Raw genomic sequence first — 57,671 nt, forward strand, 5'->3', positions numbered from 1 at the left:
TTACCCCCGCAATATGAGAAATCATAATTACCTTTGGCCTTTCAGCGGGTTTAATCGGGGCATCCATTAATTCATTGATTTTCTGTTCATAAGCTTCATTTTCAGACTCATTCACAATAGTTCTTTCTTGAACCATTGGCTCATTAAGTAGCTCATTAACCTCTTTAAGTTCTTTTTTTAGCTTCGCTAATGTGATTTGATTTTCTATATTCAGCTTTTCAGATTCAAACTTCAGGTTGTTTTGCATTAAATCGATGATGTTTTTCTGTTCGATAGAAAGTTCAGCAGTTTCAGGCGCCACTGCATCTACGCTTTCATTCTGCTCTTCTGCAAAAGCATTTTGACTGCCTATCATAACGATAAATAATGGAAGAATTATTTTGTGCATGTAAAAACTCCTGTTACTTTAATATTGTTGCTATCTAATTTTTCGATAGACTTAAAAGTATAAAAATTGATATACGGTTGTCTTTCAAGTATTTTTTTAATTTTCAATGGGTTTTCAGGAAGTATTAACTCGAATTTTGAAAATAGCAGATGGTGACTATCTACATAATCTGAGTATTTCTGTTCTAAACTAGCTACTGATGATGATGGAAGCTCAATAAATGTTATTTTCTCATGAGAATTATTTTTAGATGAATTAAATGCATAAATATAATTGATATAATCATTACATAAAGGAGTCTTACCGTACACATGATTAATGATATTTTCTATAACTAGACCATTCGTGTAGCTTATGTTTAAATTAGAGAATCCAATGCTATCAGGACTGATTGTTCCATCATATTTTTCATTAAAAAATATTTTTTCTTGAGCACTAAAGATAGCGCCTTGTTTTAATTTATAGAGAAAATCGCAACTTTCCGTATTACAATTAAATGAATCCTCAGAAAAACCACTAAGTGTAAACGCGTAACGGCTCACCATAATTTGCTCAAGTATGGTTATTAAGTCATTAATTTGGTATCCCTGTGATTGACTAATATAGTAATCAGATATTTTTTTCTTTTCACTAATAGCTAATTGTTGCCTTTGGTACTCTCGGTTTTCTTCATCAACCTTTTTTTGATATATATAGTAAGTACCGATGGAAATAATGATAAAAACAACAATCACTACTAGAGAAATCAACATGCTTTTAGATTTCAATAACCCATGTTCACGCCATCCAGAAAGAATATCTTTCATATTAATATCCTTAATATAGAAATAAAATAAAAACGACCATAGTAAATAAAAAAATAGACATTGATATTAATATGTATAATTTAAATGAATTTATACGATATTTTTCTTCCTGACCTTTGTACTCTTCATAAATGGCATTAAATATTTCATTATTGAACACAGTAACATTCAATGAAGCATATTCAGAGCTGTCTTTTTGATTTAATATGTATGTCAGCATGCTTTCAGTAATAATGGTATCCGAAGGTGAAATAATACAATCATCTTTTATACAAATTAAATAATAGTTTGTTACGTCATTTTCAATTACGGGTGCATAAAAAAAGCCATCACCATATAATTCCTTTATATACAAAGCTAAAATTTCGTAAACTCTAACATGCCGAGGGAATAAAACTTCCTTCATACCGTTTTGTGTTTGATAACGTATTTTTTTATATTTTTTCTTTGTTGACTCTAACCAGAAGCGATGCCGATGTTCATTAATCTGAGAAGAGTCAACCCATATACCATTAATCGCTAGTTTCTTTTTAGCAATTCATTTAATGTCATAATTTACTCATTAACTGAAAAATAATTATCTATACCAACAATCATGATCACAGTAGAATTAGTATCTTCCCCATTTAATATCCCTGAGAAAATACCAGCTTGTTGCATATCGGAATCACTATCTTCATCATATTTGCCAACAATCAGTAAATCACCAGGTTTAATAGTTGAAGTATTAAACATTTCTGTTGTTGTAAAATTCGGTAATTGAACGCCATCAAATTTATCAATACTGATTAAATTCTTACGCGTAAAGCCACTAGCCACTTCGATTTTTCCATCAGATAGTGCTCTAGGCGTAATGATAAAACTACTCCCCGTTACGATCTGGTCCGTTGTTAATTGGCTTTCTGTGATATCCATACTGGCATTTTTGGTACTGGTTACACCTGAAACATAATGATGTGTTTTTGTTAGGTTCAATGGTATTGGCATGTTATTACGAGTAATAAAAGAGCCACTTTGTAATATTTTGCTTCCCGTTAACTTATATACGGCATCTAATTGACTGGCTAAACGGAATTTTGCATCCTCCCCGCCATGGAAGTTAGAATTTGCGTTTAATTTTCCAGTAAGTTTTGTCAATAAATGCTGATTAAAACCAATTTGAGTCCCTCCATTATTATAAGAAAACCCTAATTCAGCTTCGAGATTTTTTGATTTTCCTTTATCAATAATATAAATTTTATAGCTCACAACAAACTGACGGTTATTTGCTTGTTTGTATTGCTCTAGCACTTTACTTACGTGCTCATATTCCGACTGGCGGCCAACAAACGTCAATATTGAAGAATCTTGGAAGATATTATAAATGCCTGATGAAATATATTTATCCATCATATCTTTTACATCGTCCCAAAATGAGGATTTAAACGATGTTGTCGATTTACCTTTTAATCCGCTAGAAGAAGCAGCCTCATTATTTGAGATATCTAAACTAGCCTCATAATTATTATCTTTACCATAGTAATCAAGGCTAATAGCATAATTTGTATACAAATTAACTTCGAGTAAATTATTTTTCTTTAGCTGTATATTTACATCATATAAATTGGACAGATAACTAATAAACTCTTTTAAATCACCATTAAAGTTAATCGTATAAACCGTACTCTTAAGTATTTCCTCGCCAGATACTTGACTTTCAATTTCACCAGGCGTGTTTGCATCAATTTTATACGTAATTTCCATTTGCTCGCCAAGCATTTCCATTACCGTATAGATATTAACTGGCGAATAAGAAGTTAATGAAATTTCTCTGTCCAAGACTTTTTTTTGTTGGCGATCGTAATCAACCTCTTTTCCCAAATAAGGTGAATCTAATGACATAAATGCACTTTGCTTACTATCATTGATATCTTGCAATCCTGTCACACGGTCGAACAACTCTTTTTCATCATATTTTTCTTCAAAAAAGCTGTTGCATCCTTGAATAAAAAAAGGAATTAGTAAAAAAATCATTTTATTTAGTTTCATTACTGTTTCTACTTATTAGTTATCTATAACAAGAACATTATTTTTTTCATAAAATTTAAGGTAAAACCCTGCTTTTTGGTAAGACAATTGCTTACCTAGTTTTTCCATAACTTCAATTTTATTCTTACCATCAATTTTTATTTCATTAAAAACGACAATATCTTTTGGGCTGTTCCAAATAAAATCAATTCCATTAAACCGAGCCCAATCCTCAACACTTTGGCTGAGAAGCTCATTCTTTTTCAATACTAACTCACTAAGAGCATCAATTTTATTTTCTGTACCTACTAATTTTTTTTCACTGTTTATTTCTGTATTAAACTGTCCGTTAATTTGGGGCTGGTTAGCTATTGCTTTTATTTCTTTCATAGGCTTTAAATTAATCCACTCTTGCACTTCTATATCTGTATTTGCAAAGCTGCTTAACGTAAAACCACATAACACAATCAAATAATTATATTTCATATTGCTTGTACCTTTTAATCAAATACTGTTTAGTAATCACCTTTAGTTGAGCTACACCATTCAACCGACATGATGGATAACGATTTTGGGTTAACATATGTTTTTGATTCCGCCAGTGCTGGATTATTTACCCCTAAAGAGGCGCTAATCACCCAAACACGTTTACCATCAATAAAACCAAGGCGGGGTTGTAAAACAACGCCTGCAGCTAACCCCACATTCGTGATTTTATTTTTTCGCGTGCTATATTCCTTACTAAGATCAATATCTAACTTTTTATCATTTTGGTATACAACAGGCATCATCGATGAAACGGCGACAGTAAGCCTTGGCCACAATTTAACATTTTGCACTACTGGGCATACTATACGTGGGATAATGATTTTACCGTCTTCTTTTTGGTCATCTCCAACATAGTCTTCTTCCTTAATCATTTTTTCATCATTTCCCGTAAAATTATGATAGTTAACCTCTGGCACAGTACGATATTCCTTTATTAATTTATTACCCTCATAATGACTATCCTCGATAATAACGTTCGCTACTAACGTACCTGCAATTTCATTTCCTCTAATATCCGTTTCTGTTAAAATAAAGTTACTTTCAGGAAGATATTGTGCTTCTGTAATTGGAAATTTTTGGTCTTGTCCTTTTAATGCTAAGCATGTCGCTTTTGTTTTATTTTCCCTGTCCCAGCAAAGAGTCGGTGATTTTTCTTCGTTATCTGTTTTACCACTCGTCAATACTAACGTATTTTCATCTTTAGCTTTTAAACATGGGCCATATTGATTGGTTTTGGTGTTCCAACATAACTTGTCGGCATTCACCGAGCCGTCAGCCCTTAAAAACTTCCCTGCCTTAACATTAAAACTAAGTCTTAATCCATAATCAAAGCTCGAGCTTTTGACTAATTCAGCATGGGATGCCAAATTACCAAACTGAAGATTCTCATTATCTACCTTAATGAGTTCCCAACCAGTACTAGCTATAGAGCGATTTCTTTTAACAAAACTTGCCTGTGTTAAATATAAAAATTTATTTTTAAACGCCTCACTAAAATTGCCATAGAAGGACTCAATATATAAACCCTGCTTATCCTCAATTGGGTGATATAAAATAATAAAATCTACGCGTTCAATTGTTTTTTTTACTTCATCGCCAACAAGATCAACTCTTTCAATAGAAAACTCAGGATGTTCAACAAGTAATGCATCCAATGTGCATTTTAAAAATTCTTTTTTTAATGAAATTCCTAACAAGCTTCCTTTACATGTTTCATCAATAAACAAATTTCTATCGCTGTTCTCCCCCGTCCCCCAATTAAAATGTTTACCATCCGTCGTGATTGCATCTTCAATTTTATAATTACTCGTTCGCTTACTGTAAGCTATGTTTTTTTGTTCTTTTTGAAATAAAGGATTACGAATAAAATTGTTATCTTTTTTTTCCAGTTCATCATTATTAATAAAATCAATAAACCGATAAATTTCATCAACAATAGCATCTGAAATATGTTGCCTGTGGTTATTTTCAATTTGATTAATCATAAAGCGACTCAACGGAATCATAATCACACCAATAATTCCAAGAACGACAATAACTTCAAATAATGAATAACCAGCTATTCTATTATTTTTCATATTTATTCTCTTGAACCTCCCTAATTATAGGGAGGTTCTTTAGCAAGTTATTACTGCTTATTATTAACGGCTACCTAAAATAACCGAGTTTCCAGGGCTGTCGGTACATACACCAGCAACTTTATCTGGTGTAATATTGAGATTACCCTTCGCATTTAATGTACGTAATATACTCGCTGATGGCTCAACAGACATATCAACAGCTTCTGCTACACTATATGCACCCGCTGCCGCTACACCTACAGCAACATAATCCCACTGATTACCCACTTGGGAAATAATATTACGACACTGATCTTGATTTAACCCATTAATCTCAATCACAAAACCTTTAAGACCCGTATCAACTTGTGTTGTCGCTGTTTTTGCACCACCAATATTCAGGAAGTCATTCGAAATGCTATTACGCGCTTCATCGATAGATAACTTACCTAATTGAACAAGGCGTGCAATCGGCTCTTTAGATTTTGCAGTATCTTTAATACTATCGACATTATAACCACTCGCTGCACCTGTTGAAATTGGGTATCCCGCAGCCCGCTGATATGCATCTTTCATAGCAACTCTCACTGTATTGGTATTGCTGACGACATCAGAAATAGCACGGCTGTCAAATGCACGCTGTGCTAATACCACAACACCCGCTGCAATTGTCCCAATAATACCTAATACAATGATAATCTCTAATAGAGTCATCCCTCTTTGTTTTTTAGCTTCGTGATGTTTACGTGATTTTTTTAGTAATTCCATTTTTAAGCTCTGTGTCTGCTGATAGACTTTAAACATAGGTATTCCTCAAGAATTTAATCAAATTTAATTTGATAATTTATAAAATAATATTACAGGCAAAAACTATATTAATTAAACCAATAACTACGCTTACTAATTAAGTTCCTTATAACTTCCCTTCATTACAATAATTATTAGTTTAAATTATTTATCAGTCAATATAGTTTTATTCAAAAAAATATTTAGTCGGTAAATCAATTGTGAAAAACATTAACTTAATCTTAATATTACATACACCGACCATATGCCTATCATATATTTTAAATAATAGAGTTGTATGCATATAAAGTATTATTAGGATTATTCCTAATGTTATTTAAGCCAAAAGAAACATTCTCTTACATTATTTATTTAAATACGATCATTATAAATATATACAAATAAGTAATATTAATATATTTTACTCTGTATTCGGCTAAATACACTTATTTTAGGTAATTAATATATTGCAAGTTCACTAAATTAGTTTAACACAATGACATGTATTTTAGCCGAACTACTACTTTTACTAGATGATATAGCTATAGCCTCAATAACCTGTGTGGCAGATAGCATTGATATGAGATTAATAATATGACATATTCTAAATTAATTTTTTCAAGTACATCTTTTACCTCTAATCATGAATCCACGCTGAATCAAAAAACAGAAAAACCGATGAAACCTGACTTAAAAAAAGCTAAGTTAATACAAGTCCCAATGATATATATAGATGCTTTTGAAAACATAAAAAATGAAGGTTATACCTCACTATCCTTCTCCTCTTATCTTATTGAAGCATTGAAGGAGAAAATTATTTGCGATGTTTCACGGCTTGATTCGTGACCTATATTAGTATTTAGTATCTAATAAAAGAATCGCGTACTTCATATTTAATGAAATACGCGATTCTTTTATACTAACAATTAAAAAATATATTACTCATTCATTTAATTTAGCGATAACCCCGTCGATGATTACTCGAAGACCAACTGTATGTTGTATCGCTTGGAACTAGTTTATCTTTTTTCTGTTGCGCTCGAATTTTTCTAGTTTCTTTATCAACTTCTTTAGAAATTTCCGCAATAATTTCTTTTTTGACTTTCGTTTGCTCAGAATTGGTTAATTCACGTTCTAATTTCTTACGTTCTTGTGCAAGTCGTGTTCGCACTCGGTTTTTTTGTGTCTCTGTCATTTCCTGGATAGTTAACATTTTCATCGTACAGCCCCTTACTCATGTTCAAATTCCGATTTACAATATAACACTATTCGCAACACCATAATATGAAAAACAACAATCGTTATACCTTAATAGGCCTTTTTTGATTCAGTGATAGCTGTAAAAATACGGAATTAGGCGTATAGTATTCGGTATTGCTACTTGGATAAGCGTATTTTTACTATTATGGAATTAATCCCTTCACTGCAAAATATTCACCAGATACTTGTTTCTGATACCCCCATTATTGACGTCCGTGCTCCCATTGAGTTTCAACAAGGTGCAATGCCTGCCGCGGTAAATCTCCCACTAATGAATGATGAAGAACGCGCTGCTGTTGGTACTTGCTACAAACAGTATGGGTCACATAAAGCGGTTGAGCTTGGTCATCAATTAGTGAGTGGTGAAACCAAAGCCAACCGTATCACTGCATGGCAAACGGCTTGCCAACAATATCCAAGTGGTTTTATTTGTTGTGCTCGCGGTGGTATGCGTTCACATATTGTACAAGCATGGCTTAAAGAGAATGGCATAGACTACCCTCTAATTAATGGCGGTTATAAAAAACTTCGTCAAACCACTATTGATGCCATTAATGAGTTATCCCTACGCCCGACTATTTTAATCGGTGGATGCACAGGAAATGGTAAAACAACTCTGGTTCATAACCAACCAGATGGGATTGATTTAGAAGGTATTGCCCATCACCGCGGCTCGTCTTTCGGTCGCACTTTGCAAGCACAATTTTCCCAAGCGACTTTTGAAAATCATCTTGCTGTCGATATGCTCAAAAAGTCTTCAAATCATACGCGTTGGGTACTTGAAGATGAAGGGCGAGCAATTGGTGCAAATAGCCTGCCTATATCATTACGTTCTCAAATGGAAACAGCGGCTATCGCTGTTATTGATGACCCTTTTGAATTACGTCTTGAACGCCTTAAAAATGAATATTTTGACCGGATGACACATGATTTCCTTGGTGCATACGGTGAAGAGAAAGGCTGGCAATTTTACAGTGAGTATTTACATCATGGCCTGTTTGCAATTCGAAAGCGATTGGGCTCTCAACGGGCTGCTGAATTAACGGCGTTATTAGATACTGCATTAATTCACCAGCAAGTGACGGGCGAAACCCAATCACATTTTTCTTGGCTTTGCCCATTACTACATGAATATTATGACCCAATGTATCGTTATCAATTAAGCCAGAAACAAGAGAGAATTGTTTTTCAAGGTACATATCAAGAAGTTGAACAGTGGCTAAACCTCCGTTAATAGACGTTAAAAGCCCACGCTGTGGGCCTTTTCTCATTTAAAAGTTTAAGCATTTTCTATTTGCAGGCCTGCTGCTTTCCATTCAGGGAAACCTTCCTCAAGCCGCCTAATTTTAAATCCTTGGGCTGTAAGTAATTCAATGGCGTCAAGTGATAACAAACAATACGGGCCACGGCAATACGCCACAATTTCCATTTCTTTAGGGAGTTGGGACAACTGCTCTGCAAGCTTCTCCACACTAATATTTAGTGCACCAGGTAGATGACCTTGGTTAAATTCGCGTTCAGGACGAACATCTAATAAAGTGACACTGCCATCCGTTAATTGAGCCAGCAAATCCTCACGAGAAATTGGTGTTAGTTTGTCTCTTGCTTCAAAATAATCTGCCATGATTTGCTTAATTTCAGCATTGTTTTGCTTACCAACAATGCCTAAAGCATTAAGGAGTTCTATCACCGAATCTTGGTTCACAATTGAGTAATAAACATGTTTTCCTTTACGTTCCGTTTCAACTAACCTCGCACGACGTAATGTTTGTAAATGACGGGAAGCGTTGGCAAATTCAATACCACAAAGTGTAGCAAGTTCCTCAACACTTCTTTTTCCTTGTGCTAAATACTCTAAAAGTTCTAATCGGCTTGGATGGCTGATACTTTGCGCTATTTCTGCCAAATTGGCATAAATACGCTGTTTAGGGTCGATATTGGCCATATTTTCCTCCGAAAATCCCACTTCTTTTCGCCTGTCATGCTCATCTGCATTGAATTGTACCTTATCTTATCGCTTTCCCCTACACCGCAAATTTCCGTTTAACATATTGACATAGGCAACTTTACGATCAATCATTATCGATATTAATTGAATGTTTCGATTGTTACTATAATCTAAATACAGGTAAAATACCATGAAAGCCTTAATAATATTAAACCGTGAACCCTACGATGGAACCGATGTCACATGGAATGCTTTGCGTTTAGCAAAACAGTTATTATCAGATGGATGTGAAATCCGCATTTTTTTAATGAATGACTCAGTGGATCTTGCCCGTGATATCTGCAAACCACCGACAGACTACGACCAAGATCTTAGCCAAAATTTAAAAGACTTAATCACCCAAGGTGCTTCTGTCAAAGTGTGTGGTACTTGCCAAGCTCGCTGCGGTATTTATAAAAATGAGCCTTATTTTGTAGGGGTGCAGAAAGCAACCATGCAAGATCTCTCTACTTGGGTCATGACTAGTGATAAGTTATTAACATTCTAATTACTTAATTGGGTTAACTATGCCATCTCTCTATTTTGATTTTAATGCAAGCACACCGATTCACCCTGAAGTTCAAGCCTCAATGCAGCCGCTATTGAATTCACTGTATGGCAACCCTTCAAGCCAGCATTGGGCTAGCGATAATGCAAAATCGCGTTTGGAACATGCCCGTGCACAAGTTGCATCGTTAATAGGTGCACATACCGATGAAATTATTTTTACCAGTGGCGGAACTGAATCAAATAATCTCGCACTCAAAGGGCATTTTTTTAATCAGTTATCACGCCATCCTAATCCACATATAATTACGCAAATCACTGAACATCCATCAATTTTAAGCCCTCTCGCATTCCTTGAGAAATTAGGTGCAACAGTCACTTATCTTCCTGTTGATCAATTTGGTCGTGTGTCGCCGCTAGATGTGAGTAATGCAATCACGCCTAACACGACATTCATTAGTATTATGCACGCCAACAATGAAACAGGTACTATCCAACCCATTGAAGAAATTGGTTATATTGCTAAACAAAACAACATTTGCTTTCACACTGATGCGGCACAATCCATTGGAAAAGTCACAATCGATGTTAATCAGCTGAATGTAGATTTGTTAAGTATTGCTGGACATAAAGTCTATGCCCCGAAAGGGATTGGTGCTTTATATGTACGCCGCGGCACGATGTTAGAACCCATTAACCACGGTGCTGGGCATGAAAATGGCCTTCGTGCTGGTACAGAAAGCTTGTTACTTGCCACGGCGCTTGGCCTTGCATGCGAAATTGCACAAACACAAAATAAAAACGCTGACATAAGACAATTACGCGACAATTTTTGGCAGCAACTTGTTGACCTTTATGGTGACCAGGTTTTACTAAACGGCCATGAAAACCACCGTTTGCCAAACACATTAAATGTGGGTTTCAAACACCAACAAGGCGCTGATCTTCTAGGTAAATTATCGGGTGTTGCTGCGTCGACAGGGTCTGCCTGCCACGAAGGTCAAGCCACCCTTTCACCTGTGCTCTCGGCGATGAACGTTGACTCTAGTTATGGTCTTGGTGCTATCCGCTTTAGTCTTGGCCTTGGCGTAACCCAACAAGACATAAACTTGGTAATTCAAAAGCTCAAACATATTCTGCCCTCTAATTAATTTCTAAGGCCATATTTTATGCACCCCAAAAAAATGTACCAACAAGTGTGGCTGCTAGCGAGTGCCCAAGCATTATTTCAAATTGTCTCTGTCATGGTGATGACCATCGGAGCCCTTGCGGGAGCCCAGATGGCTTCATCTCCAACATTAGCTACATTACCCATTGCAGGTATGTTTTTGGGAACGGCCACGATGATGTTTCCCGCGTCTCTTTGGATGGCCAAAATTGGGCGACGAAATGGTTTTTTGGTCGGTGCACTCTTAGGGATAATAGGTGGGCTAATTGCAGCATATGGAATAGTCATCCAATCATTATATGTTCTTAGCTTTGGAACGATTTTAATTGGTGGTTACCAAGCTTTTGCGCAATTTTATCGATTTGCAGCCAGTGAAGTAGCCGATAATTTGTATCGCCCAAAAGCAATTTCGTTAGTGATGACTGGTGGCGTAGTCGCTGCGCTTTTAGGGCCTTTACTCGCCCGTTCTGGCGCCAGCTTTTTTGATGCACAATATTTAGGTACCTTTCTATTATTAGCGGTAATTTCCCTCGGTGCTATCGCCGTTTTATGCAAATTAGATATCCCAATGGCTGAGCCAAAAACGGTGGCTCACGCCCCTATATCAACTCGCTCATGGAAAACCCTCGTTTTACAACCTACCTATTTGGTCGCAGTATTTATTGGGATGACCAGCTACGGCGTAATGGTACTTGCGATGACAGCAATGCCGATTGCAATGATGAGCCATCAGCATTCATTAGGTGCAACCACGACCGTAATGCAACTTCATGTATTAAGTATGTTTTTACCCTCTTTTATTACTGGTAGCCTTATCACGCGATTCGGTGTGCTTAAGATCATGTTTGCGGGTATTGCCATGTTTATTGGGCATATTCTATTTGCACTCTCAGGTGTTTCTTTTGCATCATTCGCTAGTGCATTGATTTTATTGGGAACTGGTTGGAATTTTATGTATATCAGTGGCACAGCTCTTTTGACTTCAACTTACACGCCAGAAGAAAAGGCTAAAGCGCAAGCAACTAATGACATGAGTATCTTTATGGTTAGCCTTGCCTGTTCGTTAGCTGCTGGCGGGCTATTAAATTACCTAGGTTGGCAAACCTTAAATATCATGTTGTTACCATGGTTAGCGTGTGCTGTTCTTGCCATTGTGTGGTTGATTTACATTCAACGTAAAACCGCACGCATTAATTAAATTCCTCTTGGCTTGTCAGCCTTCTACAGTTAGGTGTTAGAAGAGCGCTAATTTTAGCTTCCACTCTCTCTATAACAGGGAGTGTGAAACCCTTTCAAATTATCTCTCCAGCAAATCAGATTTGGCTTTAAGTTCATTCGACTGATAAGCCAACTCATCATTAAATTCTCAAATAGCTTAATGAATATCAAAACTTACGCAGTTGCGCCTTGCGTAATTTAACCTGATTCCTCATTATATGTTTTTTTATATAACGATAACGAGGTACTCATGCGCCGCCTATTACTCTCTTCTTTATTTATCTGCTTTACATTACCCCAAGCGATGGCTGCTCAGTTACACATGTACGCAGGAGCGGGATTGCGCCCACCGATTGAAAAAGTGGTCGAAAAATTCGAAAAAGAAACAGGCAATACTGTCACTGTTGAATATGGCGGTTCGGGGCAAATTTTGACGCGCTTTGAGTTAACTCAGCAAGGGGATTTGTTTTTCCCGGGATCTGAAGATTATGTTGAAAAACTGCAAGCCAAATCTTTAGCAACAGATGCATACCCTATCGTACGCCATATCCCAGTTGTTGCCGTACGAAAAGACAAAGCTCAAGGAATAGCCAGTATTGAAGATCTCGCCAAAAGTAATTTGCGGCTAGGTATGGGCGATCCGAAAGCTATCGCTTTAGGCCGCAGTGGTGAACTGTTACTTGATGCCAGCGGTTATGGCGACCAATTACGCGATAAAGTCATTGTTCGCGCCGCAACGATTAAGCACCTGTCCATGTATTTGCTAAATGGCGAAGTGGATGCCGCAATTATTGGCCGAGCTGATGCGATGAAGAACCGAGATAAACTGCTTGTGTTGCCATCCCCAGAAGGTAGCCCTGAAGAAATCGCCACTATTGCAGTACTAAGCACTAGCGCTGCGCCAAAAGAGGCTAAATTACTTGCTGAGTATTTTGCTGCGCCTGAAGGTATCAAAGCCTTTACAGATTATGGTTTTTTACCTGTTACCGCGAAAAAATAATTATCAATATGTACCCTATCATGAAGTGGGCACTTGTGCCCCTATTGCTCTTATTACTCTTGATTGTCGGATCATTGACGGCGCTGTTGTTTCAGCTCACTCCATCCCTACTTTCACAATTAATTGCTGAGCCTGAGTTTCATTTCGCGATTTTAATGTCCCTTGCTACATCCTTGACGTCATTATTTTTCGCATTCTTAATTGCCATTCCTGCGGCTTGGGTGATGACACGCAGCGAATTTTTCGGTAAACGTGCGGTAGATGCACTGTTTGACTTGCCCCTCGTCACTCCACCGTTAGTCATTGGGATAGGCTTATTGCTACTTTTGGGTAGCCAAGGGCCTTTTTCTGTGATTTTCCCAGAACTAAGCCGTTGGTTATTTTCCCCACTTGGCGTAATCATTGCGCAAACTTATGTGGCAAGCGCGGTGCTATATCGTTCTGCACAAGGGGCATTTGCCACTATTGACCCTGCTTTTGTCAGAACAGGGTTAAATTTGGGGTTATCTCCTGCAAAAACATTAATCTTGGTTGAGATCCCTCTTTGTTGGCAAGGGCTAATGAGTGGCGGCATATTGGCCTACTCACGGGCTTTGGGGGAATTCGGAGCCACCTTAATGTTGGCTGGCGCAACTCGCTTTAAAACAGAAACTTTGCCCATGGCAATTTATTTGAATATTGCCAGCGGTGATTTTTCACTCGCGCTCGGGTGTGCTCTAATTTTAATGGCATTAGCGGTTGTGCTGTTGCTAGCACTTCACTGTTTAAAAAGGCGGAAAACCCATGCTAAATCTTGAGAATATTCATGCAGGGATTTTAAAAGACGTGACACTGTCACTTAGAGAGGGATGCTGTACCGCGATTTGTGGCCCTTCTGGTAGCGGGAAAACCACGCTGCTCAATTGCATTGCAGGTTACCAACATTATCAAGGCGATATTTATTACCAAGGTAACATATTGAATAAATTGCCCATATGGCAGCGCCCCTGCCGTTATCTCAATCAGCGTTTGTATTTATTTCCGTGGTTGAACGTAATGAACAATCTCCGTTTAGCCCAGTACGCGGCTAAAATCCCCAGAGATAAGCAACACATTATCGCTTTGTTAGATAAGATGAATATTGCTCACTTGGCCAAGCGTTACCCCCATGAAATATCAGGAGGTGAACAACAACGGGTTGCACTTGCTCGCGCGATGATTTCATCGCCATCTTTGCTCTTATTAGATGAACCGTTTTCCAGCTTAGATTGGCAAACAAGAGAGCAACTTTGGTCGCAAGTGAATCAATTAAAACGCGATGGTGTCACTATTTTATTAGTCACTCATGAACCGAAAGAAGCGGCAGCGTTGGCGGAATACCACGTTGCCATAGAAAACGGCAATATACTCCAGAGTTAGCAAAAAGAGGCTTAAGCCTCTTTTTGTCTTTCTCGATTAGATAAAAACCACACCAACTAAATACAGCATCCCCATCACAAAACACACGGATGAGCTGACATACCAAAATAAATCACTATTTCCTGCAAAACACGCTTTTATCAATGGAAATAAAGCGGCTCGAAGTAAAATTAGCGCTTTGCCTTATTTAATTGCACTTGCAATGATTGCAAATGCAATTATCAGGCAAAGTCAAATGAAGCCTAATCCCCTCTACTTTTTAATGATTAGTTCTGTAACACCTTGATAGATAAGTCTTGTTGCTAATGTACCTAAAATCAACCCGACCACTTTCCCAACCACTTTATGAATACGGGAATAGCGCCGTCTAACAGATGAAAGAGAAAATGTTTGGCAGAGAATAATTCGCCATATCAATGAAGCCAACACGATCCCCAGCCAGATCACCAATTTTGCCCATAGCGGCGTTGAGGGGGAAATAGTGGTTGAGAAAATGCTCATGAAGAACAACACCGTTTGCGGGTTAGAAAGATCAGAAATTAAGCCACGGCGAAAATACACACCTTTAGGGAAGTATTCAGTCATATTCTCAGTGGATAAATTTAGTTGGGTTTTATTTTTAAAAACGCTAATCGCGTAATACAGTAAATATAATCCGCCAAGTATTTTAATTAACGAAAACAAAGCACCAAATTCAGACATTAAGGTCACAAGCCCAAATAATCCTAACCCTGAATAGATAGCGTTGCCTAAAACGACGCCATAACCGCAAGTGAGCCCTGCCTTTTTTCCTGAACTAAGTGTGGTTTGGACAACAATAAATAAATTGGCACCAGGATTAAAAAACGTCAGTATAAATAAAAATAGAGTGATAATAATGCTATGTAACGGATCCATAATTTTGTCTTCGAAAATTTAGGGTTTTCTATTATAGACACGAAATTATTATCAACTCTATTTTAAAATACAGATTTACTGCGCAAAATCAGGGTATTTAGTCGATATCAAATATGATTAGCTTAACGATTTTTTTCGTTGCAATAACCATTTATCTAATTCATTTGCAAATTGTTGGCGATCCCGTTGATTTAAGCTTGCAGGGCCGCCGGTTTGTACACCACTTGCCCGCATCGTATCCATAAAATCACGAATATTCAGGCGTTCGCGAATAGTCGCCTCGCTGTAACGCTCACCCCGAGGGTTCAATGCAGCAGCCCCCTTTTCCATCACTTCGGCAGCAAGGGGAATATCCGCAGTAATCACTAAATCCCCTTTTTGGGCACGGTGAACGATTTCATTATCTGCGACATCAAAGCCCGCAGGAACTTGTAAGGTTTTTAAAAAACGAGATGGCGGAACCGACAAGCGTTGGTTGGCAACAAATGTAATTTGCACATTTTCTCTGTCAGCTGCGCGATATAAAACTTCTTTGATAACCTTAGGACACGCATCCGCATCAACCCATATTTCCATTATTTTATCCAAAACTTAGCGGTATATTATGGAGATATCATAACACGATAACGGCAAGAAACAGTACTGAAGTGATTTTGGTAGGGTTTAATTTAAAGTTACATCAACCAAGCTTATCACTGATAATATTAACAATTAATCTGAAATAAACTTGGTTTTCATTTGATAGCTAAAGCACCATGACCATTTCATGCCATGTCATTCCACCGTGATCTGACTCAGAAGGTTTGACATATTGGTAGCCAAAATGCTTGTACAGATCCACATGACGTTCTTTGCACATTAGATGAATAGTTTCTTTGTTATTTTTTCGCATTAATGCAATAAATTCGGTCATCAACATGGATGAATAGCCCTTTCCTTGATGGTTTGGGTGAACCACAACAGACATAATGACCACATTCGGAGCCTGTGCATCATGGCCGATAAGCTCTTTAAATTCTTCATCAGACATCACCACATCCCACGCGCAGCCTGCATTTATGAAGCCAACGATTTCGCCAGCCACTTCCATGCATAAAAAACCTTGAGGATACTGTGTTATACGTGTTGCGATTTTTTCTTTTGTCGCTGCCTCGTCGCCTTCATACGATTCAATTTCAATCGCGAAACACGTATCGACATCACCAAGTGTTGCTTGCCTAAATATTGGTTTGTGCATTTTATAACCTCTTATTGTTTATACTTATTTTATTAAACTTTTAGTACTATAGACACTCGGTTTCGCACTTTTTCGTCATTTTTTGTTGCGCATTGAGTTGGACGTAACTTAATGCGGTGGATAACACGACCAAAGTGCCCCCAACAATTGCCACGAGAAACCCCGCGTTCAGCCCATAAGTATCAACCATTTTCCCCGTCATCATGGCTCCAATAGCCACACCAATGTTTAGTCCGGCGAGTAACCAAGTCATCCCCTCCGTTAATCGATTTGGTGGAACGATATTTTCCACTAATGACATCGCAATAATCATTGTTGGTGCAAAGAATAAACCTGAAATAAACACCACAAATGCGAGGGAATAAACGCCGCTCACCCACCACATCGGTACAATAGATAAGAATGTCATTAACCCGCTAATAACCAGTAAACGCGGTAACGATATTTTTAGATTGAGCGCCCCGAAAACGAGCCCCATTGCACAAGAACCAATTGCATAAGCTGACAAGACTACGCTTGCCGCAGCAGGTTGTTGTTGTATCTGCGCGAGTGTGACACTTAAGATGTCCACTGACCCAACAATGATCCCTAATGCAATCATTAATGCGATCAGCAGTTGTAAGCTTATCATCGACAAAATCGGCTTTTGCTTCGGTGATAAGGTTTCATGTACGGTAACATTGGGTTCCGTACTACGTTGTTGTACAAGGAGTATCACACCCAACAATAATAAAACAGCGGCAACTAATAAGCCCGCTTGTGGAAACAAAATAACCGTCAATCCCACAGACAGTGGAGGCCCTGCAATAAATGTCGCATCATCAAAAACAGTTTCAAGGGAATAAGCCGTTTGTAAAATGGGCTGACCTTTATACAATTCCGTCCACCGTGCCCTAATCATGGCAGACATGCTGGGCATAGCACCTGCTAAAAATGCACCAATAAATAACCCAGCATCGGGCAATGCAAACCATGTTGTTGTGACGAGCAACAAAACCCCAGATAAACTAATAAGCGTGACCACAGGTAACACGCGATACTGTCCAAGTTTATCAACTAATCGGGAAATTTGTGGTGATAATAATGCATAAGTAAGTACAAACGTTGCCGAAATTAGCCCTGCTAAAGTATAGCTATCCCTTAATTGTGCCAGCATAGTGATAATCCCAATGCCCATCATCGGTAACGCTAGACGAGCCAGTAACCCTGCAATAACAAAGCGTTGGCTTCCTTCAGCTTGAAAGAGTTCTTGATAGCGACTTAGCATGTAAGCTCCATGTGATAAATTCATTATACATACAACGAGTATGTATAATGATGATATAATCATACATAGTGTATGTAAATAACTATATTCAGTGTTTGTAAGAGGTTTTATGGCAAGAAGAACTCAAGCTCAAATGGAAGAGACCCGCGAGCTTTTATTAACCACGGCACGAGAACATTTTAGCCGTTTGGGGTTTGCCGCAACGTCCATGGATGAAATTGCAGCAAGCGTTGATTTAACGCGAGGTGCCCTTTATCATCATTTTGGCGATAAAAAAGGCTTATTTGCAGCTGTTGTCGAACAAATTGATAACCAAATGAATGGCCGATTACAAAAAATTTCTGCCGATTCCACTGACCTTTGGAATAACTTCCGCCTACGCTGTCATGCCTATTTAGAAATGGCGTTAGAAACTGACTATCAACAGATTATCTTACGAGATGCCAAATCCGTTATTGCTGAAGACATTGCAAAATCAAACCTTAAATGTACTGAGCAAGTCGACCTCTTGTTACAGGAATTAATGAGCAAGCAAATCATTGGCAATGTTAATACTCGCGCCCTTGCCTTTTTAATCAATGGTGGACTTGCCGAATCGGCTTATTGGATTTCTCAAGCCAATAGCCAAGAACGCCTACAGCAAAGCATTCATGCGATTGATAAAATGATTGATGGGTTACGAAAAAACTAATCGCTATCTACCCTGTTTTGTTGATATAAGACATTGAGCCTAAATGCAAAGATCAATACGATGATCAAAAACACAGGAACCGTTAGTGTTAACTCTAAATAAACAAAACGATTGAAATTAAAACCATTTGTCTTCGGCGTTAACCAATAGGCCAAAGGTAGCGTCGATATACATGCAAGGCCACCAAGCACGATTAATCGCTTTAGCTTTTTATTGTTTTCGATTTTAATTTCATGGGGCAGCGTACGATGAAATTGAAAGTATTGATAACACAGGTAGGCTAAGCCGCCCACCGAGCCAACGTGCTGTAATAATTTATAAAAAGCAATTTCTTGGCTGTCAGACATCGCAAATAATTTCATTTGCAAAAATGAAATTTCTCGGACAAATGCCCCAGATTCATGCGTAAAACTGTCCCAAACAATATGGGTTAATGCCCCTATATACAAGGAAATAACAAAAATTACCCCTTGTCGAACAGATGGTGCATTTATAGTGTGAATAATAAAAGGGCTTATTCTATTCAGTGCTGGTGCCATTTTTTGCGTTAAACAATAAACCAATATACATAGCGGTAACCCAGTATAAAACCACCCAATAGAGTCATGCGCCAGTGACGCAGCGTGGTACCACGTCAACGAATAGTATAAATCTGGGCTCAAGCTACCTAAAATAAGCGCAGGCAGACTTAACCAGCGAAAATATTTGGCCTGTTTAATGGGAAAAACCACCGCAGGATGGGAAAACGTCCAAGGCATACTCGCGACCAGAACAATTAAATAGATATCAGGATAGTGCCGTTTTAATTGTGAAAACGATATGCGAGAAATCGGAAAGATTTGCCCACAAATTCATGCGGGCAATATATCTAAGGAAAATTAGATTAACGAATTGAAAGTTTGTTTTAGCTTTTCAATATCTTGTGACGTTGTTGACCAAGAGGTACAAAAACGTAAGCACGTTGTATCTGCCGTTGGTTCACAAACTTTACTGACCACATAATGACTCAATACCTTGTCACTCAGCGAATTAGGTAAAATCACGAAGACTTGGTTTGATTCCACTGGCGCTAAAAAGCCGAATCCTTTTTCTGTAAAGAAATCGGCAAGCTGGTTTGCTGTATCATTAATGTGTTGGCCTAACTGGAAATAAAGGTCATCATTAAATAATGCTTCAAACTGCGCAGCTAATAACCAGCCTTTGGCTTGCAAGCCGCCTTTTTGCTTAATGCTATAGCGAAAATCGGTTTTTATTGCTGGGTTTAAAAGCACTAATATTTCCCCAGTCAGTGCGCCAATTTTTGTTCCACCAATATAGAAAACATCCGTTAGTTGTGCGATATCTTCAATGGTTAAGTCACTCACGGTGGACATCAAACCGGATGCTAAACGTGCGCCATCCATAAATAGCAATAGACCGTGGGCGTCACAGATTTCACGCAAAGCAACCAATTCGGCTTTGCGATACACCGTACCAATTTCAGTAGAGTTACTGATGTAAACTAATTTGGGTTGAACCGAATGTTCATCTGGATGCTCGGCCAGCACCTTTTTAATATGAACAGGCGTAAGCTTACCCGAAGCAGACTCTACCGTAATGACTTTATGCCCTGACGCTTCAATAGCCCCTGTTTCGTGAACATCAATATGGCCACCAACAACGGAAATAACGGCTTGATGTGGACGTAAAATATGAGAAATCGTCGTTAAATTGGTGATCGTCCCACCATTAAAGAAATGGATATCTGCATTCGGCTGGCCAATACGTTGTTTAATTTGATCTGCCACTTTCTTACATAGACCATCTGTACCATAACCTGTAAAACGTTTCCCTGCTAAATCATTCAATGCTTTCATCACTTCAGGATGTGCAATTTCATTATAATCATTTGTAAAGCTGTACATTAATTCACCTACCAATACCCTGTCATATAAATTCTTAGGCAATAGTTATATGGGTAACTAATTTATTATTCAAGGAAATTTTCTCTCACTAAATTGGATGCAATATAATCAAACTGCGGTTTGATTGTGCAAAAGGCAAATAGAAAGTTATTTAAGGTTTGTTTACTTCAAAAGCATTAGATTTGTTTCAACCACTCAATTAATTAATGCATAAAATGAATAATTCTATTCCTGATTTTGTTCAAATACGCTTTGATACTTATTCCACTGATATCAAAGCAAAACTTATCCAACTTCGAACATTAATTGTAGACGTTGCCCAGCAACACCCAAGCATAGTTGTATTAGAAGAAACCGTTAAAATGGTGGCAAGTTAGCTACCTGACAACACACAGCCAATCAGGAACGACAGTACGCATTGATCAATTTAGTAAAAATGAAGTCGCATTATTTGTACATTGCCAGACCACATTAATTGACGAGTGCCGAGGGTTATTTCCAATGCTCAAATTTTCAGGCAACAGAGGAATTATCACTCCAATCAATGAACCAACCCCAGAAAATGATTTACGGATATGCATTGAACTCGCCCTGACGTATAAATTACGTAAACAAACTCAACGTAAAAAACGCGTTATTTTTGCGAACGGCGAAATGTCAGATTAAAGCGGTATGGCCCCAACAATGGGTGTTCACCCGCTTTGATGGTTCGAACACCATGGTAATTTAAACGCGACTTCCCTCCCCAAACCAGCACATCCCCATGTTCCAGTGTCAGCGCTATTTTAGGCGCTTCACGTATGGCTCCGCCAAAATCAAATATGCAGGGCAACCCTAATGAAAACGAAACAATCGGCTGTGAAAAATCCGCTTCATCTTTATCTTGATGAAGCGACATTTTAGCCCCAACTGCATAACGGTTAATCAAGCATGCATCGGGTTCAAAACCCAGAAAACCCGCTCTTTCTGCTGCGTCTTGTGCTAATTGACGAAAGATCCCAGGCATCGGCTGCCAGGGCTTATTAGTGACAGGGTCACTATTAGTATAGCGATACCCTGTTTTGTCAGTCACCCAACCCCACTCACCACAGTTGCTCATCGCGACTGACATGCGATACCCACCTGGGGTTTCCATATTTCTTAATGGGGATAGCGAAAAAATATTATTTAATGATTGTAATAACACCTTACTGTTCCCCAGTAAGAAACCTTTTAGCAAGAAGGCATCAGGGGCTATCTCAATCATGTTTTCGTCATCAGAAAATAACATAAGCGCTTATCTCATTAATTTAACTAGGGTAATTTGCATAATACGCAATTAAATGCCACTTCACCGTACTTTACGTGCTTCTGCACGCTGACTCACCCAAACACTCCCTAAGATCACTATCATGCCAATAAATTGTAAAGTGCTCAGATGCTGATTTAGGTAAAACCATCCTAAGACCACAGCACTAACAGGGCTAAGGAAACCTAAGGATGCGACTGAACTCGGCCCTAATAACGCCAATCCGCGGAACCATAACGCGTATGTTAACGCCCCACCAATTAAGGTTAAATAGCTAAGACCGACAATATTCACGGATGTTAATGCGGGTAATGCAGGCTCAAAAATCAAGGCAAAAGGTAATAAAATCAAACCACCTGCGGTTAATTGCCATGATGTAAAGGTCAATGCACTTACGGAAGGTTGCCAACGTCGACTTAATACAGTGCCAGCGGCCATTGAAAATGCCCCTGCCAACCCAGCCATCACCCCTACCCAATCTAAGGTAGCCGTTGGTGTTAACAGCAAAATCGCCACACCAACAATACCGCTGAGTGAGGCAATGACAGAAACACTTGATAAGCGGTTACTCAATAACCAGTGACTTAAAAATAACACAATTAACGGCTGCACAGCGCCAACGGTTGCAGCAACCCCGCCTGGCAGACGATAAGCCGCAATAAATAATAACCACCAAAACAGTGAGAAATTCAACGCCCCTAAAATGGCGACGCGCAACCACCAAATCCCTGATGGCAACTGGCGCAAAAAGAGTATCAGTAATAATCCTGCGGGTAATGCACGCAAAACAGCCAACGTTAACGGCAAGCCCGAAGGTAGCATTTCGGTTGTAACGAGATAAGTGCTTCCCCACACAATGGGGGCTAACGCTGTCAAACCTAAAACAACATAGCGATTCATAGTATGACTCTCAATATTTATCTTGAGATCAAGATAATTTTTATTTACCTTGACGTCAAGATAAATAACGCCCATTATTTACCTATGGATAGAATCGATAAAATCACTGAACAATGGGAGCGTGAGCGCCCAGACCTTGATATTAGCCCAATGGGGTTAATTGGTCGGTTAGGCAATGTTGCCTATCATCTCACTCGTGAAATGGAAAAAGTCTTCGCTGAATTTGGCCTTAATCGGTCAAGTTTTGATGTGCTTGCAACTTTGCGGCGTTCTGGTGCGCCTTACACCCTGAGCCCAGGGGACATGCTAACTACGCTAATGGTCACGTCAGGAACTATGACAAATCGCATTGATCAACTGGAAAAAGCGGGGTTAGTCTCCCGCCACACTAACCCAGATGATGGCCGTGGCTTTTTAGTGTCACTGACTGAGGAAGGACTGAATCTGATTAATCAAGTCATTGAAGCTCACACGCAAAACCAAGCAAGGCTAGTCGCTAAATTAACGTTGGAAGAGCAACAAGCGCTCAACCAACTATTACGGACATTTCTTGGGACGTTTGAATCTTAAGTACTATTGTGTAAATTGAAACGGTAACGGCATTTGCAAGCGCTCAAATTTATCGCATAGGTACACTAATCGTAATACATTTTCGGGGGGGATCTCCCCTGAAGCAGTTAACAATTTGACCTGGTTGGCTAACCATAACGTGCCCAAATCCTCAAGGACATGTATGACATAACCAATTTCAGCTTGTTGGGATGAAGAAAACTGCTGCCTTCCCGTACAAGCCTGGGTTTCCAGTATTGACAAAATTGGACGAATCAATTGGCTTGCGAGCGTTGTTTCAGGCACAAAAGTATTGCTCGTTTGCTGCTTTTTCTCCATGTATTCCATTATCTTACTAAAAAAACCTGAACGTTGTTTTTTGCGAGGGATTGATTCAAAATCAAGGTAAAACAGTTCAATACCTTGCTCTTTCTTCAACCATAATGTTTTAGGCACTAACTGAATACCTTGTGAAGTATGATTGACCAAAGCACTCACTGCGGCAATAGGCCATTTTTCCTTGGTAATAAAGCGTAACTCTTCGATTTTATGGTTTTCATTCCCTTCCCAATTTAATCGCAAAAACGCCCTATTTTTTTCACTATCAGATATCGCCCACAAAATACATTGTTCAGTCTCATTCCAATATAACTGTTCATAATCAGCGAGATGTAAGATAACGGGTTGATAAACATTTTCGCTGGATAAGTTTGAAAGAAATTCACTAGCCTCTTGCCAGTGGGTAAACCCCAACTCTCTTTGAAGCGTTTGGTAATCATCGTTTGCTAACAGCTTTTGGTTATTTTTTTCAGCAAAACTGTCACCACTGGCCGATAATTTACCTTCGTCCGAAAGCCGCGGATCATGTAATTTAAACGGTGTTCGCATCAAATTATCGGCAGTTTGCTTCCAAATGGATAACGTTTGCCAGAGGCTTGAACGGTTGAACATCGGGTCCAGATTATTTGCACGCCCTTGTGTACATTGAATAATTTTTTTCTCTTGGTTATCCCAAAAACTAAACGTCGCACCAATTGCGCCGTTTTGGGTTTGCCACCAATTCGCATCAATTGGCGTTAAATCAAGTACCGATATTTTGTCAGTGTATTGGCGGCGCTGCAAACCTTTAAGCACTGCAAGCTGTGTTGCATCTGCCGTTGAAAGTTGCTGCAAATAGGCAGCAATTTCGGCGATTAACCGCAAAACTTGCCCTTCATCCATCGTAAAGTGCTTACCTGCTAGCAGTTTCACCTGCTGGCTCAGCCTTTTCAAATAATTGGCTAACCGAGGTAAACCTTCCGCTTTCGCCGACATATTCAACAGATGCAATTGCGTGGCGCTACTTTGGCTAATGTGCGACAAACCTTGGCGCAACAAATCTTGGATAAATTGCCCAATGGTGGCGATAACGATTTTATCATCATCAGTTAATGACAGTGCAGTATCAGGCGCAGGGGCTAAATCATCAGGCCATTGCCAAACTACACCATTTTGCATCAACAGTTTAGCAATCACCGCAAGGTGAACCGCTTTTTTCTGTTTTTCGGGGACCGAGGAGATCATCCCCTGAAAACCACTGCCTTTCAGGTAAATGATTGGCTCATCATATTCGGCTAATATCACTCTTAACTGGTTGCATTGATCATCAAAAATGAGTTCACGCTCCTGCCATTCATCTAACAAACGGATCGCTAAGCGGCAATCGGCTTTAGAGACGAGTTTAATCAATGACGTTGACTCTAATGCGAGTAATTCAGGCAATAATGGTTCTGGCTCACTAAGCATCCCCTTATCTTCAATACCCTGAATATTTTCATCTGGCACATTATTCTGAACCCAAAGAACTGCGGCCAAAATATGCTTACAACAACCTGATGCACTGCAATTACAGGTCGCTTTTTGTACACCTTGTGCATCTAACTTCACCGCTTGCCCATCACTGTCAAACTGCCCAGCAACCAGATCACTAGGATTAACCTTTTGGTTCTCTAAATCTTTGCGCGCTCTGCGTAATAACCCCACGTTTGCAAACACCGCTAACGCATCGTCATCATATTGGTAATAAATGGTTTGCCAACTCATTGCATCACCTCCGCCAGCCACTGAGCAAAGTGCTCAGGGGTTAATGCCGCGACATGCATGCCTCTATCAGCCAATTTTTGGGCAATTTCAGGATCATAAACAGGCAATGCATCGTCATCTAACGCGGCTAAGCCTAAAAGTTTCACTTGCTGACCGTGTAGGCGTTGTGTGCAGTTAAGTAGATGATTTAGTGCCCCGCCTTCCTCAAAGTCGCTTATCAAACTGATAACCGTACGTTTAGGGTTACGGATCAAACTTTCACAGTACTGCATCGCTTTGGCAATATCGGTTCCACCGCCCAATTGTACCGTCATTAAAACCTCAACAGGGTCATGGGCTAAATGGCTTAAATCAACAACTTGCGTATCAAAAACCACGAGTGAAACCCTGACTGTTGGCAATGCGGCTAAAATACTGGCACAGACTGCCGCATACATAATTGAACTGGCCATCGAACCACTTTGGTCAACACACAAAATTACATCCCACGGCAAGTGCTGCTGTTGACGCGAGTTGAAATACGGGGTTTTGATGACTAACCGTTGGTTTTGCCGATCATAATTTTTTAAATTTGCAGCAATAGTCGCACGCCAATCGAAATTACGGCTATTTGGAATTAACGAACGGCGAAAACGGTTCCTCCGCCCAGTTAATGCTTGGCGGAACTGATTACGCATTTGGCTGAGAATATCATCCACGACTTTGCGAATGATATTTTTCACTGCATCACGCGTATCTTCGTTCATTTTTCCCCGTAAACTCATTAGCGTTTTTGCTAATGCCTTCGTGGGTTCCATGGCATTCAATGCGTCAGGGTTTTTAAGTAAGCTACTGATTTCATAACGCTCAAGCGCCTGTGATTGCATGCGCTCAAACGTACTATTTGGGAATAACTTCCGCGCTTGGTTTAACCAATTCACTGCGGTAAGTTGCGATGCATCTAAAGAACCGTGACGACCACCTTCTTGTCGCAGTCCACGCCGTTGATATTCACGGCGATATAAAAAATCCAATGAGCGCTCGATTTTTAACTCTTCCGCACTGAATGCCGCTTGCCCCAGCGCGTTATCCGCATATTGGCCTAATACTAAACGCCAGCGTTTAGCAAGTTGCAGTTGTTCTGGCGTCAATGGCATCTCTTTTTTGCTCATCGTTATTTCGCCTCCGACGTGTGAGTGAACCAACGTTGTAGACCAAGCTCAACAAGCTGATTTTGTAGTCGTTGTTCTAATTGCAACGCTTGCAGCATTTGTTTCTCATTAAATTCTGTTTGGTGCAGCGTCAAATCTTGTGCTTCGATTGATAAGTTTTGCGCGATATGCTGTGCCATTTGTGCATTTTGTTTTGGCGTCAGTTGGCTAAATGCAAAGCGCAAATCTGGCAGCACCTGAATAAATCGACTTTCATCCCATTTACTGAGTAAATCATTCAAAGAGTCGATTAAGAGTGGAATACGTAAAATTAATTCAGGGGCAGCGCGCATTACGCCAATAAAATAGCCAATAGCGATTTCTGGGTCACTTCCTGCACTAAACGCACTTTGGATCTCGTTAACTAATGTCTCTTCATCGGTTTTTGCACCCAAATAACGCAGAGCATCCACGGCCCCTTTTAATAAAGGGACATGGTTTAATTGGTCTTTACAGCGAGCCAACTGGTGATAAAAATCGTGATAATAATCGTGATTTTTATTAATTTCAGGCATAAATGTCACCAGTTCGCGGCATGAAAGTAGCGCATTAAAATACATTTCTTGCTGCTGCTCATCCCCTTGAGTAATTTGCTCAAAGCAATAAAAAACTTGCTGCAATAAAGCATCCAAACGAGCTTCAATCGTAAAATTCTCTTCGATATCAAAGAACTGTCTTCCTCGCCATAAATGTACTAACTTATGGCCACAAGCTACTAATGATTCGAATTTTGTATCTTGCTGAATATAACTATCTAACAATGAAAATAGTGTAGGAATGCGTTGATGTAAGCCAATGATCGCCGCTTGCATTAATAATGTCACAGCACTCTGGCTTGAACGACTGACCCCTTGTTGCTCAAGGTTTTTTTCCATTTCAAATAAACGATTCAATGCGATCGTTTTAAGCTGAGTCCCTTTTTCTGATAATGCAATTAACTCGCCTTCCACATTTGGCGTCCAGGCATATTGCCACTCTTCAAATAACACATCCATTTGGTTTCCTGACATAAAATTTGGGCCAGAAAGGTGTTTTGCAAAATGAATATCTAAAAAAGCCAATAAATGTAAAAAGCGACTACGTAGGCGATGTTGTTTATTACGATACACATCTAACCGACTGATTTTGCTTAATGTGTCATCAAGCTTAAAGCGAAACCCCTTTGCCATCTCATAGGTTTGTGCCACCAACGGCGGCGTTGTTGTGCCTTTGGGGATTTGGCCTAGGCGAAAACCTGAAAAGCAGGTTTTAATTTCATGCCAAAGTTCATCTTGGCTCTCATCAAGGCTGCCTTTAATAAATGCACTTTGTAGTCCATCCAATAAATCATAGCGCCCTGTCCCTGCATGCCCACGAAAGGCCGCTAAGCGAATGCTTTGTTCCGCGGCCAGTTTTACCGATAAAAAACCAGGAGCCGCATCAAATTGCTTTTCGCGCAAAATAGTCGCCACCTTTGCCAGATACGCGATCCCCAATTTATTCCGATACACCTGAGTTGGTCGAACTCGGCCATTTTCACGGTCTTGGCGCTGTTGCAATAGTGTTTCCCATACTTTTTGGTAAAACGCGGGGGATGGCATACCTGATGCATAACCGTTTAGTGCATCAAGCTTATCGTCACTATAACGTATTAACCATGCACTCTCGTTTTCAGCGGTTTTTTGTTGTTTTACAAACTGCTTTTGAGCTATCGCCGTGAGTGCAAATTGTTGAGTTGCCCGTTCAGCTAAACCTTCAATTAACGCGAGGGTATGAAATCCGCCAGTCACGATAACAATTTTGGCGTTTGGCTGCTTCGTTTTAATGCTTTGAATATGAGCTTGCATATGGGATTCACGCTGTGTAGAGCCTTCAGATTCAAGGACTTCAGGCTCATAATCTAAACGAGCTAACCCACACCAGATGAAACTGTCTTTAAAAAATGCAGACCAATCAGTGAGCTGCTCAAAAGTACGTAATTCAAATAGTTGTTCCCAAAGCTCATCATGGTCACGGCAACCACTTTTTTTTGCTAGCTGTGCAATAAATAAGCTATGTGCTAAATAACGCTCTTTTTGCAGGCTTTGACTTTGCCCTTCATCAGTTTCATCAATATTCACCTGCGCAGCCCAAGGTAAATCAATAAACTGTAATTGTGCTTTATATCGTGAGCCTTGCTTAAGTGCTTGCCATTCCGGGGAATATTCGCAAAATGGGAAATAAGCCGACCGAGTGACAGCGTCACTTCCATCCTTTAATGCGCCTGCTTTAATTTCCGTTTGCACCATAATAGCGACGGGCGGTTGTGTGTCTTGATGCAGCAACCCTGAAATCAACCCATTAAAACTATCAGGTCCTTCAATCAGTACATAATCAGGGTTAATCTGCTCAATCAATGAGGCCGTGCTGTAGGCACAAGCTGGACTGTGATGGCGAACGGGAGCAAAATAAATCTTTTCTGATTCAAGCTGTTGCCAGCTCATCAATGCTTGTTCGAGTCGTTCGGGTAAAGGTATGGAAGGCAAACTCACCGTAATATTCCCTGATTGATAAATATGGGCGAAGCCAAAGACCTCGCCATGCATTACACGTTAACAATCCTATTGCCAAAACTGACGGGAAGCTTCAAAGAATGCTTTCCATTCGGGGCTCTGTTTGGCTCTTTCTCGTGCGACATTATCAATGTAATAACGCATCCGCTTGATATCATCTGCATTATCTTTGAGTACAACCCCAATTAGCTGACGAGCGACTGCACCAGCACTTAACGTTCCGTCTCCCAAATAATGGGCTTCTAACGCACACGCATAAGCGATATTCACCGCTTCTGCTGTCGACATCACCGCATCTGGGGTTTTGATATTGCCGCCATCCTTGGTATTGCCTGAACGTAGCTCTTGGAAAGTGGTGACTAATAATTCAATCACATTCGCAGGCACAGTCACCAAGCCATTTAGCTCGCCTAGTTCGCTGGTAAGCTGTTTATTAATTAGCTCAATTTCAAACGCAGGGTCTTGAATCGGCCTCACCGTTTCGAAGTTAAAGCGACGTTTTAATGCCGATGACATTTCATGCACGCCACGGTCACGTAAGTTGGCTGTACCAATTAAATTAAAGCCTTGCTTAGCACTGATCCTCGCATTGTCTTTCATTTCGGGGATCATCATCTGTTTTTCAGACATTAAGCTGACCAATACATCTTGTATTTCTGGTGGGCAGCGGGTGATCTCTTCAAAACGCACAATTTTTCCTTCCAGCATGCCTTGATAAAGTGGCGAGCTAACCAACGCTTTTTCCGTAGGCCCTTCTGCCAATAGCAACGCATAGTTCCATGAGTATTTAATGTGATCTTCGGTTGTTCCAGCTGTTCCCTGAATAGTTAAGCCCGAATCACCGCTGATTGCTGCAGCTAATAATTCGGATAACATGGATTTTGCTGTTCCTGGTTCTCCGACTAACATCAGACCCTGTTTACCTAACAAGGTCACTATTGCGCGGTCAACTAAAGCATCATCCCCAAAAAACTTCGGCGTAATACCCAGAGCTTCATCACCTAAAATAAACTGCCTAACCGCGCGTGGTGAACGTAGCCAACCTTGTGGTTTTGGGTTATGGCTATCGGCTTGTGTGAGTTTTTCCAGTTCATCAGCAAAACGAATTTCTGCGCTTTCACGCAGAACATGCCCTTTTATTGTTTCTTTGTTACTCATCGAGTTATCCTATTAAACCCTAATTACCAAGGTGTTTTCTTTTCCCACTCAGGGTCAAATCCTGCACAGGCGTCAGCCACTTTTAAGTAATCCGCATAGCTTTCAGCTAATAAAATTGGCGGGATATCTTTTAACTCTATGTAACTGCGATTCCATGAGCTTTGTTGCCCACTTTCAAAGCTTAAGGAGTACAAGACCGCAGGAATATTTTCTTCTGGTACATAGCTTCCACTAAACTCAATGTAGACATAGAAACCTAGGCTAGCATAGTGTTTCGAGTAATGCATAAAGCTACCGCCATCCTCCGCTTGGCCACGCTGATACCCCATTTTGGTAAGCACACCACGTAACGTATAGGTATCTGTCAGCCAACCTTTGCGATCTTCGATTTCAGTGAGTGCGAGGTCTAATTCAGGGATTTTGTGTTCCATTTGCGAGAACAAAAATTTCACTTTGTAATCTTTAAAATGGACCAACCAACCTTTTCTTTCATCTTCCGAAATCAACGCAGCATGAGCCAGTTTAATTGATGACCCTGCGCTTAACTCGATTTCATCATCCTCAAGGTTAAGCAGACTACCATCATCTGAAGGACGGAATACATTGATAACCTTATCGTTATCTATTTCCATCCAGACAAGCCTTTCAATCAAACCGCGCATAATCGGATGAGCTTGGATATATTCTTGCCAGTCTTGTGTGGTCCACAAACGTTCCGCACACATTGCTTCGTATAAGCGTGCAGTTTGTAGATCAATAACTTGCTTAAGTTCCTTTTTACTGGAACTCAGTAATTTTTTCGATTCTTTAATCAGCTCTTCATTATCCGTTTTACGGGCGGCTGGTAATGCTTTGATCTCTTTGCCTTCAGGGTTAAACAACACCAATTTTTGTTGGGGATCTAGTTTTGCAGTAAAAGTACGCTCGCCATACTCAAGGGCAAGTACCCCTGTTTCATCCATTCCTGCTGTTGGAATAGTCCGGTCGGCAAGTTCATCTGCACTCCAGCCATTACGCTCCGCTATTTGAGCCACTAAACCACGTGCTTTTTCTTGTACAGAAGCGGTACGATAACGGCGTGAAAGTGAGAGTAATAATTGAATAATGAGCGGGTCATTGCTGGTTGCTACCGCATCAATCATGGCTTCAATTTGTGCGCGACGCTGATAATGATCACGCATATAATTACGTAACGCGGTGACTGCAATGTGCCCTTCAATACCACAAATGAGCGCTAGCATGCCTTTATCGGTAATCGCTGACCCTAAATAACGGCGAAGCACTTCATTCTTAATGTCATTAATACACTGCTCAAGGGTGTAATTTTCATACTGACTGTAATACTCTGGCCAACGTTTTACCCAATCTTGGTAGTTGGTTAAACGCTGTGGTGCATCTCGTTCTGCTTCTGCCATTGCCATTTCTAGCGATGGGCCTGCGGTATCTTGAGCAATAAAGCTATTGAGCATAAAGCTTCCAAGCTTACGCTGGCTATCCACTGATAACAAACTGATATAACGCTGTAATAAACCATTACCTGCTGGCATTTTTAATTTCACAGCTAAAATAACCCACCAGCGAATAATTTCCCCATCGACAGGTTTATTATTTTGCCAAGTCAGTGCAGGTAAAGAGTCTAAATTAAACCAAGACATGCTTGCTGGCGCTTTACCCTTAAGCCCTTTTTGTGCTTCAGCTAATAGGACTTTTGGTGATAAATAACTGGAAATGTCTTCCCCAAATTGTTCCAACGCCGTTAATAGTGCAGCACGCACAATTTCACGTTTTTCTTTTTTCAATAATGCATATAGAGGTTTTAAAGAATCAGGGTGTTTAAGGCGCGCTAGCCACTCAATGGCAGTCACACGAATTTCTTGTTTACCTGAGTCTAAACCTTCTGCTGCATTAACATGAATATTCGGCAATGTTTCGAGTAATTTTTGCGCACTTAAACGATGCGTTTTATTCTCTCCTAACGCGAGTTCCATAATACGTGGAATAAAGCGAGCAGGAATAGTTGGTAACATCGCTAATACTTCTATACCACTTGAAGCATCATATTCTTGGTAGTAGCGTTGTTTTGCTTGCTGCGGAATTAACCCTAATGCTTCGGCGATAAAATCAGGGTATTGCGTAAAGAACGGCCAAACTTGCTGCGGTTGATTAAACAGTTTTAAGCCATCATTGTATGAACGCAAACAGAAATCTGCAATTAGACGGTGAGCCTGTTGATAATGGCAATGAGTTAATACCTGTTCTAATTGACGTAATTCAATTTGGCCAATAATACGTGGTGGAACTTCACGGGTCAGGTAATAATGAGAAAAATGATCCATTCCCGTGCGGTTATGACTAATCAGACGTAATGCATGAAATAACGTAAACTCTGGGAGATTATTAATACGCTCTTTGAATTTCACCACATTGTATTCATGGTCAGTAATCACCTCTTTGCCTGAGTTCAACTTATCAATAATTTTTGCGCAGGTTTTCGCATCCAGTTTTTGGAATTCTTTATAATGACGCTGTGCCCAGTTGTACGTGTGCTTTTGCTTTTTATTCTCTTCAATTTCATTCTCTGCATTTTCTTTGGCTTTTTGCAGCATCTCATTGAAGTTATTGATTAAGATATCTTTTGCACTCTCTGGTAGTGGGGTATCTTCAAGTTCAACAAGCGCTGGCAGCGCAGTTTCCTCAATTTCACTGGCGCTATCCATCACCGAAAAACGTGAAATGGCACTTTCAATACTTTTCAATACCGTTTTGTTGGTTTCCGTTTGCAATGCAGCTTCGAGAACTTCTCTATCCTTACCAATTCGGGCAAATAAATCCGCGGCTTGCGTACGCTGCTTTGGTGTTCCTTCTGTTAGCACTTTGGTCAAATATAGTTTGACTGATTCATCAGGTAGAATAGACAGTGTAGGCTCTGCGGCACTGCGTACGGTTTTTAATGAACTGGTTGCAAATGTCACTAAACAATCTGCAAACACCGAATATAGTGCTTTATCTTTTTTCAGGACATTGATTAGCTGCACTTGCCCTGCGGCAGACAAATTACCAATCAATGTCTGCTTAATAAAACCTTGCTGTGCAATTAAATATTCTTTAAAGCCTGGGAGAACAAATAACCGGTTTAAGTTCTCATAGTGGTAATCCGACAAATGTTGTCTATCGAAGATAATATACAACACTGAGTTAGCGGGCTTATCTGTTTCTTTGCTAATCATCTCAGACAACAATTCCACATTCCAATGCTTACGGTGATCTAATTTTTCATCACGAGAATTGTCGAAGGTTTTGGAAAATGCATCGCCGACTAAATAACTTACCCATGACGGTAATTCGGATGTCAGCACTTTAATATTAATATCTTGGCAGGCAGCGGCTAATACTTTGGCAAATCGCGCAACTTGCTCTGCACTCACACCATCGCCGACTTTGGAATACAGTTTATGGCGGGCATTACTCCCTTGACGGATCACTTTATTATATTGGCCCGTATTAAAATTATTACCTCCCCACCACCAATCCACAGTGCCTGGTTTGTCTAATAAAATAACGGCTTTTTCGGTATCCAGTTGGCTTAATTTTACCAAGACTTCTGGCGATGTTCCTTCCAGTACATATTCAACCACCATTTTGGGCAAAGAATCATCCAAGACGGATAACGGTAAAACCGCTTCTTGAACATATTGTTCAGCCACTTTACTGCTTTTTTTCCCAAAAATAGAAAGTATATCAAACGTAAACTTCGCCATGTCGTATCCCTAAAAGTTTTTATATAACAACTTCTTACCATTTTATTTTTCTCGTCACAATTTGATTATTCTTAATCACTTTTATTTAAGATAACTCCCTTTCATTGTGAACGATTTTTAATTTTACTCATTCTAATCTTTGCAATTTCTTTCACTAAAAAATTCGCTTTTATTGAATAAATGAGTGGCGAATTACCAAGCAAGAATATTCATGATCAACACCACAGCTAACAATCCGCAAAAACCTTAACTGCAAACTGTTCTGCATTTTTTCTCATATTAGCATCAAGCATTGATGTTTTTTTCTTCAAAAACAGATTGACTGTACATATAATACAATATTAGACTAAAAGTCTAATATATGCTTTTTTGTCAAGTTCGAGGTTGCTATGAGCCAGTCAATTCAATATATCAATGCCCCTACTCTGCTCCCGCCACGAGGCCACTATTCCCATTGTGTGGGCGCTAATGGGTTTATGTTTATTTCGGGTCAATTACCCGTCGATGTTTCAGGGCAAGCAATCACTGATACCCCCTTTAACGTTCAGGCTAAATTAGTATTAAAAAATCTTGACGCTTGCTTGTCAGCCGCCAATATAACAAAAGCAAATTTAGTCCAAGTGCGTGTTTATATAGCTGATATGAATGATTGGCAGGAATTTAATCAAATTTATGCAGCGTGGATAGGTGACTTTCGCCCTGCTCGCGCTGTTGCAGGTGTTTCTGAACTTCACTTTAACGCAGCGCTCGAAATTGAAGCAACTGCGGTTTTAGGCTAATTCAAAAAATTTCAACGAGGCATAAAATGACGGGTTTAACTTTACCAACTTATCGAGATGTTGAAGCAGCAGCTAAGCGCATCGCGGGGTTTGCACACAAAACCCCTGTACTCACCTCAACAACCGCCAATAAAGAATTTGGTGGTGAGCTATTTTTTAAATGCGAAAATTTCCAACGGATGGGGGCATTTAAATTTCGTGGCGCATTCAATGCACTTGCCCAATTTACACCAGAGCAGAAAAAAGCGGGGGTAATTGCCTTTTCATCCGGTAACCACGCACAAGGTATCGCCCTTGCAGCCCAATTACTGAATATACCAGCAACAATTCTCATGCCAAACGACGCACCTGCTGTTAAAGTTGCGGCAACCCAAGGTTATGGCGCCAATGTTGTGCATTTCGATAGGTACACGCAAGACCGCGAAGCATTATGCAAGCAACTCGCAGAACAACAGGGTTTAACCATCATTCCACCTTATGACCACCCCCATATTATTGCAGGACAAGGCACATCCGCTATGGAACTGTTCCAAGAGGTGGGTGAATTGGAAGCCTTATTTGTTTGCTTAGGTGGTGGCGGCTTGCTATCTGGCTGTGCACTTGCTGCTCGCCAATTATCCCCTAACTGTCAAGTTTATGGTGTCGAGCCGTTAGCGGGTAACGATGCACAGCAATCTTTCCGCCAAGGTAAAATTGTCCATATCGATACACCAAAAACCATCGCTGATGGCGCGCAGACCCAACATTTGGGGCAGTATACATTTGAAATTATTAAAAATAATGTCGATGATATTTTTACTGTTACCGATGAGCAACTTATTGACAGAATGAAATTTTATGCAGAGCGCCTGAAAGTGGTTGTTGAACCAACGGGTTGTCTATCCTATGCTGCTGCATTAGCGCAGAAAGACCAATTCCAAGGTAAACGAGTCGGTATTATTGTCAGTGGTGGTAATGTCGATATCAATCGCTTTGCTGAATTAGTTTCACAGTAACTCTCCACCCTTTATCTATTAGCGAGATAAAAAATGGGTTAAAATTAATAAATTAACGCTTTTAGATAAGGGGGTTTTATGTCTAGCACCAAGGAAAATACATTATTGGCGCAAATCGAAACAATCGCCAAAGGGCTGAGCGAAACTTTTGCACCATTTTGTGAGGTTGTCGTTCATGACCTAAAAAACCCCGAACATTCAATTTTATCGATTCATAATAATTTGTCTGGTCGTCAAGTAGGCGAGCCTACCACAGAACTCGGCTTAGCACGCATTGAATCTGCTGATTTTCCTAATATTGTCGCCAATTATACCAATCAATTTTCCGATGGACGCCCCGTTAAAAGCACATCTATTGGTATCAAAAATGAGAATGGTGAATATGTTGCTGCTTTGTGCCTAAATTTAGATATGACGTTATTTCGGGGGATGCAAAGTGTATTGTCGCAATTTATTGAAGTTGGAAATAGCCCAATCAAAGAACATATTGAGCCCAATGGATCAGAAGCTATTCGTCATCGAATCGATCAATATGCCGCGACACTTGCCGCAACACCGCGGACATTAAAAGCGGAAGAACGAAAAAACCTCATAGAAATTTTACGTAGCGAAGGCTTGCTTGACGTCAAAAAATCCATGGAAACAGTTGCACAGCATCTTGGTGTTTCACGTGCTTCTGTTTATTTGTATGCTAAAAAATAGACTTGTTTATTATTAAATAATTAACCATTTGCACGTTTTAGAATAGTTTTAATACTAATAGGGAAAAAATTATTTACATCAACGCCAACATTCATCGCTCGAGGCCCTAAAATATCTAAGCGTTTACGTTGTTCTGGGTCTTTTCCTGAATTATGCACATGGCCATATAAATGGATTGCATCACGAAAAAAACCTTGCCATTCTAAGATAGGATAGTGAAATAAAACAAATTTTTGTTTTTGATAATCCAACTCGTAATAACTCTTCACCCATTCAAAGAGTGATGAATCAAACTCTGGATCATCTAAAAACTTGTCATGGTTACCACGAATAAGGTATTTTTTGCCCGATAACCTGCGCAAAATTTTATTCGCATCCGCCCCATTACCTTTGTATAAAAAATCCCCCAAGATGTAGATTTCATCATGGTCTGTTACATAAGCATTCCAGTTATGAATCAACGTATCATTCATGTGGCTAGTGCTTTTGAAAGGACGATCACACAGGTTGATAATATTAGAGTGGCAAAAATGGGTATCTGAAATAAAATAAATCATATAAAACCTAAAAATCTATAGTTAAAAATTATCTTTAAGCAACGAATTGCTTGGTAGCTATCATATCCCAATGATTTTTAATTGCTTTACAGAATAGGCTGAAAAATCACCTTATCGTTTATCCTTTTCCTCCCAAATTGCACGTCCTTGCCAATACTCGTCAAAAAACTGTAAAAACTGACGCACTTTCGGTGGCAAATAGCGTTTTGTTGGATATAACGCACAAATCGGTGCCTCTGGCTTCGAAAACTCGGTTAAAATAGGACGTAAATTTCCTTGCGCAATTTGCTCACCCACCAAGAAAGCACCCAATTGGCAAATGCCATGCCCCTGTAATGCCGCATTTAAAATCGCTTCCGTATCATTCAACACAAGCCGCCCTTTCGGCATATAACTTTGCACCGCTGAACCCAATTTAAATTTAGACAACCATCAAATCAGTTTTGCTTTGCTTCTTTATGGTATTACAGGAATTTTAGGCAATTTTATCTTCGGGATGGCCTCTAGCCGAAATATAAAGCTATCTATTTTTGGGATAATTAGTTTAATAATTATCAGCCTAATTTTATTTGTATATTTGCCATTAAACGTTTTTTGGGGCTATTTTATCATCGCACTTTGGGGAGTGGCATACGGTAGAGTCTCTGTATCCTTAATGAATTGGATGATCGGATATAGCATTTCGCGAATTGAGATTACGAGCGCCTTGTATATCGCATTCTTCAATGGAGGAATTGCTTTTGGGTCAGCATTAGGCAGCCTTATTGTTTCCACCTACTCATTAAATACAAACATACTTACTGCATTGTTTTTACTTCTTTTTTCACTTATCGTGCTAATATTTAGCCGATTTATATCTGTTAGATAATAAACTGTGTTATTTTCTGCAAAATTACAGCAATGCTGCTACATTCGCTTTCTTAGCAACCTTTACCCATTTTTGGGGCTCGTATTTGCTACACTATGGCGGCATAAATAGCACAACATTCAATTCAGTGGAAAAAAAATGACAACCAAACAGCCTATTTCACTTTTTCATGATGCATTTGGCGCTCCTGAGAACCCTGCCGTTGTACTTGTGCCAGGTCTAGGCGGCCACAACATTAGTTGGACAACAGATTTTTGCCAACAAATCGCTAGCGCAGGTTTTTATATTATCCGAATTGATAACCGTGATGCGGGTTTATCTCCTCATATGGATAATTTCCCTCCAATCAACCTAGGGGAATTGATTCAAAAAATGCAAACAGGACAACCATTCGATATCGCATATACGTTATTCGATATGGTGGACGATATTGTGCATTTATTAGATAGCTTATCAATTGATAAAACGCATATAATTGGTCGTTCAATGGGCGGAATGATCGCTCAATTATTTGCGGCGAAATACCCTGAACGCACAATCACTTTGTCCCCGATTATGTCTTCAACAGGGAACCCCAACTTACCGCAAAGTGCCCCTGATGTGATGCAAATGTTGATGAGTTCAGGCGCAAACCCCAAAGAAGATTTTGAGGCTTATCTGGCTGGGCAACTTGCCTTTTATCGCCGTATTAGCTCAAGTTGTTGCCCATTTGATGAGGAATATTACCGCGATTATGTGCAACAAGCCCTTGCTCGAAACTATTCACCTGAAGGTACTAAACGCCAAATTGTTGCTGTCGCGGTGACTGGTGATATGCGTCCACATCTGAGCCACATTAATGTTCCTACGTTAGTTATTCACGGCTCAATTGACCCGTTATTCCCCGTTGAAGCGGGTCAAGATATCGCAGATAACATTTCGAACGCAAAAATCGCCATTATTGAAGGTATGGGCCATGAGACACCCCCAGCCATTAACCCACAGATTGCAAAACTAGTAGTTGAGCATTTAGGTTCAGCAAATTAACTAAAAAAGGTGCTCTTTGATAGCACCTTTTCTATAACCACCCCTGCTTTTTATGCTGCGAGCATATTGGGCAAGTTTGCACATCCTCTTCCCACGAAAAAAAGGGTAAATGGCAAGTATGACATTTGGCATCATAGTAATGAAATACGGTAGGCTCGCTATGCTTAGCTGTGTGCTCATAAACTTGAATCGATTTTGGAAAGCATACCACTTGGCAACTCATACAGCCTGTGCAACGCTTTTCATCTAAAATGAATTGGTTATCGCCAATTTGTATCGCGTTTTCATCACATACTTTCGCGCACGCCCCACATAAAATACAGCTTTCGTTTTCAAGTTCTATCTTGAACCAGCTATCTTCTGGATAAAATTGTTTCCGTGCATTAAGCCCTGTTTTCACCTGCCCTTTACTCAGGGGTTTCTGGTCTAACTTTTGACGAAAGAGCATCATACGGCGCCCACTATCTACTGCAAGAGGTTGCTCAATACGTAGCTGCCAAATAGGCTCTTGTAATGTTTTTAACTTAAGATTGAGAGCCGCTATCGTTGGTAACCATTTATCAACCAAGGGTTCCGCTATTTGAATACCCCGAATTTGAAATTGTTTATGCCAAACAATCAGTTCTTCCGTCATTGCGACAGGCTCATCATAGTTAACTACTAAATAATCCTGTTGATATGTACGTTCGTGAGGCGAAATATTTTCAATGGCATCAACAGGGCAGGAGAAAAGACAGTTACCACACTGGAAACAAAGATCATTATCAATTTTCGCATCCATGTGACTAAACGAGATAGCATTCACTGGACAGCTGGTAGAACAGTTATCACAAATGCTATTTTTGAGGCGTTTTCTCACGCAATTGCTATTAATTATGGGTTCAGGAGGAAGCTCTAGATTCATAAAACGTTTTATCACTTGGCCCCCCTTACATGGCAAAAAATTATCTTAAAAAATGCATACATTAAATTCATAGGAAAATGTTAGCATTAAACAGACAGTAAGTTTACTGCAACTTACTGTCTCCAAAGATGATTCAAGCCAAAAAACTTGCTGAAATACCCAAAATACTGATTAATTTAAAATATTATGGTCTAAATCAGATGATTTTTGACTAGTTTTACGGGTTCCCACGTCGCTAAAGTATTATTTAAATCACCACTCGTGGTACTGAGTGTCTCATCTTGCATACGGATAGAAGCAAGTGTGCTCACTAAATACTCTAATTTTTGCAATACGTTATCTGACCAACTATCATTGTCCCATTGTTGATGAACAATTTTGGGCGCTTGTGTATTCAGGCATTGAAATATTTTTATTGTTCGCCCTTTTTCTGACTCGTAGTGATAACGTGTTGTGTTGCTGATATGATCTGGTGCTTCTCTAATAACATATGCTTAAAATTCACGAGATAAATCGTATTTTCCCCACCCAAACTATAAATCGAATTCCAACCTAGTAAGTCACCGTTGATAATAAATACATTCTCTCTCTTTTCATCCACTAATAATCCATTAGCGCCATTGCTTATCAATACGTCATCACCACCTAATAAGTTTATTTAACTTTGCTTGGCGTACAAAACATTATATTCATATTGAGAACCATTATTTTCTTATATTCTACCTATAGTTATTGCTTTTAATTGATTAACCTCGTCCATTAGGTTAACCCATGAGTCTATATTTAACGTTTCCTCTAATTACTCCCCTACTAATACTTTCATCTTAATTCCTTTTATTTAGTTGTGGAATCTTAAAGATAGCAAACAATAATTTACTAATGTGCCTTTTCTTTACTTTCAGGAGTAAATATTATAACAATGTAATTACTTAACTAAAAAATAATATACCAAAGCCATCAAATTGATAAACTCTAATATTATTAGAAGTTATACTATTTCTTGTTAATCTATCAAGCACGGTAACTTTTTGCCGTTTAACCAAGAAATTTTTCTATTAAGGCTTATATATGAATAACTTTGAGTTTTATAACCCGACACGCATCGTTTTTGGGGATGGAAAGATAAGTGAATTAGGCAGATTGATCCCTGAAAGTGCAAAAGTTCTCATTTTATTTGGCGGTGAAAGCGCACGTAAAACGGGCACATTAGATGAGGTTGAACGCGCTTTAGGTTCAAGACATTTTTCACTTTTTGGTGGGATAGAAGCTAATCCGCGCTATGAAACTCTCATCAAAGCGGTTGATAAAATAGAAAAGGAAGGCTTTGATTTTTTACTCGCTGTTGGCGGCGGCTCAGTGATTGATGGCGTAAAATTTGTTGCTGCGGCAGTTAACTATCCTGGTGACAAATGGGAAGTTGTTACAAAGGGCGGTACAACAATTCAAACTGCATTACCCTTTGGGACTGTATTAACCCTCCCCGCAACTGGCTCAGAAATGAATAAAGGCTCCGTAATTACACGTGAAGAATTACAGTCTAAGTTAGCCTTTATGAGTGATAAGGTTTTTCCACAGTTTTCAATTCTTGACCCAGTGAAAACCTACACACTCCCACCTCGCCAAATTAGTAATGGTGTAGTTGATGCATTCGTTCATGTTATTGAACAGTATTTAACCTATCCTGTGAATGCCTATGTTCAAGATTCTTTCGCAGAAGGTTTATTGAGAACGCTCATAGAAATTGGCCCTAAAGCGCTCGAAACCCCAAGAGATTATGACATCCGTGCAAATTTAATGTGGACAGCGACGTTAGCACTCAATGGCTTAATTGGTGTCGGTGTTCCACAAGATTGGTCTACTCACATGTTAGGCCATGAAATTACTGTGCTTTATGGTTTAGATCACGCACAAACACTCGCAATCGTGCTGCCATCAATGTTGCTTGAGAAATTGCCACAAAAACAAACAAAATTGGCACAATACGCTGAACGAGTGTGGGGGATCACAAACGGGAACGACCAAGAGAAAGCATTAAAATCGATTGAGTTAACCCGTCAGTTTTTCGAAGCCATGAATGTAGGCACACATTTTAGTGATTATCAGCTTTCATCCGATGTTATTGAGCCCCTAGTAAAAAGTTTAGAAGCACATAATATGGTTGAATTAGGCGAGCACAAAGACATCACCCTTGATGTAAGTCGTCGTGTCTATACTGCGGCACTGTAAGTTTAATGCCCGTTGATTAAATAGAGAGGTGTAGTTATACATCTTTCTATTTAAAAACAAGAAGAGCCTACCTAAATTATTCCCCCGACTTTAGTGCGATTTATTCTCAGCATATAACGTTTAATACGGTTTAACTGATTTCATATTACAATATATTTAATCGATAATGGCAGATTGATCTCCTCAAAATATTGTTTTCTATTTAGCGCATTATTGTCCGTTTCTCATCGCACTGATTTTATGTATTTTATTACAATATCTTTTAGTTGAAACAAACAGTTAACAATAATAAAAATCCTAGGTCGTGTGTTATGTCAGCGAAATTCAGTATATCTAACAGTGCGTTACTTGCATCGTCTTTACTTCTGACCATTGGCCGTGGGGCAACACTACCATTTATGGCCATTTACCTAACCCGAGAGTATCAAATGGCAATTGATACTGTTGGGGTAGCTATGTCATTGGCGATGGTTGTTGGTGTGCTATTTAGCATGGCTTTTGGTATGCTCGCCGATAGGGTTGACAAAAAACGGTGCATGCTACTTGCTATAGTTGCATTTATTGGCGGATTCATTGCTATTCCCCTCTCCAATAATGCCATTTTAGTGATCATATTTTTCTCCTTGATCAATTGTTCTTATTCTGTTTTTTCTACTGTTCTTAAAGCTTATTTTGCAGATACTCTGACCTTATCGTTAAAAGCTAAAGTCTTTTCCTTAAATTATACTTTTATCAATATCGGATGGACGATCGGTCCGCCTATTGGAACTTGGCTGTTAATGTACAGTATCAATTTGCCATTTTATTTGGCCGCTATCTCGGCAGCCTTCCCGATATTTTTCATTCAGCGATTTGTTCAAAGTATAAAACCTGCACAGCATCAGGATGGCGGTAAACGACCATGGAACCCAGCTGTAATGCTACATGACCGTGTACTTGCTTGGTTTATTTTATCAACATTCTTAGGGTCATTAGTTTTTGGGACGTTTACCACTTGGATTTCTCAATATGTTATTACGGTAGCAAATAGCGATTTTGCACAAGTCGTTATCGGCGTCATACTCCCTGTGAATGCGGTCGTTGTGGTAACGTTGCAATACACTGTCGGAAAACGGATCACCCCAGACAATTTGAAAAAGTTAATGACGTTAGGAAGTTTATTTTTCTTACTGGGTTTAGCCACTTTCATGTTTGCAGCAGAAAATCTCTATATTTGGGCTATTGGTGCTTTTCTTTTCACTTTAGGGGAACTGATTTATGCTCCAGGTGAATACATGTTGATTGATAGCATTGCCCCTGAAGGTATGAAAGCAAGTTATTTTTCAGCTCAATCGTTAGGTTTATTAGGTGGTGCTTTTAACCCAATGATGACTGGCGTAATTTTAACTGAATTGCCCGCTTATTTTATCTTTATTATCTTGATGATAATTACTTTTTTAGCTTGGCTATCCATGTTAAATGGAATGAGATTGCGGCAAAACCAGTTGGATCATGTAGCCTAATCACTATCCTTGCTGCTTATCAGCAAGGATACTGCTATCTCATTGCTACTTTTACTCTTGTAATAAAAAATATTACTATACTAAATAATAGACTAATTAATATGGTAGACGTTAAAACACGGCCTTCAGAAATCAACCAAGAAAAAAGTGGGATAGCCAATAACAACACAATATTATTAAAGCTTTCTGAAATTGATAATATCAAACCTTTATTATTCACATTTAGTCTGGCAAGTAACGAAGTGCTGATAGGTGAAATTAAACCTAATAGTACGCCAAATCCAAACAAACAAAAACAATCACCTATTAATGTTAACCAATCACTAATAAAGAGAAGAATAATCATGAATAAAAGCCTAATTATTGCTAGCACCAGTGATAGTTCGGAAACCTTGTATGAAACGACTTTTGCAACAATACTATTACCTATTATTAAACCAATTCCAAATAACCCCATTAAACTACCAGTCATCGCACTGTTAAATTGATACCTGCTTCGTAATATTTCACCTGCCAGTAGAAATAGGCAAACAGTAATACCATTCCAAATTCCTTTAGCAATAATAAATTTACTGATCATTCCCTGCTTAAAAATATTGAATGAGCCTTGTTTTACCGTTGACGAAGCAACAGACGGCAAAACCTTAATGGAAATAAACAACACCAAAAGCCCTCCGACTGCCATAAATATAAATGGCATTCTCCATGAAAAATACTGTGTCATTACCCCTGCAAGAATTGGCCCTGTAATAATACCAAGCGTCATTCCCAGCATGACATATCCCATTGCAATGGCCTGTTTGTTTTCATCGATGACATCAGAAATAAAAGCAAACGTAATCGGCACTAAGGCAGCGGAAGCAACGCCACCAAAAACACGTAAAATAAGAGCTATCAAAAGATTAGGAGCAAACGTTATTGCAATACTATCAATTGAGATAAATAACATCGCAACGAGTAACATTTTGCGCTTATCCATTTTATCCGAAAAGAACCCGACAACAGGCGCAGCTAGCGCATATGAGAATGCATAAGCGGATATTAACCATGAAATCTGTAATGCTTGTACATTAAAAGCATTCGCTAATGGAAACATTATTGCGGAAAGCATAAATTCAGTTGCACCAACAAGGTATACCGATATTGCTAATACAAATAGTAAACAACGATGTGAAGTCATAGCATACTCTTTTAAGATTTTAAGTTAAAAAATAAGTTAGGCTTCAGAGAAGAGCCATTGTGGGATTATTAGATGATGATTTGATGAATGAAAAATATTTTAATAGGTAAGAGGTGTAACACTGAAATTGAATATCTGGGGGAATAAAAGAAACCAAGGAAAACAGAGGGGAGAAAGTAATAGAAATGTTTACTGATTAAACACTAAAATTGATTTTATTGCAATAGCAGATTAAAACATTGAGCATTAATAAACTATTCTTAATAGATTCTATATTTTATCTTTCGTTCACAGACACAATTGTACGACTTAGATGTAACAAGTTAAGTATTAATAGCGATTAAAAATCGACCATCTGCCTAACTAATTCATAAATAGCCATCTTTACATCAATAAACTGAGCAATACACTATCTTATAATGCAAAAACAATAATCAGATAAACGCATCTATTGTTGATTATGAAAAAAATGACATCAATCAGTTAAATTAACAATTGCATTTAAATATGTTTAGGTTAAATCAAGGTGTGCAGGCATGAGTATTACAACTCGATTAAAAATAGTTTCTTTCTTGCAATTCTTTATCTGGGGCTCATGGCTTGTCACGTTTGCCTCATACCTTTTTAATACACTCCATTTAAAGGGCGGTGAAATAGGATTAATATTCAGTACATTAGGAATATCTGCGTTATGTTCACCCATTATCATCGGGTTTATTGCCGATAAAATTAATAATAGAAAGTTAGTTTATGTTTCTACTCATTTTCTTTCTGCAATTTTTTTAATCGTCATGGCGCATAGTGATACAATCACTCTTTTATTTATTGCTACATTAATTCATTTAATGTTTTACATGCCAACCATTTCAATTTGTAATAGTATTGTGTTTGAAATGTTAGGTACACGAAAATTAGATTCAGAGATTCATTTTCCAAAAATCAGAGTTTATGGAACTGTCGGATTTATTGTCGCAATGTGGACAATTAGTTTATTAAAACTAGAAATGAGTTATTACCAGTTATATGTAGGGGCTGCCGCCTCAGTTGCTCTAGGTCTATTTTCTATATTTTTCATTACTACTAATAGTATCAATACTAAAAAAGCTGAGACATCTAACTTTAGTTGTCATAATATTATCTTGCTTTTTAAAAAAGGAAGAGTGGCAGTTTTTTTATTCTTTGCCATGCTATTAGGCTCTGTATTACAAATAACCAACACATTTGGTGTTCCATTTTTACAGGATATGGCATTAGCCCCCGAAGCCAGAGGCTCTATTTTCTCTGAATACCCCACTATCTTCTTGTCTATTTCACAATTTTCTGAAATTATTTTTATCTTATTGCTGCCTATTTTATTAAAAAGATTCAAAATCGAAACTATCTTACTTCTTAGCATGATTGCATGGATTTTACGATTAGGTTTATTTGCTTATGGTGATTTCACGGCAATAGGCACACTGGCCCTCTTCTTATCTATGATTGTATATGGTTGTGCATTTGATTTCTTTAATATCGCTGGCGCATTATTTTTGGAAAAAGAAATTGCCCCAGAATTTCGCTCCACTGCTCAGGGCGTTTTCACCACACTCGTTAATGGGTTTGGTACATTCTTAGGGGCGGTATTATGTGGCTGGGTTATTGAGCTCAATACCATTAATGGCGTTGTCGACTGGAAAACTTTCTGGATGGCCTTTACAGGGTATACAGCTGGTTTTACGCTTTTATATCTGATTTATATGTTAATCACTAAAAACCGTAAAACACAAATTGCTAGCTGACTAATCGTTTATTACCCCCCTATCTTACATAAGTTTAAGTCATAGGGGGGAGCACCAAATTATACACTTGTGACCTTTAATGCCTCACCCAAAATTTTAATCGCATTTCGCCTCCTCGCGATCAAAGGTAGCGCATAATTCACCCTCAAATGGTTAGAAAAGCAGTCACCTGTAGAAAAATGTTCTCCTGTTAATACTGTGACTTTATTGCGATGCAAAATATCCCGTAATTTACGGTTATCTACGGGTAAATGTTCCACCCAAAGTGAAAAACCGCCTTGTGGCCTCGATATTCGGGTATTTGCAGGGAAATGTGTTTCCACTAATTCCTTATATTGGCACTGAAGCTCACTGTAATGTTGACGCATTCGGCGTAAATGCAAAAAATAATGCCCTTCCTTTAGGAAATTAGCCATCACTTGTTGCATAAAAATTTCACCAGAACAATGGGATAAGTATTTTAAATGCAAAACTTTTTCTTTATATTTACCTGGAATTATCCAACCAGTACGTGTTCCTGGAGCAACCGTTTTCGAAAATGAACTACATAAAATTACATGCCCATTTCGATCCAGTGATTGAATCGTTGACGGCCGTGGGTATTGATACGCCAAACTCGCTAAACAATCATTTTCAATGACGGTTCCTTGATATTTTTCAACAATTTCGAGTAAACGCCGCTTGTTACTATCAGGCATAATACAACCCATCGGGTTATTACACGTTGGTGTCACCACCACTGCTTTCACATTCCAACACTCAAAAGCCTCTTCTAGCCTTTCAAGGTTTATACCTGTTTCAGGATCAATAGGAATTTCAATTATTTTTCTTCCTAAACCATACAATGTCTGTAATAGCCCTGGAAAAGTTGGCGACTCGACTGCAACAACATCATTCCCTTGTGTGCAAGCTTGCAAGGCAATAGATAACGATTGATGGCCACTTGTTGTCGTGACAACATCATCAGGCGTAAAAAGGTGGCGATCATCTGAAATTAAATAAATTTGTTCTCTTAATGCAGCAAGCCCTTGTAAATTATCATATTCAAGTGTCAGTGATTGCTTTCTACGTGTTACCATTGTCATTTCTTGCCACAATGGATCTAAACTTTTATCTTCAATATTTGGCACGGCACAAGACAAAGATGTTACACCTTCTCGTTCAGCAACACGTAAAAAATCCATGGTCGGATTCCATTGTGCGATCTGAACAGGTTTTTGAATATAATTCGCGACTTTCGGTAATAAAGATTCCGTTTTTTCGGGGATCACAAAGTACCCAGATTTAGGTACCGCATAAATGAGCTGCAGCCTTTCAAGTTCACGATAAGCAAGTTGCGCCGTGGTAATACTGACATCATGAGCTCTCCCAATGTCCCTCACTGATGGCAGCTTTTCACCACTAAGAAACTCTCCGCGCTTAATTTTTTCTTGCAACATTTGTGCAATTTGTTTGTACAGTAACACAGCAAAACCCTTTTCATTTTCCCCGTATGAATAATGTAATACAAAAATTAGTGCTTTTGATCTGTATTTTGCAAAAAATCATATCTGTCACTTTTTTATATTTTTCCTCCATGTAATTCTTAATAAAAATGAGCAGAACATTAGGATTACTTATGGAATATGAAAAAAACGTAAGGGGTAAACCATACCAAAAGTTTATCTTATTACAGCCAATATTATGGTTATTTAAAAAACTAAATATGTTTATCAAAAAGAAAAGATATGAAAAATATAAAGGGCAAAAAATATAAATCAGCCATCCACCATGTAAAGAATCTTGTTATCAAATTGATTTTTAAAGGATATAAAATGGGGGCCTCACATTTTAATAAATAAAGATTATATTTATCTCTGTTATGAACAACTAAATGAGAGAATAAGAAAATATTAATATCGATTATGAATAATTTATTAAGGTGCTCCTTAATAAACTCGATTATTAACTTTGCACTTTAATCGAGTTACTCGCTGATTTTGGTTAAACTACCTTGTGCCTCTTTTAATAATAAGGCCTGTTTACGATCGATACCCCAGCGATAACCTGATAGTTCGCCATTATTTCTCACCACTCGGTGGCAAGGAATAGCCACCGCTAGCATATTTGCCCCACATGCACTCGCGACTGCTCTAACCGCTTTAGGGTTCCCTATTTTTTTTGCTATATCACTGTAGCTAACCGTTTTTCCAACAGGAATATCACGCAAGGCTTGCCATACACGCTGTTGGAATACAGTTCCTTGAATATCAAGCGGCAAATTAAAACCAATCTCTGGTGCTTCAATAAAACCAACAACGTCAGCAATAACTTGTTCGAAGTTGATATCACCACCGATTAATTCAGCATTTGGAAATTTATCTTGTAAATCATTAAGTAACTTTTCAGGATCGTCCCCAAGTAAAATTGCACATACGCCGATCAGACTTTGTGCAACCAATACTGTTCCTAATGAACATAAAGCAAGTGCAAAATAAATTTTGCTACCATTTCCACCTGATTTCCAAGCTCGTGGCGTCATGCCTAATCGCTGTGTTGATGTTTCATAAAAACGGCTATTTGATTGATACCCTGCATCATAAATTGCATCAGTAATACGCTCTTGTTCTTGCAGTTGAGCCTGCAATTTTTTATGCCGAAAAGCGTCCGCATAAGCTTTTGGCGTTAACCCCGTTTGTGATTTAAATAATCGATGAAAATGGTAACGACTGATCCCGACATAATCTGCCAATTCGGCCAGCGTTAACGACTGGCTATTTTGCTCAATATAACGGCAAGCTTTTTCTATTTTCTGTTTATAAAATTGTGTTAATTGCGTTGCCTCTGTACGATGTCGTTTTCCTTGGCGATAACCTTGTGCAATCGCTTGGGCTTCATTATCAAAAAATTCAATATTTTCTCGTTTAGGCAAGCGCCCAGCCGCAGATGGATGGTTGTAAATAAGTGACGTTTTTACACCATAAACAAAATGGCCATCCGCTGTTTTATTTCTTTCAACAACTGCTTGCCAGCGCTGTTCTGGTGTTTTCCATATGTTTTTAATCGTCATGATAATGTCCTTTCCTAATTTAATAACGTCATTATGACGGATAAGCAACATAAAGAATCTCCGCAGCTTGCTTTTTAATTATGACATCAGCTGCTTATTGCAGGCATGGCTTTTAATGCCCGAACAGGTGACTGACTAATAATCCCTAATTGGATAGCAAAGAAAAAAACAGCTGCCCATAAACAATATTCTACACCCGATAATGTAGCAATAATTGCGGCTATGGCTGACCCCAATGGCCTAGCACCAAATGAAGTCGTTAACATCAATGCAGAAACGCGCCCAATCAGCAAATTGGGGGTCACCGACTGGCGTAATGAAACTGTGGATATCGTCCAAATAATTGGTCCAGCACCAAATAAAAAATAAGCAAAGCAAACTAAGTAAAATGATGAATTCCAGACAGTAAATAGCAAGGTTGTCGCACCGAATAAACCACAAACAGGCCCAAATATTACCAAAGTCCCATAGCTAAACTGCAAAGATAAGTGGCGTAGACCAAGTGCGCCAACAATCATTCCTATTCCGTAAACTGAAATCGCAATACCAATTTGCTGTGCTGAAAGTTGTAATACTGTCACTGCATATGCCGTAAAAACTCCCTGAATAATAAACCAGGCTGTATTAAAAAATAATGCCGTCAATAAAATAGGCTTTAAATACGGATTATGGAAAATATAGTCAGCACCTTCTTTTAATTGTTTTAATAGTGATGTTGAAACTAGCGTTTTCTTGTGCTCTTTGGGCAATTGAAAAATTAAAATTAAAGCAATCACCGATAAAATAATGGCGAAACTGTAGGCAGATGACGCACCAATATAACCAACCAGTACACCACCTAGCGCAGGTCCCGCCGTATAAGATAAACTTCGAGCAAGTTCAATCCATCGATTCGCATTAATTAGGTGGTCTTTAGGGATCACGGCTGGAATATAGGCTGAAGTAGCAACACTGTAGATTACCGTACCAACAGCGCCAATAAATCCAAACAAAATTAATAATGCGAATGAAAGCAGCTTTGAAAATAATAACGCAAAAATCATTCCTAAAACGGCAATACGTATCGCTTCAGAGCATATCATTAGGTTGCGAGCACTATGTCGATCGGCAACAATACCAATAAATGGTGACACAATAAGAAAAGGCAATGTCTGCAACATTTGTAGCCAAGCTGTGTCACTGGCAGAGGCGTTTAGTATCAGTACAGCAACAAGAGGTGTTACCGCTAAAGCAATTTGCTCTGACATTTGAGCAAATAAATTTGAATAGGCAACTTTGCTAAAAATTTTATCTGAATTCATGTTTGGCCTTTCTTATTTGTTGAAGATTTTCTTCTACATTAAAGAAAGACCTTATATTTCGACTTTCCGTTTATTGCTTTTCGATTAGCCACAAACAATCTCAGTCTCAACTTTCGTATCAGATTTTTTGCGAAAAATAACAAGAATGACAACAATACCTAAAACAGCAACGAAAGTACCCATAAAACTAATCATTGAATAACTATAGCCATAGGATAATACCGCCCCACCAATCGCTGCACCAATCGCATTACCTAAGTTAAATGCACCAATATTAACGGAGGAAGCTAACGCCTGTGCACCTGTAGCTGCATTCATCACTAAAATTTGTATTGGTGGGACAATACCAAAACTAAAAATACTCCAGAACAATAAACCTAACCCTGCACCAACAGCATTAGTCGCTATGAATGGGAATATTGCCATACTTAACGCTAACATTAAGAAAAAGATGATCAGCGTGCCGAATAATGATTTATCTGCAAATAAACCACCTAAATAGTTACCCATTGTGAAACCCGCACCGATAATCACTAACATGATGGTAATCATTTGATCGGAAGCATCGATGAAATCCATCAGCATCGGAGTAATATAGGTATATAGGGTAAACATTGCACTTGCTCCTAATACTGTCGATAACATGCCTAACATCACTTGTGGTCGTCGTAAAATACGTAATTCGTTTTTAACGTTAACGTCTCGCCCTTGAAGGTTGTTGGGTAAAGCCCAAATTAAACTCGCAATGGTTAATAATCCAAGTGCGGCGATTAAATAAAATGCCTCCCGCCATCCCACGACTTGGGTTAATTTGGTCATGAGCGGAACACCACCAATATTGGCAATAGTTAATCCCATAAACATGGCTGCAATTGCACTAGCTTGCTTACTCGGTGGAACAACACTCGCGGCCACAATGGCCCCTAACCCAAAAAATGCACCATGGTTTAAGCTAGTAATAAAACGTGAAATTGATAAGGTCACCAAATCGGGAGACATTGCTGAAAGTAAATTTCCTACCGTAAAAATAGACATTAAGAATACCAATGCCACTTTCGGTTTTCTCTTCACCAGTAATAATGTCATGATTGGAGCACCTATCATCACACCAAGGGCATAAATAACAACTATTGACCCAACGGATGGAATATCAACCTGAATATTATCAGCAATATAAGGTAACATTCCCATTGGGGAAAATTCAGTTGCTCCAATAGCAAAAGCGCCTACTGCTAGTGCCAACAGTGCAGTGTTAATTCTCATTTTTTCAGCCTTATTGAAATAAATTATTAACATTTATTAATGGGCTGAATTTTTCCATATTGAAAGCCAATGAAAAAGACGCTAAGGTGAAAATAACTTTTGCTGGAAATGCAATAATGAAAATAACCTTTGAAGAACTTCAAGCTTTTATCAGTGTCGTTGACTCTGGTTCTATTACTTCAGCTGCCGAACAATTAAACATGACCATTTCAACGGTAAGCCGGGCATTACTTAGGCTTGAAGAAAAAATGGATACAACGTTACTTTACCGAACAACACGTTCGATCAAGCTCAGTGATGAAGGCACCGCATTTTTGCAAAAAGCGCGAGAGATTATTGATCTCGCTCACGAGGCAGAAGAAATGCTATCTGTCCGCCAAGCCATCCCTTCCGGTAAGCTACGTATTGATGCCTCAACCCCTTTTTTGACACATGTAATTGCCCCGCTGATCCCGTTATTCCATGAGCGTTACCCACAAGTTGAACTTGAAATTCATAATTATGAAGGTGTCACTAATTTATTAGAAAATCGAATTGATGTGGCTTTTCGCATTGGCGTACTAAAAGACTCATCACTCAATGCCACCTTATTAGGTTTTAGTCAAAAGCGATTAGTAGCCAGCCCTGCTTATTTAGCAAAGTATGGTGTGCCACAAAATAGCAACGAATTAAAAAAACACTGTTTACTGGGCTTTACTCAACCCGACTCACTGAATATTTGGCCCGTAAAAAATGCAAATGAAGATTTACTTAAAATTAAACCCAATATTGCAGGGACAAGTGGTGAAGTCTTATTCCACCTCGCAATGCAAGGCGCTGGAATTTTATGCTCTGCCGATTTTGTAACCATGGACGCATTTGCCAGTGGTCAATTGGTGCAAGTTTTAGAAAAAGAAACCGTAGTTATTCGCCAACCCATTAATGCCGTTTATTACCGAAACCAAGCGGTATCACCTCGCCTACGGTGTTTTATTGATTTTATAAAGAAATATTCAACCAAAATAGAGCCTCTCTAGCTTTTCCCCGTTTTAAACCTTACTCCTTTTTTAAATTCTGTCAGCGTTATTCCTGTATGCCGTTTAAAGTAACGACATAAATACGAGGTATCTTCGAAATTAACTTCATCTGCTATTTCCTTTATTGATAATTTACCAATCTCGAGTAATGCTTTTATTTCTAAAATAACTTGTCTATCTATCAACGCCTTTGGTGGATCATTAAAAAAGCTTTGGCTAATTTTTGATAAATAAAATGGGGTTATCGATAATCTTTCAGCATAAAATTTAACCTCTTTATGCTGTTTACAATGCCGTGTGATTAAGCCCCAAAAACGCCAACAAAGTTGCTCTTGTCTATTTCGTTTTTCAGGTTTAACTAAAATCGTTTTAGCACCATTACTGATTTCCAAAAACAAATTTTGCAAATGGTTTTTCAATTGTAATTGCCAATATTCTCCACGTTCAATCGCTATTGAAAACATGATTTTTTTCCAATAATCAAACAACTCATGCTTTTCTATAGGGATTTGAATAATAGGATAGTCATTAAAAAATGCAAATAACTGTTGAGGCAGCGAATAAGCAATAGAGGTGGCAAGTTTTTTATCAATTAACAAATATTCAAGGTTAAAACATCGTGATTTTGCTTGTAGCATGGCAAAGGTATCATCATATAAAACAATCAGGTCATTTTTTTGTACTCGGTACTGTCTAAAATTAATATTAAAAATCGCGCAGCCTTGCAAACAAATGCAAACTGTTACGTATGATGAAGATAATTGTTTTTTCTGCATTTTATCCATATTGGTCACGCCAATGCGGAGCGCTTCTGGAATATTAATCAAACATGTTTGTATGCTTAACATCACGTTTGTCCCTCTTAGCAAACAGTGCCTCAGTCCACAATGGTTGTCATAAGTACCTAAAATGGGCAACTTTACCTCTTAAATATTACTCATTAATACCTAAAATACACGCATTAATTACTTCCATCATTAAGAGGAAAACAGATGGTACTTTATACAGAACGACTGATTTTACGTCCATGGCAAGAAACGGATGCTGAAGATCTATATTTTTATGCAAAAGACGAAAGAATAGGCCCAGTTGCTGGTTGGCCTGCACATCAAAGCGTTGAAGAAAGTCGTATGATTATTAAAGAGATTTTCATGCGCGATGAAGTTTATGCCGTTACTTTAAAAGAAGACAAGCGCGCAATTGGCCTAATCGGATTATCTTTAAGCCATGAAAGTAATTTCCCTATAGGGGATAATGATGCTGAAGTCAGCTATTGGATCGGCGTACCATTTTGGGGTAAAGGATTGATACCTGAATCTATTAAAGAAATTATTCGCCATGGATTCATAGACCTAAAATTAGATAATCTATGGTGTGGCTATTTTCAAGGCAATGATCAATCAAAAATTGCACAAGAAAAATGTGGTTTTAAATATTACAAAACCTTGGCACCTCAATTTATTAAGTTAATTGGCGAAACAAAAACTGAAGAAATAAGCCGACTTACAAAACAAGAATGGCTTTCATTACTGTAATGTTTAAGAGAATAAGGCCATCTTACTGAATGCCTTATTCTTTTTTATTGTCACAACACATTTCTAAACGCACAAACATATTCTACCCTTTACCAATTAATGCTATGATTTTTCGATAATTATAAAGTCAAAAATTTAAATTTTTATATAGGATTAACAGGTAAACACATGCACGACTATGGTATTTGGACAGTAATCACCCCTATTGTGACAATTATATTGGCAATACTCACCCGCCAAGTAATGCTTTCCCTAATGTTAGGAATACTTGTAGGTTTTACGGTTATTAATGATCACAACGTTCTTTTAGGTGTTAAAGGCACCGTTGATGGTATTATTAACACCTTTTCATCCGCAGGAAATACTCGCACTATTGTTTTTATGGTGATGATTGGTGGAATTATGCGGTTGGTTGTTGTTACTGGGGGTGTTAGAGCCCTCGTTCAATTATTGACAAATAAAACTCGGTTAATCAAAAACCGTACAGCAACACAATTACTGGCTATTGTGATTACCTCCCTCATATTTATTGAAAGCTCCATTAACCAATTAGTTGCAGGTGCTTCTACCAAAAATTTGGCACGTCAATATGGCGTCGCACCAGAAAAAATGTCTTATCTAATTCAAACTGCATGCGTTTCGGTTTGTTCTTCCGCCATTATTAATGGCTGGGGAGCCGTTATCATGGGATTAATTGGCGTACAAATTTCACAAGGGTTAATTACAGGTGAGCCTTTTGATATTTTAATTACCTCTATTGGTTATAACCTGATGGCTTGGTTATCCCTCGGTACGATTTTAATCTATGTCTTCACGAATTTTTCATGGGGACCGATGAAAAAAGCGGAAGACAAGTATCAACATGCGTTTATTGCTGGAAATATTTCAACATCTAATGTTCAAGACAATGAAGAAGAGATTATCAATCATCCAAATGCTCACTCTTCGCTAAATTTCTTTATTCCTATTTTATCCACTGTATTAATGGTGCCTATCGCTCTTTATATCACTGGTGATGGCGATTTCAGTAAAGGTAGTGGCTCAACCTCTGTTTACTGGGGAGTAATGTTTGGTACTACTGTGTCATTTTGTTGGTTCATTGGTCGTCGTCTATTAAATATCGATAGTTTTTTTAAAGAGTTATTTATTGGTTATGCCAACATGCTAAAAATAAGCTCTATTATGATTTTGGCATTCTTAATGGGCGATGTTTCTGCTGAACTCAATACCGGTGCTTATATTGCTGAAGTTACCCAAGGGGTAATGGCACCTGGTTTTTCCATTGGCTTTATTTTTATTATTAGCGCAATTATGTCGTTAGCAACAGGTACATCGTGGGGAACATTTGCAATTATGATCCCAATTGGTGTGCAATTAGGCTTATCAGTAGGAATGCCTGTAGAGTATATGATTGGCGCTGCGATTTCAGGCTCAATATTTGGTGATATGACGTCGCCTATTTCTGCAGATGCTATTGTGGCTTCGATGGCAACAGACTGTGAGCATATTGAACATATTCGCACACAAATGCCTTATGCATTAGTGACGGCCAGTGTCGTGCTTGCTATTTACCTTTATCTTGGTTTTACCCACTAATTACACGGAAATTTAGATGTCAATTCAACAAACACTACGCCAATTTGAAAAAGTTGATTTATTAAAAACCTCAACACCACTTCATCGTCTTGATAACTTGTCGAAAAGGTTTGGCCGTGAAATTTATATTAAGCGTGATGACATGACCCCTCTCGCTATGGGTGGGAATAAATTACGTAAGCTTGAATTTCTTATGGCAGATGCACTAGCAAAAAATGCAAAGATTATTGTTACTGCGGGTGCAATTCAATCAAACCACGTTAGACAAACCGCGGCAGTTGCTGCTATGTATGGTTTGGAATGTGTGGCCTTATTAGAAAATCCAATTCAAAGCAATGACACAAATTTCCTGCATAATGGTAATAAGTTATTGACGGATTTATTTGGTGCGCGCTGTGTTATGTGCGATGAATTAACTGATCCACAAGCCCAAATGGAAGAACTCATTACATCACAGTCACTTCGTGATGCCTATATTGTGCCTGTTGGTGGCTCTAATGCTTTAGGCGCATTAGGTTATATTCAATGTGCAGTAGAAATTGCTGGGCAGAAACCAGAAAACATTGAGTTTGATAAAGTCATCGTTGCCTCAGGTAGTGCTGGCACACATGCAGGTCTTGCTATTGGATTAAAAGAATTGTTACCTCGAAGCCAAGTCATTGGAGTGACAGTCTCAAGAAAGCAGCAAGACCAAGCCCCTAAAGTTGAAAAGCTACAGAATGAATTAGCCCAGCTATTAGCCTTGAATCAAGTGCCTGACGTCATTTTATGGGATAGCTTTTTTGCTCCCATGTACGGGATGCCTAACCAGCAAGGTCTTGCAGCGATTGCACTTCTTGCTCAGCAAGAAGGCATATTACTGGACCCTGTATATACTGGAAAAGCTATGGCGGGTTTAATTGACTATTTAGAAAACTCAGCCGAAAAAACACCTGTGTTGTTTGTTCATACTGGCGGTGCACAAGCCTTGTTTGCTTATGCAGATATTAGCCAAACAATTTAATCGCTCCAGTTTATCCCCAAGGGCATTTTTGCCCTTTTCTTTTACCTAATATTTTCATTATATTCTTTGTATCAAAAATCCTCTGATAAGCTCATTTTTATTAATGGATATCAATCCACCTAGTAGACATAGAGACAGCGCAATGACACCAATGCCTATCACACTCAAATTAGCCAGTGAACAAGATACATTAACCCTCCATGAAATTGGTATGCAAAGCTATATGCACCATTTTGCGGTGCTCTGGAATAATAAAGATGAGTTATTTGAATACTTAAATCGGGAATACAGTGCTGATAAAATCAT

54 protein-coding genes (2 of these 54 cut by a window edge) are annotated in these 57,671 nt (G+C 38.8%); 23 read left to right on the plus strand and 31 right to left on the minus strand.

The window, feature by feature from the left end; genetic code table 11:
* The 7 genes from AABS66_RS00210 to AABS66_RS00240 form a co-directional block, all read right to left on the minus strand.
* Positions 1–388: the 5' portion of a hypothetical protein gene (locus AABS66_RS00210; protein ID WP_430224419.1), read on the minus strand. It extends 128 nt beyond the left edge of the window; 388 of the gene's 516 nt are visible here — the first part of the coding sequence; it begins with the start codon at positions 386–388; its stop codon lies beyond the left edge, outside the window.
* Positions 376–1,194, minus strand: coding sequence for a hypothetical protein (locus AABS66_RS00215; protein ID WP_206086037.1), 819 nt, complete (start codon positions 1,192–1,194; stop codon positions 376–378). Before AABS66_RS00215 ends, AABS66_RS00210 begins: the two co-directional genes overlap by 13 nt.
* Before the next feature lie 10 nt (positions 1,195–1,204).
* Positions 1,205–1,600 (minus strand): hypothetical protein, encoded by a 396-nt coding sequence (locus AABS66_RS00220; protein WP_430224420.1) that lies wholly within the window; start codon positions 1,598–1,600, stop codon positions 1,205–1,207.
* 149 nt (positions 1,601–1,749) lie between these two features.
* The gene (locus AABS66_RS00225) at positions 1,750–3,222 is read right to left on the minus strand and encodes a type II and III secretion system protein (RefSeq protein ID WP_430224421.1); all 1,473 of its coding nucleotides are present in this window, start codon (positions 3,220–3,222) and stop codon (positions 1,750–1,752) included.
* 15 nt (positions 3,223–3,237) lie between these two features.
* Positions 3,238–3,687, minus strand: coding sequence for a TcpQ domain-containing protein (locus AABS66_RS00230; RefSeq protein ID WP_206086034.1), 450 nt, complete (start codon positions 3,685–3,687; stop codon positions 3,238–3,240).
* 29 nt (positions 3,688–3,716) lie between these two features.
* Entirely contained in the window at positions 3,717–5,327 is a 1,611-nt protein-coding gene (locus tag AABS66_RS00235; RefSeq protein ID WP_206086033.1) for a type II secretion system protein, read from the minus strand.
* Positions 5,328–5,390: 63 nt separating this feature from the next.
* A complete protein-coding gene (locus AABS66_RS00240; RefSeq protein ID WP_206086032.1) occupies positions 5,391–6,113 on the minus strand; it encodes a type IV pilus major pilin in 723 nt (240 codons plus the stop codon).
* Positions 6,114–6,689: 576 nt separating this feature from the next.
* Between AABS66_RS00240 and AABS66_RS00245 the strand changes: the two genes are divergently transcribed.
* A complete protein-coding gene (locus AABS66_RS00245) occupies positions 6,690–6,941 on the plus strand; it encodes a hypothetical protein (RefSeq protein ID WP_206086031.1) in 252 nt (83 codons plus the stop codon).
* A gap of 109 nt (positions 6,942–7,050) precedes the next feature.
* On the opposite strand, the gene AABS66_RS00250 is transcribed toward AABS66_RS00245, so the two are convergent.
* Positions 7,051–7,314, minus strand: a complete 264-nt coding sequence (locus AABS66_RS00250) for a DUF3811 domain-containing protein (RefSeq protein WP_206086030.1) — start codon at positions 7,312–7,314, stop codon at positions 7,051–7,053.
* 186 nt (positions 7,315–7,500) lie between these two features.
* Between AABS66_RS00250 and mnmH the strand changes: the two genes are divergently transcribed.
* Positions 7,501–8,589 carry a tRNA 2-selenouridine(34) synthase MnmH gene (mnmH, locus tag AABS66_RS00255; RefSeq protein WP_206086201.1) on the plus strand — a complete coding sequence of 363 codons (1,089 nt, stop codon included), beginning with the start codon at positions 7,501–7,503 and terminating at the stop codon, positions 8,587–8,589.
* A 45-nt stretch (positions 8,590–8,634) separates the two neighbouring features.
* On the opposite strand, the gene AABS66_RS00260 is transcribed toward mnmH, so the two are convergent.
* Positions 8,635–9,300 (minus strand): ArsR/SmtB family transcription factor, encoded by a 666-nt coding sequence (locus AABS66_RS00260; RefSeq protein WP_206086029.1) that lies wholly within the window; start codon positions 9,298–9,300, stop codon positions 8,635–8,637.
* Positions 9,301–9,493: 193 nt separating this feature from the next.
* On the opposite strand from AABS66_RS00260, the gene AABS66_RS00265 reads away from it, so the two are divergent.
* From AABS66_RS00265 to AABS66_RS00290, 6 genes are all read left to right on the plus strand, one after another.
* Positions 9,494–9,850, plus strand: coding sequence for a DsrE/DsrF/TusD sulfur relay family protein (locus AABS66_RS00265; protein ID WP_272573596.1), 357 nt, complete (start codon positions 9,494–9,496; stop codon positions 9,848–9,850).
* Positions 9,851–9,869: 19 nt separating this feature from the next.
* Entirely contained in the window at positions 9,870–11,000 is a 1,131-nt protein-coding gene (locus AABS66_RS00270; protein WP_430224422.1) for a cysteine desulfurase family protein, read from the plus strand.
* Between the two features lie 18 nt (positions 11,001–11,018).
* Complete coding sequence (locus AABS66_RS00275; RefSeq protein ID WP_206086026.1) at positions 11,019–12,215, plus strand: MFS transporter; 1,197 nt, start codon at positions 11,019–11,021, stop codon at positions 12,213–12,215.
* A 270-nt stretch (positions 12,216–12,485) separates the two neighbouring features.
* Complete coding sequence (gene modA / locus AABS66_RS00280) at positions 12,486–13,235, plus strand: molybdate ABC transporter substrate-binding protein (protein ID WP_430224423.1); 750 nt, start codon at positions 12,486–12,488, stop codon at positions 13,233–13,235.
* An 8-nt stretch (positions 13,236–13,243) separates the two neighbouring features.
* Positions 13,244–14,032: an ABC transporter permease gene (locus AABS66_RS00285; protein ID WP_430224424.1), complete on the plus strand. Its 789-nt coding sequence runs from the start codon at positions 13,244–13,246 to the stop codon at positions 14,030–14,032.
* Positions 14,019–14,633: an ATP-binding cassette domain-containing protein gene (locus tag AABS66_RS00290; protein WP_272573601.1), complete on the plus strand. Its 615-nt coding sequence runs from the start codon at positions 14,019–14,021 to the stop codon at positions 14,631–14,633. Before AABS66_RS00285 ends, AABS66_RS00290 begins: the two co-directional genes overlap by 14 nt.
* 252 nt (positions 14,634–14,885) lie before the next feature.
* Here AABS66_RS00290 and AABS66_RS00295 read toward each other — a convergent pair whose 3' ends face one another.
* The 4 genes from AABS66_RS00295 to AABS66_RS00310 all read right to left on the minus strand — a co-directional run bounded on the left by AABS66_RS00295 (position 14,886) and on the right by AABS66_RS00310 (position 18,034).
* Positions 14,886–15,530 (minus strand): LysE family transporter, encoded by a 645-nt coding sequence (locus tag AABS66_RS00295; RefSeq protein ID WP_272538415.1) that lies wholly within the window; start codon positions 15,528–15,530, stop codon positions 14,886–14,888.
* 117 nt (positions 15,531–15,647) lie between these two features.
* Positions 15,648–16,106, minus strand: coding sequence for a YaiI/YqxD family protein (locus AABS66_RS00300; protein ID WP_206086021.1), 459 nt, complete (start codon positions 16,104–16,106; stop codon positions 15,648–15,650).
* Between the two features lie 169 nt (positions 16,107–16,275).
* On the minus strand, positions 16,276–16,767 hold the full coding sequence (locus AABS66_RS00305; RefSeq protein ID WP_206086020.1) for a GNAT family N-acetyltransferase: 492 nt from the start codon (positions 16,765–16,767) through the stop codon (positions 16,276–16,278).
* A 46-nt stretch (positions 16,768–16,813) separates the two neighbouring features.
* Complete coding sequence (locus AABS66_RS00310; RefSeq protein WP_272573603.1) at positions 16,814–18,034, minus strand: MFS transporter; 1,221 nt, start codon at positions 18,032–18,034, stop codon at positions 16,814–16,816.
* Positions 18,035–18,143: 109 nt separating this feature from the next.
* On the opposite strand from AABS66_RS00310, the gene AABS66_RS00315 reads away from it, so the two are divergent.
* Positions 18,144–18,725 (plus strand): TetR/AcrR family transcriptional regulator, encoded by a 582-nt coding sequence (locus AABS66_RS00315; RefSeq protein WP_206086018.1) that lies wholly within the window; start codon positions 18,144–18,146, stop codon positions 18,723–18,725.
* Here AABS66_RS00315 and AABS66_RS00320 read toward each other — a convergent pair.
* Positions 18,722–19,483, minus strand: coding sequence for a DUF4184 family protein (locus AABS66_RS00320; RefSeq protein WP_206086017.1), 762 nt, complete (start codon positions 19,481–19,483; stop codon positions 18,722–18,724). The genes AABS66_RS00315 and AABS66_RS00320 overlap by 4 nt on opposite strands.
* Positions 19,484–19,603: 120 nt before the next feature.
* The gene (locus AABS66_RS00325) at positions 19,604–20,629 is read right to left on the minus strand and encodes a threonine aldolase family protein (RefSeq protein WP_206086016.1); all 1,026 of its coding nucleotides are present in this window, start codon (positions 20,627–20,629) and stop codon (positions 19,604–19,606) included.
* A gap of 501 nt (positions 20,630–21,130) precedes the next feature.
* On the opposite strand from AABS66_RS00325, the gene AABS66_RS00330 reads away from it, so the two are divergent.
* Positions 21,131–21,295: a hypothetical protein gene (locus AABS66_RS00330; protein WP_272538419.1), complete on the plus strand. Its 165-nt coding sequence runs from the start codon at positions 21,131–21,133 to the stop codon at positions 21,293–21,295.
* On the opposite strand, the gene alkB is transcribed toward AABS66_RS00330, so the two are convergent.
* Entirely contained in the window at positions 21,264–21,899 is a 636-nt protein-coding gene (alkB, locus tag AABS66_RS00335) for a DNA oxidative demethylase AlkB (RefSeq protein ID WP_206086014.1), read from the minus strand. The genes AABS66_RS00330 and alkB overlap by 32 nt on opposite strands.
* 60 nt (positions 21,900–21,959) lie before the next feature.
* A complete protein-coding gene (locus AABS66_RS00340; RefSeq protein ID WP_430224425.1) occupies positions 21,960–22,817 on the minus strand; it encodes an EamA family transporter in 858 nt (285 codons plus the stop codon).
* An 84-nt stretch (positions 22,818–22,901) separates the two neighbouring features.
* Here AABS66_RS00340 and AABS66_RS00345 point away from each other — a divergent pair, with 84 nt between their 5' ends.
* The gene (locus AABS66_RS00345; RefSeq protein WP_272538514.1) at positions 22,902–23,387 is read left to right on the plus strand and encodes a MarR family winged helix-turn-helix transcriptional regulator; all 486 of its coding nucleotides are present in this window, start codon (positions 22,902–22,904) and stop codon (positions 23,385–23,387) included.
* A 3-nt stretch (positions 23,388–23,390) separates the two neighbouring features.
* Here AABS66_RS00345 and AABS66_RS00350 read toward each other — a convergent pair whose 3' ends face one another.
* The 5 genes from AABS66_RS00350 to AABS66_RS00370 all read right to left on the minus strand — a co-directional run bounded on the left by AABS66_RS00350 (position 23,391) and on the right by AABS66_RS00370 (position 34,085).
* Complete coding sequence (locus AABS66_RS00350; protein ID WP_430224426.1) at positions 23,391–25,448, minus strand: SWIM zinc finger family protein; 2,058 nt, start codon at positions 25,446–25,448, stop codon at positions 23,391–23,393.
* Positions 25,445–26,599, minus strand: coding sequence for a VWA domain-containing protein (locus AABS66_RS00355; RefSeq protein WP_272538423.1), 1,155 nt, complete (start codon positions 26,597–26,599; stop codon positions 25,445–25,447). Before AABS66_RS00355 ends, AABS66_RS00350 begins: the two co-directional genes overlap by 4 nt.
* 2 nt (positions 26,600–26,601) lie before the next feature.
* The gene (locus AABS66_RS00360; protein ID WP_272573678.1) at positions 26,602–29,148 is read right to left on the minus strand and encodes a DUF5682 family protein; all 2,547 of its coding nucleotides are present in this window, start codon (positions 29,146–29,148) and stop codon (positions 26,602–26,604) included.
* 69 nt (positions 29,149–29,217) lie between these two features.
* Entirely contained in the window at positions 29,218–30,327 is a 1,110-nt protein-coding gene (locus AABS66_RS00365; protein WP_206086010.1) for an ATP-binding protein, read from the minus strand.
* A gap of 23 nt (positions 30,328–30,350) precedes the next feature.
* Positions 30,351–34,085, minus strand: coding sequence for a DUF4132 domain-containing protein (locus AABS66_RS00370; RefSeq protein ID WP_272516284.1), 3,735 nt, complete (start codon positions 34,083–34,085; stop codon positions 30,351–30,353).
* A 389-nt stretch (positions 34,086–34,474) separates the two neighbouring features.
* On the opposite strand from AABS66_RS00370, the gene AABS66_RS00375 reads away from it, so the two are divergent.
* The 3 genes from AABS66_RS00375 (at position 34,475) to AABS66_RS00385 (ending at position 36,561) form a co-directional block, all read left to right on the plus strand.
* Positions 34,475–34,864 (plus strand): RidA family protein, encoded by a 390-nt coding sequence (locus AABS66_RS00375; protein WP_206086008.1) that lies wholly within the window; start codon positions 34,475–34,477, stop codon positions 34,862–34,864.
* 26 nt (positions 34,865–34,890) lie between these two features.
* Complete coding sequence (locus tag AABS66_RS00380; RefSeq protein ID WP_206086007.1) at positions 34,891–35,859, plus strand: threo-3-hydroxy-L-aspartate ammonia-lyase; 969 nt, start codon at positions 34,891–34,893, stop codon at positions 35,857–35,859.
* Between the two features lie 78 nt (positions 35,860–35,937).
* Positions 35,938–36,561: a helix-turn-helix transcriptional regulator gene (locus AABS66_RS00385; protein WP_206086006.1), complete on the plus strand. Its 624-nt coding sequence runs from the start codon at positions 35,938–35,940 to the stop codon at positions 36,559–36,561.
* Between the two features lie 20 nt (positions 36,562–36,581).
* Here AABS66_RS00385 and AABS66_RS00390 read toward each other — a convergent pair whose 3' ends face one another.
* Entirely contained in the window at positions 36,582–37,118 is a 537-nt protein-coding gene (locus AABS66_RS00390) for a metallophosphoesterase family protein (RefSeq protein WP_206086005.1), read from the minus strand.
* 111 nt (positions 37,119–37,229) lie between these two features.
* Positions 37,230–37,520: a LysR substrate-binding domain-containing protein gene (locus AABS66_RS00395; protein WP_272538426.1), complete on the minus strand. Its 291-nt coding sequence runs from the start codon at positions 37,518–37,520 to the stop codon at positions 37,230–37,232.
* A gap of 604 nt (positions 37,521–38,124) precedes the next feature.
* Here AABS66_RS00395 and AABS66_RS00400 point away from each other — a divergent pair.
* Entirely contained in the window at positions 38,125–39,012 is an 888-nt protein-coding gene (locus AABS66_RS00400; RefSeq protein ID WP_206086003.1) for an alpha/beta fold hydrolase, read from the plus strand.
* A gap of 31 nt (positions 39,013–39,043) precedes the next feature.
* Here the strand turns inward: AABS66_RS00400 and AABS66_RS00405 are convergent, their stop codons facing one another.
* Positions 39,044–39,916: an ATP-binding protein gene (locus tag AABS66_RS00405; protein ID WP_306803690.1), complete on the minus strand. Its 873-nt coding sequence runs from the start codon at positions 39,914–39,916 to the stop codon at positions 39,044–39,046.
* A gap of 1,068 nt (positions 39,917–40,984) precedes the next feature.
* Here AABS66_RS00405 and AABS66_RS00410 point away from each other — a divergent pair.
* Both AABS66_RS00410 and ydeE read left to right on the plus strand, forming a co-directional pair.
* Entirely contained in the window at positions 40,985–42,142 is a 1,158-nt protein-coding gene (locus tag AABS66_RS00410) for an iron-containing alcohol dehydrogenase (RefSeq protein ID WP_371007174.1), read from the plus strand.
* A 311-nt stretch (positions 42,143–42,453) separates the two neighbouring features.
* The gene (gene ydeE, locus AABS66_RS00415; protein WP_349415145.1) at positions 42,454–43,644 is read left to right on the plus strand and encodes an efflux MFS transporter YdeE; all 1,191 of its coding nucleotides are present in this window, start codon (positions 42,454–42,456) and stop codon (positions 43,642–43,644) included.
* A 34-nt stretch (positions 43,645–43,678) separates the two neighbouring features.
* Here ydeE and AABS66_RS00420 read toward each other — a convergent pair whose 3' ends face one another.
* Positions 43,679–44,824, minus strand: a complete 1,146-nt coding sequence (locus AABS66_RS00420) for an MFS transporter (RefSeq protein WP_206086000.1) — start codon at positions 44,822–44,824, stop codon at positions 43,679–43,681.
* Between the two features lie 536 nt (positions 44,825–45,360).
* Here AABS66_RS00420 and AABS66_RS00425 point away from each other — a divergent pair.
* Entirely contained in the window at positions 45,361–46,602 is a 1,242-nt protein-coding gene (locus AABS66_RS00425) for an MFS transporter (protein WP_206084371.1), read from the plus strand.
* 59 nt (positions 46,603–46,661) lie between these two features.
* On the opposite strand, the gene AABS66_RS00430 is transcribed toward AABS66_RS00425, so the two are convergent.
* The 4 genes from AABS66_RS00430 to AABS66_RS00445 all read right to left on the minus strand — a co-directional run bounded on the left by AABS66_RS00430 (position 46,662) and on the right by AABS66_RS00445 (position 52,215).
* A complete protein-coding gene (locus tag AABS66_RS00430; protein WP_206084369.1) occupies positions 46,662–48,068 on the minus strand; it encodes a PLP-dependent aminotransferase family protein in 1,407 nt (468 codons plus the stop codon).
* 500 nt (positions 48,069–48,568) lie between these two features.
* Positions 48,569–49,651 (minus strand): bifunctional DNA-binding transcriptional regulator/O6-methylguanine-DNA methyltransferase Ada, encoded by a 1,083-nt coding sequence (gene ada / locus AABS66_RS00435; protein ID WP_272573612.1) that lies wholly within the window; start codon positions 49,649–49,651, stop codon positions 48,569–48,571.
* Between the two features lie 86 nt (positions 49,652–49,737).
* Positions 49,738–50,952: an MFS transporter gene (locus AABS66_RS00440; RefSeq protein WP_272538431.1), complete on the minus strand. Its 1,215-nt coding sequence runs from the start codon at positions 50,950–50,952 to the stop codon at positions 49,738–49,740.
* An 84-nt stretch (positions 50,953–51,036) separates the two neighbouring features.
* Complete coding sequence (locus tag AABS66_RS00445; RefSeq protein ID WP_206084363.1) at positions 51,037–52,215, minus strand: MFS transporter; 1,179 nt, start codon at positions 52,213–52,215, stop codon at positions 51,037–51,039.
* A gap of 116 nt (positions 52,216–52,331) precedes the next feature.
* On the opposite strand from AABS66_RS00445, the gene AABS66_RS00450 reads away from it, so the two are divergent.
* Positions 52,332–53,231 carry a LysR substrate-binding domain-containing protein gene (locus AABS66_RS00450; RefSeq protein ID WP_430224427.1) on the plus strand — a complete coding sequence of 300 codons (900 nt, stop codon included), beginning with the start codon at positions 52,332–52,334 and terminating at the stop codon, positions 53,229–53,231.
* Here AABS66_RS00450 and AABS66_RS00455 read toward each other — a convergent pair.
* A complete protein-coding gene (locus tag AABS66_RS00455; protein WP_206084359.1) occupies positions 53,228–54,079 on the minus strand; it encodes a helix-turn-helix domain-containing protein in 852 nt (283 codons plus the stop codon). The genes AABS66_RS00450 and AABS66_RS00455 overlap by 4 nt on opposite strands.
* Positions 54,080–54,223: 144 nt before the next feature.
* Between AABS66_RS00455 and AABS66_RS00460 the strand changes: the two genes are divergently transcribed.
* The 4 genes from AABS66_RS00460 to AABS66_RS00475 all read left to right on the plus strand — a co-directional run.
* Positions 54,224–54,766, plus strand: a complete 543-nt coding sequence (locus AABS66_RS00460) for a GNAT family N-acetyltransferase (protein WP_272538433.1) — start codon at positions 54,224–54,226, stop codon at positions 54,764–54,766.
* Positions 54,767–54,934: 168 nt separating this feature from the next.
* Positions 54,935–56,362, plus strand: coding sequence for a Na+/H+ antiporter NhaC family protein (locus AABS66_RS00465; RefSeq protein WP_430224428.1), 1,428 nt, complete (start codon positions 54,935–54,937; stop codon positions 56,360–56,362).
* Positions 56,363–56,378: 16 nt separating this feature from the next.
* On the plus strand, positions 56,379–57,365 hold the full coding sequence (locus tag AABS66_RS00470) for a D-cysteine desulfhydrase (protein WP_206084348.1): 987 nt from the start codon (positions 56,379–56,381) through the stop codon (positions 57,363–57,365).
* 142 nt (positions 57,366–57,507) lie between these two features.
* Positions 57,508–57,671: the start of a GNAT family N-acetyltransferase gene (locus tag AABS66_RS00475; RefSeq protein ID WP_430224429.1), read on the plus strand. Its footprint extends 358 nt past the window's final position; only the first 164 of its 522 coding nucleotides appear in the window; the start codon lies at positions 57,508–57,510; its stop codon lies off the right edge, out of view.

The organism is Providencia sp. SP181, from assembly GCF_050446505.1.
GTDB lineage: Bacteria > Pseudomonadota > Gammaproteobacteria > Enterobacterales > Enterobacteriaceae > Providencia > Providencia vermicola.

Excerpts from the sequence above, each read along its gene's own strand:
- AABS66_RS00215 (WP_206086037.1), bottom strand. The coding sequence starts at position 1,194 with ATGAAAGATATTCTTTCTGGATGGCGTGAACATGGGTTATTGAAATCT.
- AABS66_RS00220 (WP_430224420.1), bottom strand. The coding sequence starts at position 1,600 with ATGAAGGAAGTTTTATTCCCTCGGCATGTTAGAGTTTACGAAATTTTA.
- AABS66_RS00225 (WP_430224421.1), bottom strand. The coding sequence starts at position 3,222 with ATGAAACTAAATAAAATGATTTTTTTACTAATTCCTTTTTTTATTCAA.
- AABS66_RS00230 (WP_206086034.1), bottom strand. The coding sequence starts at position 3,687 with ATGAAATATAATTATTTGATTGTGTTATGTGGTTTTACGTTAAGCAGC.
- AABS66_RS00235 (WP_206086033.1), bottom strand. The coding sequence starts at position 5,327 with ATGAAAAATAATAGAATAGCTGGTTATTCATTATTTGAAGTTATTGTC.
- AABS66_RS00240 (WP_206086032.1), bottom strand. The coding sequence starts at position 6,113 with ATGTTTAAAGTCTATCAGCAGACACAGAGCTTAAAAATGGAATTACTA.
- AABS66_RS00245 (WP_206086031.1), top strand. The coding sequence starts at position 6,690 with ATGACATATTCTAAATTAATTTTTTCAAGTACATCTTTTACCTCTAAT.
- AABS66_RS00250 (WP_206086030.1), bottom strand. The coding sequence starts at position 7,314 with ATGAAAATGTTAACTATCCAGGAAATGACAGAGACACAAAAAAACCGA.
- mnmH (WP_206086201.1), top strand. The coding sequence starts at position 7,501 with ATGGAATTAATCCCTTCACTGCAAAATATTCACCAGATACTTGTTTCT.
- AABS66_RS00260 (WP_206086029.1), bottom strand. The coding sequence starts at position 9,300 with ATGGCCAATATCGACCCTAAACAGCGTATTTATGCCAATTTGGCAGAA.
- AABS66_RS00265 (WP_272573596.1), top strand. The coding sequence starts at position 9,494 with ATGAAAGCCTTAATAATATTAAACCGTGAACCCTACGATGGAACCGAT.
- AABS66_RS00270 (WP_430224422.1), top strand. The coding sequence starts at position 9,870 with ATGCCATCTCTCTATTTTGATTTTAATGCAAGCACACCGATTCACCCT.
- AABS66_RS00275 (WP_206086026.1), top strand. The coding sequence starts at position 11,019 with ATGCACCCCAAAAAAATGTACCAACAAGTGTGGCTGCTAGCGAGTGCC.
- modA (WP_430224423.1), top strand. The coding sequence starts at position 12,486 with ATGCGCCGCCTATTACTCTCTTCTTTATTTATCTGCTTTACATTACCC.
- AABS66_RS00285 (WP_430224424.1), top strand. The coding sequence starts at position 13,244 with ATGTACCCTATCATGAAGTGGGCACTTGTGCCCCTATTGCTCTTATTA.
- AABS66_RS00290 (WP_272573601.1), top strand. The coding sequence starts at position 14,019 with ATGCTAAATCTTGAGAATATTCATGCAGGGATTTTAAAAGACGTGACA.
- AABS66_RS00295 (WP_272538415.1), bottom strand. The coding sequence starts at position 15,530 with ATGGATCCGTTACATAGCATTATTATCACTCTATTTTTATTTATACTG.
- AABS66_RS00300 (WP_206086021.1), bottom strand. The coding sequence starts at position 16,106 with ATGGAAATATGGGTTGATGCGGATGCGTGTCCTAAGGTTATCAAAGAA.
- AABS66_RS00305 (WP_206086020.1), bottom strand. The coding sequence starts at position 16,767 with ATGCACAAACCAATATTTAGGCAAGCAACACTTGGTGATGTCGATACG.
- AABS66_RS00310 (WP_272573603.1), bottom strand. The coding sequence starts at position 18,034 with ATGCTAAGTCGCTATCAAGAACTCTTTCAAGCTGAAGGAAGCCAACGC.
- AABS66_RS00315 (WP_206086018.1), top strand. The coding sequence starts at position 18,144 with ATGGCAAGAAGAACTCAAGCTCAAATGGAAGAGACCCGCGAGCTTTTA.
- AABS66_RS00320 (WP_206086017.1), bottom strand. The coding sequence starts at position 19,483 with ATGCCTTGGACGTTTTCCCATCCTGCGGTGGTTTTTCCCATTAAACAG.
- AABS66_RS00325 (WP_206086016.1), bottom strand. The coding sequence starts at position 20,629 with ATGTACAGCTTTACAAATGATTATAATGAAATTGCACATCCTGAAGTG.
- AABS66_RS00330 (WP_272538419.1), top strand. The coding sequence starts at position 21,131 with ATGCTCAAATTTTCAGGCAACAGAGGAATTATCACTCCAATCAATGAA.
- alkB (WP_206086014.1), bottom strand. The coding sequence starts at position 21,899 with ATGTTATTTTCTGATGACGAAAACATGATTGAGATAGCCCCTGATGCC.
- AABS66_RS00340 (WP_430224425.1), bottom strand. The coding sequence starts at position 22,817 with ATGAATCGCTATGTTGTTTTAGGTTTGACAGCGTTAGCCCCCATTGTG.
- AABS66_RS00345 (WP_272538514.1), top strand. The coding sequence starts at position 22,902 with ATGGATAGAATCGATAAAATCACTGAACAATGGGAGCGTGAGCGCCCA.
- AABS66_RS00350 (WP_430224426.1), bottom strand. The coding sequence starts at position 25,448 with ATGAGTTGGCAAACCATTTATTACCAATATGATGACGATGCGTTAGCG.
- AABS66_RS00355 (WP_272538423.1), bottom strand. The coding sequence starts at position 26,599 with ATGAGCAAAAAAGAGATGCCATTGACGCCAGAACAACTGCAACTTGCT.
- AABS66_RS00365 (WP_206086010.1), bottom strand. The coding sequence starts at position 30,327 with ATGAGTAACAAAGAAACAATAAAAGGGCATGTTCTGCGTGAAAGCGCA.
- AABS66_RS00370 (WP_272516284.1), bottom strand. The coding sequence starts at position 34,085 with ATGGCGAAGTTTACGTTTGATATACTTTCTATTTTTGGGAAAAAAAGC.
- AABS66_RS00375 (WP_206086008.1), top strand. The coding sequence starts at position 34,475 with ATGAGCCAGTCAATTCAATATATCAATGCCCCTACTCTGCTCCCGCCA.
- AABS66_RS00380 (WP_206086007.1), top strand. The coding sequence starts at position 34,891 with ATGACGGGTTTAACTTTACCAACTTATCGAGATGTTGAAGCAGCAGCT.
- AABS66_RS00385 (WP_206086006.1), top strand. The coding sequence starts at position 35,938 with ATGTCTAGCACCAAGGAAAATACATTATTGGCGCAAATCGAAACAATC.
- AABS66_RS00390 (WP_206086005.1), bottom strand. The coding sequence starts at position 37,118 with ATGATTTATTTTATTTCAGATACCCATTTTTGCCACTCTAATATTATC.
- AABS66_RS00400 (WP_206086003.1), top strand. The coding sequence starts at position 38,125 with ATGACAACCAAACAGCCTATTTCACTTTTTCATGATGCATTTGGCGCT.
- AABS66_RS00405 (WP_306803690.1), bottom strand. The coding sequence starts at position 39,916 with ATGAATCTAGAGCTTCCTCCTGAACCCATAATTAATAGCAATTGCGTG.
- AABS66_RS00410 (WP_371007174.1), top strand. The coding sequence starts at position 40,985 with ATGAATAACTTTGAGTTTTATAACCCGACACGCATCGTTTTTGGGGAT.
- ydeE (WP_349415145.1), top strand. The coding sequence starts at position 42,454 with ATGTCAGCGAAATTCAGTATATCTAACAGTGCGTTACTTGCATCGTCT.
- AABS66_RS00420 (WP_206086000.1), bottom strand. The coding sequence starts at position 44,824 with ATGACTTCACATCGTTGTTTACTATTTGTATTAGCAATATCGGTATAC.
- AABS66_RS00425 (WP_206084371.1), top strand. The coding sequence starts at position 45,361 with ATGAGTATTACAACTCGATTAAAAATAGTTTCTTTCTTGCAATTCTTT.
- ada (WP_272573612.1), bottom strand. The coding sequence starts at position 49,651 with ATGACGATTAAAAACATATGGAAAACACCAGAACAGCGCTGGCAAGCA.
- AABS66_RS00440 (WP_272538431.1), bottom strand. The coding sequence starts at position 50,952 with ATGAATTCAGATAAAATTTTTAGCAAAGTTGCCTATTCAAATTTATTT.
- AABS66_RS00445 (WP_206084363.1), bottom strand. The coding sequence starts at position 52,215 with ATGAGAATTAACACTGCACTGTTGGCACTAGCAGTAGGCGCTTTTGCT.
- AABS66_RS00450 (WP_430224427.1), top strand. The coding sequence starts at position 52,332 with ATGAAAATAACCTTTGAAGAACTTCAAGCTTTTATCAGTGTCGTTGAC.
- AABS66_RS00455 (WP_206084359.1), bottom strand. The coding sequence starts at position 54,079 with ATGTTAAGCATACAAACATGTTTGATTAATATTCCAGAAGCGCTCCGC.
- AABS66_RS00460 (WP_272538433.1), top strand. The coding sequence starts at position 54,224 with ATGGTACTTTATACAGAACGACTGATTTTACGTCCATGGCAAGAAACG.
- AABS66_RS00465 (WP_430224428.1), top strand. The coding sequence starts at position 54,935 with ATGCACGACTATGGTATTTGGACAGTAATCACCCCTATTGTGACAATT.
- AABS66_RS00470 (WP_206084348.1), top strand. The coding sequence starts at position 56,379 with ATGTCAATTCAACAAACACTACGCCAATTTGAAAAAGTTGATTTATTA.